Raw genomic sequence first — 42,129 nt, 5'->3', positions numbered from 1 at the left:
AGACCTTAAATAATTATCAATCTAAAGAAGACTTGTTGTTTAATATTCCTAGTGTAAATATCAATGAAGAATTAATAAAAGAAATTAAGTCTAGAATTGATTCTGGCAATATACTTCACAGGCCTTTACCACCTTGGGATAAAGACAAACATATAGAAATAGAAGATATTGATAAAAAAATTGAATGCAAGGAAATTATTCACCCGTTAGATCGTGAAATAATAAATCACAGAATAGAAAATTTAGATTTAAATTTGCAAGAAAAAAATAATCTAGAATTACTTCGTAATGGAATAGAGTGTTCAGGGTGGTTTGTTCATAAGCGTGCTATTAGAGACTATTTAAAAAGATACAATATTTTTTTTGAGTCAGAAAAGCACAGAGCAGTTAATAGAGTAAATGGTAATAGTATATTCGATTCAATAATTATAAACGGTAAAACTCAAAAGGATTGGATACGAACAAGAAACAACAATTAATTTAAGATCAATTGATATTTATGAGTTCTGACGGAGTAAAAAACTTCTTGGTTTATATCGAAAGCTATATTTATAGCGGCATGAGCCTGTAACTAATTTTGTGTAACTGCTTACAACTCTACAGCAAGTCGACTTGTCGGCCGATTCTCTTATATTTTAGATACAGCCTCGTTTTTTATACTCAAGCCACCACTCGTTAAATTCCTTTGTTAGCCTTATTTGTTTTTTAGCTAAAATGGTTGGCGAGACTGTTTTCTTCTTAGGTTTAGATTTTCTAACTTCAACACCAGACAGCTCGCGAGTGAACATCTTGGGTACTACATGGCTGTAATGCTGCTCAATCATTTGCAAACTGGTACCGCATTGCTTAGCCAGTACTTCCATGCTCACCTCCCCGGACATCAACTAATGCCTTATCAAGCGCCTTTCCAAGTTATTTAGTCGTTGAACCATCGGCAAGCCTAAATAACCTATCTGAAGGTTTTCGATTGGGAAATCGCTCACGTAGCTCGGAAATACAAGAGAATATCTCATCACGGCAGACTATCTCCCTTGTGCTCATCGGTTTCCATGTGGATATCACCCCTGGTTAAGCCCTCCATCTCGGTGTCGGGTCTAATTCCAGTGTCAGCGGTAAAGTATGGGCTGCCTCGAGTTCGGGATAATACAATCTTAATGATAATGAATGTTATCGTGAAGTCAGATGTCTCGAGTGACCTTATAGATGTGTCACACGGTCTGTTACACTATGTGTTACACACGTTAGTGGTTACTTACTATGAAGCTCAATAAAATCGAACATCATGAGTTGGCTAAGTTGTCTTATCGGCCAACTCACCTATTAAAAAAGCCCGCTTATCTAAAGATAAGCGGGCTTTTTGTTGTTCAGTGTTTAAAGGTTGGTGCTGACTATTTGAAATTGTCTGAACGATTAGCCTTCAAATACCCAGTTCTGCCAGCTTTGCATGCGAAGTATTACTTTTCGAATGATTGAAAACGCTTGCCACTTAGGTGAGTACACCGCTACATGTGCATCGGTGCCAGCAGGTAATGGCATATCCACTAATAGCTCTGGTTGATCTAATTCAACTTTAACTAAGATGCGTCCGGGCTGAAAGTTTTTCTCAGGTTGAATGAGGCTACCTGAAGGACTGATTGCACCTTGGGCGAAAACATCATTGATCTGTACCACTTTCGCTTTATAGGCGTGTCCAGGAATCGTGGTAAAGGTTACCTCTGCAGGGTAGCCATCTTTAATATATCTGGCAGGCATCTGTTTGAAGGCGGCAAATATCTGTTTATCTTCAGCATTTACAAATGCGAGATTACCTTGAAATGGCACTGTACGGCTTTTCATTCCCGCTCGGAGTGCAACTTGGGTTACATAGCCGTCAGTTGGAGCTCGGACTGTAGTGCTTCTTAAGTTAAATTGTGCAGTTTCTAAGCTTGCTGCCAATGCAATTTTTTGCTGTTTTGCTTCTATGAGCCGAGTTTTCAAGCTATCGATTTTTTCCTCTGATGCATATTGAGATAGTTCGAGGTTTTGATATCGCTGCAATTCAGAATTAAGGAAACTAATCATGGCATCAGACTGTTTCTCTTGCGATGCAAGCTGATCAACTTTTGCTACAAAAGGCGTTTTATCAATTTGATATAGTGGTTGCCCTTTAGTGAGAGGTTGATTTCCTTCAATGTAAACGTTGGTAATTAACCCGCTAACCTGTGACGTGATAGGTGTGGTCACACTGATGACTCGTGCCATACGAGATACAGGCTGATACATCGCCATATAGAGAAATATCCAACTCATAAGAAACAGACCTATGACACCCGCTGTGGTAATCGTCCACTTGTTCTGCGGTAGTTTGAATACTCGAAAAGCAAGAACACATAAGCTGATATAGCTAAGAAGGATAAGTGTTTCCATTAGAGTGCTCCTTCTTTGTTTTGTAGTGCGGTAACACTAGCCTTCAGTGTGTCTAGTTGCAGCTGCAAGTTTTGCTGCTCAACTAAAGTTAAACCTCTAACGGCTTCTCCTTGGGTTTTAGGGTCATAGTACATAGCCCAAACCCATAATAAAGGCCAAAGTGCATGCATGAAGAACAAGCTGATCCAGCCGGTGACATGTATGGCTTCTTGTTGTGGATGATTGCGCTTTTTGGCTATTTCATAAGGAATGTCGTGAATAGCAATTAGGCCATATATCAAAATCAATATGACTAACACGAGGATCCCTAAGGATGCATAATCTAAAATTAGGTTCATAGTTACTCTCTCAAAGTAAGGTTAAGGGGTGGAAATCCTTTTCCAGTTCTTTGAGAGAGTCTTCCGTAATCAATAACTAAAACTGCTTCTAGTAAATAGGAACTCATTGCTAGCTAGATTAATGATCTAGTTCAGCCCTAAAGTGCAGACTCTCTCGTCCATTCGAAAAGCAGTTTGCTTTGCGTTGAAAGAATATTAGCAAGTTGAAACATAAGGGATCGATAGTGGCAAACTTAATAGTCAATTAAGTGTGGCTAAATATACATTGCAACCGTTTATTAATGCTATTTAAAGCAGAGCTTTAGCTCGTGACTTTACTCTTATTTTTTTAACGATATTGGATTGACGGTTTGAATTAACTTAGTGTTCGCGAGCGTTTTGGGGAATGACCTATCTACTTATTAAAAAAGCCTGTCTATCAAATGATAAACGGGCTTTTGGTTATATAGGTGTAATGAGTCGTGACTTCTTTGGCATCGATAACTGCGTTAGAAGTAGTAACCAAAGTTAATATTGAATCGTTTATTAGTATCACCATCACCGACCATAGTACCGCCAATAAATGGCTGGCTTTCGGTAATAACAAAGTCAAAGTGAGTGTATAGGCTGCTCGTTGTAACCGCCATGCCAGTATCGTTAGAGGTTGAGATAGGATTACCATTAGCCGTGCATTTGGTTGGCGATGAACGCCTAAAATTACAGTTATATAGACTTTACTTTGCAAATTCCATGCTGATAACCGGAGATATTAATCATTACAGCTATCAATCTTGGGTTGGTATTACCCTTCCTTATCTATTTGTTTTATCTCGTTTTGTTTAATAAGTTTCGCTGTTATGTAATTGCTTTTAGTTTATTTTATAAGCTTATTTATTTGTCATCTTTACATTATGGCTTTGTAAACTTAATTGCCATCGATAATGGTTCTCATTAACATTTGCGCGTTTTTAGCGAATAGAGATAAACAGATGTATCACAACAAGAGCTCAATGCTGCCCTACCTCATTACAACTTTGTCACTTTCTATTTTAACTGCCTGTGGTGGCAGCAGTAGTGGCAACAGTGCTCCAACTTTTTCAGAGTCATCAATGGCTATCAGTTTAGCTGAAGATAGCACCCAAACTATTTCAATAAATGCGACAGATGCCGATGGTGACCAACTTATCTATTCTGTAGGCAATGCCCCTGCGAGCGGAGCATTGCAGCTTAACCCGCAAACTGGAGAAGCAAGCTATACGCCTAATAGTAACTATTTTGGTAGCGATAGCTTTGAAGTGCTTGTTAGTGATGGCAACAAAGACAGCAGTTTAACTGTGTCACTGACAGTTACAGCTGTGAATGATGCACCTGTGTTTAGCGGCTATACACTGTTAGTCAGTGGTAATGAAATTAAAGCCGGCTCGGTGAGTGCGACTGATGTCGATGAAGATACACTGACTTACGCTTTAGTGAAGACACCTGAAAATGGCCAATTAACACTTGATGCAACCACTGGTGAGGTCAGTTACCAACTCGAACAGCTGATTGAGGTTGATGATGCGGTAACTATTAGCGTATCTGATGGTATTGAAGAAGTGCAAAAGCGTTTTCAAATTACTACGAACCTAGCCACGAATGCCGATAGAGCTTATTACTATTACACCTCTGAGTTATCACACTTAAAGCAAGCTGCCGTGATCAGTGAGAACCTCAATGATGATATCAATCAGTCTATTATTAATCGCAGTTTAGCAACAGGTTACGCCACTGCTGAGCTAACTACACAAGTGGGTGGGCTGCTTAACGCCAGTAAAATAATTTCAGCTCCCGTTTTGGCCGATGCAAAATTACGAGTCGCCAATGAATATCAGCAGCTTGGAAAAGTTGATGAGGCCGAAATGCTAAGGAGTGAAGCTAAGTCTATTTATAATCAATATCTCGCATCTAAAGGTGTTAATAGCTTTAACGGTGACGATGTGAGCTTTTATATCGATCTCTCTAAGTCATATAGAGCGGCAGGTGACGAGATCTCGGCAACGGGCATTTTTGATATCGTTGATCTGCTGTTCTCATCCGTATTAGGTGAAGAGTATAACCGAGCGGCTTTAGTCGCATTTTTTGGTTACAGCAGACAAATTGAAGAGCTCATTAAAATTTGGGAACAGACTAATAGCGATAACGACATAGCGTTTGCTTTGCTTAACCTCGACAAACTCTACGATTATGCTAACCGTATTGGTTATCAAAATGTCTCTAATGACCGTAATGGCAACCTAGGTAAACCATTTCACAGTGTTCGCCAAGTGGCATTAGTCCAAATTATAGAGTTTTACACTCGTCTTAATGCTAGGGATAAAGCCAAAGCCGCGGCAGCCGATTTGTTAGCTCTGCATGGGGTTGTTAATTACGATCCGCTATACCCTCGAGAGGCCAGCTTGTACAGCGCGATCAGTATGGTTGAGTATCCAGCGGGGGTTGCTTTTAACATCCAGCCGATTGTGGTGCTTTATCCTGAAATTGACCCAACAATTTTTATAGAGGGGATCCCAGAAGCCAGCTGGATGCGAGCATATGCAGCATCGGAGGCTGCGGATGCCAAACTGATGGCACTTGCGCAAATAGAGCCTGATGGAAACAAAGCGTTAGCATTGGTGCTCGACAGTCGAGATGAAGCGCAACTAAGAAATCATTTTACTAACTTAGTTAACTATGGCTCAAGTACTCCAGGTTTGGCTATCTATCGTTTGCGTATGAGAGATTATGCTGGTGCGGTATTAGCGCTAAAAGAGGCTGAAACCTTGGTTTTCTCTGCGGAATATGTGCAGCAAAACCTTTCTAAACAAGGGTTTGTTACAGGTAATGTGGGATGCCAAAAGCTAATTGAGGTCTATGATGAGCTAGCGCTGGATGACAGTGACAATGCCGCGCAATATCAACAAGCTTCCGTCCGTGTCGTTAAGATGTGTGTCGCGCTCGCGAAACAATATTATGCCGATGGCGTCGACGGCACTGATGTGAGTATAGAGGATGCGATTCAAGCAAATTCGCAGCTTATTGAGTTCCTTTATCCGCGTGGGTTAGAGGCTGAAATAGAGCAAGTATTAGCAGTAGCCGAAACCAATCTGGCTAAGTATAACCCTGATTCATCGATAAGAATTGATCTACTGAAGCAGATCGCGGGCTCCGCTTTTAAAGGTGGCGACTATGCCCGGGCCAACATTTACTATGATCGTACTATTGATTTAATCATTGCGCTTGAAAAGCGCGCTGCTGACAGCTTTTTAAGTGCAATCACTGAGCGCTTCTTAAATCAAGGATCCAGTACGAATAACTATACGCTATTTATCGAGAAAATTGACCAAGAAGCAGGGCAGCATGCTGACTATGCTGCACTATATAGCCATGCAAGAGCACAGTTGAAAAAATTGATCGATGCGAACTTAGCTTTACTGGAAACCGCTTCGAATCAAACTCAAATAGACTATGTGCTCTTTTTTGCGACTCAGTTGGCTAAAGGCGCGTTCTATCAAGAAGCGCAGGCATTAATGCAAAACCAGCATTTGGGACCCGTTGAAAAAGCGACGATCCAAACTAAGATTGCTACGGCTTTAGCGAATCAAAATCACTTCCCTGACCAATCGGTGGCAACAGTTGATACCGATCATGATGGTTTACCTAACTTCTTTAGTGCATCAGCCACTGAAGCGCAGATCCAAGCATCTGGCCTTGTCTTAGATAATGACAGTGACAATGATGGCTATGATGATTTAGATGACACTAAGCCTCTAGATCCTGCAGTACATTAAGTTAGTGAATAGAAGTAGTAATGACTAAATACTCCCACAAAACAAACGCAATCAGCACTATGCTGATTGTGTTTGCGAGCACATTATCAACAGCTGCTATCGCTGAAAATAACGCGCAAACGTTAGTTAAGCCTAAAGTGCAGCCAGAACTCTCACCAAAGAAGGACAAAGCAGCCGGTAAGCAAAAAAATTCAGCGTCAGAGCAAGCTGCAATGGAAGTGATCGAGGTGGTAGGCAGACGACCAACCCCGATTTCAAGCCAAAGTACTGGTAGCTACACACTCAATCAGCAACTCATTGAGGACTACCAATTTGGCAACGGTAACCTGAATGATATTTTAGGTTTATTACCGGGTGTGCAGTATTCAGAAGAAAGCTACAGTGCGGATCAGGCCAGCAATATTAGGCCAGCGGAAGTATCACTGTCTGGCAGTGATGGTTATCAATCTGGCTATTTCATTAACGGCATGAATAACAACTCTCGTCTCAGTACAGGTAATGCATCTTTAGATAAAAACTTACTGCAAGATGTCTCTGGTCATAGTCAAGCAAGCTTTATCAACTTGCAGTTGTTAGAGGAAATTGAAGTCTATGACTCCAATGTCCCTGCTAAGTATGGTCAGTTCTCTGGCGGAGTAGTTAGCGTTACCACTAAACAAGCAACGGATGCACCAAGTTGGTCACTTAGTTATCGGCAAACCTCCGATAGTTTTGTGACTTACAATCAGTTTTATGCGCCTGATTTTTCAGGAGAGGAGACGATTTATCAGCCGAGTTTTTCTAAACAAGATATGTCGGCCTCGTTTTCTACGCCTATAGGTGAAAACGCCGGTCTTTTGGGCCAGCTGCAAATGCTAAAGTCATCAGAAACCAAGTTACAACTGGGTGTGCTTAAGCCTCAAAAACAGACTAATTATAATGGGCTGATTAAATATCACCATGATATCAGCGCCAACGATGAGCTGGAAGTCACTGCTATTTACGCGCCGTACCAAGGTCAATATTTTGATACCTATGCCCTGAATAGTAACTTTGATATCGATGGCGGCTCGCAGAGTATTTTACTGGATTGGAATAATAGTAATCCATGGGCTGACATTGAAACCAGCCTATCTTGGCATCAAAGTCTCAATAGTAAAACCGCACCGAGTTATTGGTTTAATTGGGTTAATTTGAAAGGTAAAGATTGGGGGAGCTATGACGGCAGCCAAGCTAGCGCTGAAGGTGGTTATGGTAGTATCGATAAAACCCAGCAAAACATAACGTTAAAGCAGGACTATCTGCTTAATGAGCAGTCACTTTCATGGGGTGAAACTCAAACAAGCTTTGGCGGGGAAATTAAGCAGCAAACCACCGAGTTTGACCGTCTTGTCGATGCCGTTTTATACAATGGTGCAGTGGTTAATCCTAATGTTGACTGCGCTGGTTACACCTTAGATTGTGTCGAAACCGTGTTGGCTAAACCTATTTCAGAACTAGAGCGAGATTTAGGCCGTCCGTTAGACTTAACCAATCTAGATGATCTGCTACTCTATCAAAATAACGTATTGCAAACAGGTCAGTACTTTCAGACTCGACAGGTTTCACCTAAGGCCAGCACTAAAGTCGACTTATGGGCTGCTGCGTTATATGCAGAGCAAACGTTCAACTGGAAGTCATTAAATGCCACTTTAGGTCTACGTTATGATTACAACGACTTTATTCAACAACACAATATAGCCCCTCGTTTTAGAGCTGCATACGATCTGTTTGGTAGTGGCAACAGTGTGTTGGTATTGGGTGTTAATCGCTATTATGAAGCTGATCTCTCTCACCATAAATTAAATGAAGCAGTACAACCTAGTTATAAAGAGGTAAGGCGAGCCTATCAAAATCAACCACAGCAGTGGCAACGCGAGGTGTCTTCAAACGGCTATCGTACTGTCTACCAAGACACCAAAACACCTTTTAGCGACGAGTTGACCTTAGCATTTAGGCAGTCTCTTTTCGGAGGAACGGTTGAAGCTAAATGGCTTGCGCGTAGTAGCCAAGATCAAATTAATCGGGTGAAAGGTGTCAACAGTTTCGGGGAGGCGATTTTATTTGCTGAAAATAGTGGTAGCAGTGAATACCAAAGATACTCCTTATCTTGGATGGCAAGCTTTGCCAGTCAGCATGTTGAATTCAATATCTCCCATGTCAAAAATGAAACTGACAAAGCGAGTTTTGATGGTGAAACGGTAGTAAGCGACGCACAACAAAATGAAAAAATTAACTTTAATTATGATGAAAGTGAACTGGTTTACTTGCAACAAATAGTGCCAGATCCCAATAAACCCGGTCAAACAAAGGTCATCAACGATCTCATCACTCAGCATGATTTGGATTTAGCCAAGCAGGATTACAACCGTCCGTTTATAGCGAACTTAAGTTGGGGCGGAGGCTGGGGCAATTGGCGCTTATCAGCTTATGCCCGCTATAGCTCTAAACAAGATGTGGCCTTTGCTACAGGTAAGTACTTGTCATTACGCCAATCGACCAGTATTTGTGAGGGTTGTGTGACTAGCCGTACCGAGTATCCGCTTTATATTAAAGGTGAGCAACCGGCTTTTTGGTTACTCAGTGGCAGTATTAAATATGACCTTGAAATAGCTAGAAACCATCGTCTGACATTCAGTTTTGATGGTGAAAACCTCACTAATAGCCGTACCTATCAAGTTAACCCTTATGCAACTGGCACAGAGCTAGGTCGGCGCTTTTGGCTGGGCGTTGCATACCAACATTAGATTCAAAACTATGGAGTTCTACATGAAAATTTTAAACACTGTTTTTCTATTAAGCCTGCTAGCTAGCGCTGCAGTACAAGCCCATCAAGCGCCTATTGTTAGTGATGGTAGCCAACAGCTGTGCTATATCTCGAGCAATGATATTGGCTCCCATGAGTGGTTAAAAAAGGCGAGCCTATTCCATTCTCTTTTAGCATCTGCCAGCAGTGAAAGAGTCGATACGTGCTGGAGTCTTGATAGTGACGCTAAAGCGAAAGAGGCTCAATTACTGGTGGCGATTGATGCTACGCAAACCACGTTGGTCATTAAGTAGTCGTTATTAAAACACCTTATCGAGAAGCTGTTGCACCGATAGCTTCAATTTTTTACTAGCATGAGTCGTTCTAGTGATAACTATTACCCCTTTTAGTGTTTACCTGTTTACCTATCGTCGTAAACGCAATGCAGTTATGTTCACCATTACATGTATGGTTTTTAGTTGCTTTAACCATGCTGTGGCCGAGGACGAACCTACTAATGTTCGGTGCTTACCGAGTATAGTGATGAACCAAGATATGCTCGATACCAAGGAGCTACGGGCACTGTATCTGCAAGCGCCCAAATGCTGGCCTGAACCCACATTAGATGTCGGCGTTGCAAAAAGAGAGCTAGGTTTGTTGCCCGCGCCCATTTTTCCTGCCGATAATCCATTTAGCCAACTTAAGCTACGTTTAGGTGATAAGTTATTCCATGACCCCCAGCTTTCGCGTTCAGGTCATATTGCTTGCGCTTCTTGCCACGATAGGGATTTAGGTTGGGCTGATGGTAAGCAAGTATCCTTTGGTCATAATCGCTCAAAGGGAAAACGCAATGCTCCTAGTATTGAAAATAGTGCTTTTTACAGCAGTCTTTTTTGGGATGGTAGAGCGGCGAGTTTAGAAGAGCAAGCGCTGATGCCGATTACCGATAGTGTTGAAATGAACTTTACCCTTGATGAGCTAGAGGAAAGGCTCAGTAATGATGAAGAATATGTGCAGCTCTTCAAATTAACTTTTGGTAGTGAAGAGGTGACTCGCGAACGAATTGCACAAGCCATTGCCACTTTTGAGCGAACCATTCTATCGCGCCGAAGTCGATTTGATATTTTCCTGATGGCAAGTGACATTGAGGAAGAAAGCCAAAAGCGAAGGTTGAGTGCCGCTTTTTCCGATGAATCAGTCAGAGGTCTACACCTGTTTAGAACTAAAGCTAGATGTATGAACTGTCATAATGGTCCTGAAATGAGTGATAGCCAATTTCATAATATCGGATTGACCTACTATAAAAGGTTTTATCAAGATCTAGGTTTGTATAATCAAACGCGTAACTATGATGATGTGGGTAAGTTCAGGACTCCTGGACTGAGAGGAGTTATGAATACCAAACCTTGGATGCATAACGGCTTATTTGTCAATATGGAAGGCTTGTTAAATATCTATAACATGGGCGGTGTAGTAAGCCAAAAAACACGTGACGATCCATTAGCGCCACAAACTTCAGTGCATTTAAAGCCGCTTAAATTGACTCGAAGTGAAATCAAAGATTTATTGGCATTTTTAGAATCGATATCGGGTCATCCTGCAAGAGGGCCGCATATGCGTTACATACCAGGACCATAGTTGTATTGATGGTTATTTACATGTTGAGAAAAGCCCGCGCATCTGTCGATAGGCGGGCTTTATAGGGTGAGTGAAACGAGCTGTAGCTCATTCCGTTCCTGAAGCAGCTTTAAAAATAGTAACCAAAGTTAATATTGAAACGTTTGTTGGTGTCGCCGTCGCCGACCATAGTACCGCCAATAAATGGCTGGTTTTCAGCGACTACAAAGTCAAAGTAGGTGTAGAGCCCGCCAGCTGTCACAGCCATGCCGGTGACATTCATAAAGGTGTCTTCCATTGCTGCTGGCTTGTCGGTCACTAATGAATAATCATTGTAGAAGGTAAGGTTTGATATTGGACCGATATTAACTGGCAGGCTATACGCTAAGTTAGCGATATAAGTCGTAGCTTCAGCTGGGATCGAATCATAGAAATGGTAAGCCGCTACCACAATACGGTCTACATCCATGCCGTCGACGTCGTACTTATAGTCCGTCATCTGCAACTTAACATTCCAGCGGTCGTAGTTAACAACGCCGTGAATAGCAGCTGCAACGTTATCACCATCGGTGCCGTTTTCAATTTCTAATTGGCCTGCTTGCAAAGATGCACCTAGCTCTAAATCAACGTTATTAAAAGTAAAGTTATGGGTATAACGTGCGTTAAAGGTATTTAGCTCAGCAGCAGCATAACCATCACTTGGTGCATCGTAGGCATCTTCACCATCCAGACGAATACCCACTACATCATAGGCGTAACGGTCGGTACGGTCTGACACGTAACCGTCCAGTCCACCTTGCTCATCATTTTTATAAAAAGCCAAATCGAAACGGTTTGTATCGCCCTTGTAGGTGTAGTTAAGACCCATATCGTAATCATCTTCTAGGCCTAAATAAAAGTTAGAGCTAAAGAAGTAGTTGTTTGATGCGTAGGTCAAAATACCGAAAGGTACCTGAGTAACACCAATTTTACCTTGTTGTTCTTCAGTAAAGTTATACCCGATCCACGCGTGCTGAATTACGTTCATGTATTCGAACCAGCGATACTGAGCAGAGTAAATTAGATCTTCATAATTACCAGAAACGTCAATGCGGAATAGATCGAAATCAAAATCACCGCCTCGGTCAGCATTGTCATCATCAAAGTCTTCATAGGAGTAGTTGACGCGAACTGCGCCGCCAAACTTAACTGCGTTGTTTTTCTTCTCCACCACCTCTTCGATGACTTCCACTTCTACTTGCTCGATTTGTTGAGGCTTTTCGGCAGCCTTTTGTTGTTGAGCTTCTAGTTGCTCAATACGTGCTTTGAGGGCTTTTAGCTCCTCTTCAACAGGGCTGGCGTTAGCATTAGCTGCTAATGCTAGGGCGATACAAGAAGCTGCAAGTGTGTAACGAGTCATCATTTATCCTATAGGAGGGAGGTAATGGAAGTGTAGTGCATGTTAACAGAAGTGGGGTCTTGCTGGTGCTTTGTTCTAATTGTTAGCTGGCTGGTGGTCGCATACTGTGATCTACATCGCCTTTTAATTGCTAGATAGGGTGCGAGTATATTCGGTGGGGCGTTCATCTGTTTAAAACAGGGTCGAACTATTTGATTTGCTGTTTACTTAATATTGTCTGTTCATTTGAGACAATCAAACTCACGCTGGGCACTTAATGAGCCAATCATTTCCCCCTTAAAATAGTCACATCAAAATTAACCAGGTGTGGTTGTGAGCAATTTTCCAATAAGAGTAACTACTTTACTGGTCGTCGCGACTCTTGTAAGCCCTGCTGTATCTGCCAATGATATTGAGCAAAGCATTATGATTGAAGCTCTTGACTCAACAGCTAAACGAAAAAAAATTGGTTTGGCGCTTAGTGGTGGCGGCGCCAAAGGGGCTGCTCATGTTGGCGTCTTACGCTATTTAGAAGCGAACAATATCGCCATTGATTACATTGCGGGAACCAGTATTGGTGCCTATGTTGGTGGCTTATATGCACTTGGTTACAGTGCCAATGAAATCGAAGTCATCATGCTCGAACTTGATTGGAGCAGTGGTTTTGATGATAGTGTTCCAAGAACAGCGCTGAATTTTCATGACAAACAAGATTTTGACCGTTTCAATCTTCCGTTTGATTTTGGCTCACTCGACGGTGAGCTATTGATGCCAAAAGGGGTTTTACGTGGTCAAACTATGGCTAACCTCTATATCCGTTCTGCAGGTATGGTGCCTAGGCAAGCTTCATTTGACGACTTAGTGATTCCCTTTAAAGCAATCAGTACCGATATTGCCACTGGCCAAGCCGTTGTGCTCGAATCTGGAAATCTATTGGCGGCAATGCAAGCCTCTGCATCAGTGCCTGGTATTTTACAGCCGCTTGATATCGATGGCAGGTATCTTGTTGATGGTGGAATGGTAAGTAATATGCCCGTTGATGTCGTGCGGGCAATGGGCGCCGATATTGTCATTGCTGTCGATATTGGTGCGCAGCTGGCACCTAAAGAAGACCTACAAGACAGCTTCGCTATTTTATCGCAACTCTCAACGATGATGACCCGTGCTAATGCCGTTGAGCAGATTGAAAACATGCAGCCGCAAGATATTCTCATACGTCCGGATATTAGCCAGCTAGACACTACTGACTTTGCCAGTATGCCGCTAGGGTTTGAAAAAGGAGAGCTAGCAGCGTCTCTTAATGCCGAGCATTTAACAGCGCTGACTGCTTCAACTGACGAGTTTGAACGCTATCAAGCACGGCGGCAGCAGTATAAGTACTTACTACAGACTTTCGAGCAGCGTCCTGTCGATAAGGTTGTGGTGGTGAGCAATAGCTATGAACCTATTGAGAAAATTTCAGCAGCTCTAGCCGTTAATTCAGGTGATACCGTTGACCGCGAAGAGATAGTCGATGCGATTGATCGTGTGTATGCTCTGAATAGTTTTGAGCGAGTAGAAGCAGAGGTTACTGAAGATGAAGCACAACAAAAAATATTAACCGTTAACGCCAAAGAAAAGAGTTGGGGGCCAAACTTTTTTGATATTGGCTTTTCGTTAGAAGAAGACTTCAGTGAGATCTCTGATATTAAGCTGGATCTCGCCTATACCCTCAATAATGTAGCCGACACTCGGGGGCGACTCAGGTTTGAGCTATCTTCTGGTCTGGAGAAGATCCTCGGTGCTGAGTTTTTATTGCCGTTAGACTCTTTAGATAAATATTATTGGAAGAGTCGTTATCGTTTTAAGCAAGAGCAACAGCTTTACTTTTGGGATAATGAACGTAGCTTAAAGACCCTGACTAAGTCTCATAAGATCAGTTCATCTATCGGTATAAACCTCAGTAATAACATGATAGTAGAGCTTGGGTTTGCTGCTGAGACAGGCAATATTGAAGGGCCAACCATCATAGATCTAGATATCGATTATCAGAGTTATTCGAGCTTTATTATTGCCAGTTACGATAGTCTAGACAGCTATAGTTTTCCCAGTAAAGGCACCCAAATCTATTTCAAAGGGGCTTATAACGACGATAATCTCGATCAACTGACATTGCCGATAGTGGGAGATGTCTTTGGTGACACAGCACAATTTAACTATGAGTTTTCCTTTAAGCATGCTCGCAGTATTGCACGCCATACATTGATCAATAAAGTTAAGGTGAGTGGCACTAACAGTGATGAAGTGAGCTTAATCCATACCCATAAATTGGGCGGGTTTTTAAACTTGTCGGGATTACATAAAGATGCACTTGTAGGGTCACAATTGAGCTATGGCTCTTTGATTTATCAATATCGCGTTAGCTGGCAGGGCTTTGGTGGAATGAGCATACCGCTTTATTTAGGGGCGTCAGCGGAAGCGGGTAATGTTTGGCAATATAAAGATCAACGCGGGCTCGATGATTTGATCTATGCCGCTAGCATTTTTGTGGGTACCGAGACTGATTTTGGCCCGGCCGTACTCGGTTTTGGCATCAATGATCAGCAACATAAAACAGTGTATTTGACACTAGGTAAGACCTTTTAGCGGGTTACGGTAAAGAATCAAAGCTGTATACCGCATATGAAGCTAAGCTAATTTGTCACCGAGGAAATCGAGCAGCATACGTACCTTGGGTGATAAGTGGCGATTATGCGGGTAGAGTGCCCATATACCTTCATCGGCTTGGCGGTTATTTTCCAACAGTGACACTAGCTCTCCAGAGGCGATAAACGGGTTCACGTAATAGTCAGGCAACTGAATAATGCCTAAGCCTTTGATAGCGGCATCGACCAATGCATGGCCGCTATTACAGCTCAAGTTTCCTTTGATCCGTACATTTCTGGCTTTGCCTTTTTCTTGAAAACGCCAATAGTCCAAGGTGCCGATCAAGCAGTTGTGCTGTTCAAGCTCGGACAAGGTGTGCGGTAGGCCATAAGTGGAAACGTAACTTGGGGAGGCACAAACATATTGGGTGCGTGAGCCGAGGCGTTTAGCCATCATGCTTGAATCTTCCAATTGACCTAAACGGATCGCCAGATCGTAACCTTGGTCGACCAAGTCGACTTTAAGGTTGGTCAAATTCATTTGCACTTCTAGTTCGGGGTACTGAGTGAGGAAATCATTGATCAGCGGTGCGATGGTGCCTTCGCCATAAGTGACAGGAGCGGTGATCTTTAGCAATCCCCTTGGAGTGGTCTGCAAATTGGTGATAGCGCGTTCCGCTTCATCTAAGCCATCTAGCACTTGGCGACAATGTTGGTAGTACACTCTGCCAACTTCGGTAACCGATACCTTGCGAGTAGTGCGATGGAATAGCTTAGCGGCTAGCCGCGTTTCAAGAGCACTCACTTGACGGCTGACCTGGGCTGTTGAGATCCCTAAGCGCACAGCTGCTTTAGTGAAACTTTCCGTTTCGGCCACAGCAACAAACTCGCTCACACCTTCCCAGTTAAACATATACGCTCTCTACTTATCCCAGCTGTCAATGATGCCAATTATTGCTAACTCTAGCCTAAATGCAATGTTATCTGGTCGTTTAAGGCTTAATTATTACCATACGGTAAAAGAAATTTTCAGTATTGTGGGATTATCAGTTTTGGTTAGCTGAGTATAATTAGCACCATCAAAGTGGCGTGGCAATTTGCTTACGCTCTTCTAAACTTTAACTCTGTTAGCAAAACCATGTTGGGTCATAACGGCAAGCTTGGGGCTAGATTGAGGAGTCAATATGGCTGGTGGTTGGGCCCGCGATGGGGCGGTGCAAGATCAGATTGATAATAGTGTTGCCGATGGTGTTGCGCATATCCGCAGTGAATTGTCTTTGGGCACAAGTTTATTTTTCTGTGAGGAGTGCGGAGCCCCGATCCCTGAGGCACGTCGACAGGCAATTCAAGGCGTACGTTTTTGTGTGAGCTGCCAGAGTGAACTCGATGAACAACAGAAAAAAGTCAGCCTGTTTAATCGACGCGGCAGTAAAGACAGCCAGCTTCGCTAACCGGCCTTGTTTGGCCTGATGGTTTAAAGGCGCTGGTGAAAGTATGGGTAATAGCTGTGTGACTATCAGCATTATTACCATATGGTAAAAGTTAATTGCATAATAGTGGGATTATCAATTATTGGTGGCTCGCTATAATGTTGGCATATTCATGACGGCACTGGTTGATTAGATAAGACCGTTTTTTAACTCTATATAAAGTAGGTATTACAGATGACTGCACAGACTATTAAATCAAAAGCCGCAGTGGCTTGGGCCGTTGGACAACCACTGACGATGGAAATCGTAGACGTGATGCCACCGCAAAAAGGTGAAGTCCGCGTCAAGATGATTGCAACAGGTGTTTGTCATACCGATGCCTTTACACTTTCAGGTGACGATCCAGAAGGGATCTTCCCTTGCATTCTAGGCCATGAAGGTGGCGGCATTGTTGAGTCTATCGGTGAAGGCGTTACCAGTGTTCAAGTCGGCGATCATGTTATTCCACTTTATACGCCTGAGTGTGGTGAGTGTAAGTTCTGTAAGTCTGGTAAAACTAACCTTTGTCAGAAGATCCGTGAAACCCAAGGTAAAGGTCTAATGCCTGATGGCACGACTCGTTTCTCTAAAGATGGTGTTGATATTTTCCATTACATGGGTACTTCAACCTTCTCTGAGTACACAGTATTACCTGAGATTTCATTGGCTAAAGTTAACCCAGAAGCACCGCTTGAAGAAGTGTGCTTATTAGGTTGTGGCGTTACAACCGGTATGGGTGCGGTGATGAATACCGCCAAGGTTGAAGAGGGCGCGACTGTTGCCGTATTCGGTATGGGTGGTATTGGTCTTTCAGCTGTGATTGGTGCAGAGATGGCTAAAGCATCACGTATTATTGCTATCGATATTAACGAAAGTAAGTTTGAGCTTGCACGCCAACTGGGTGCAACAGATTGCATCAATCCAAAAGATTATGACAAGCCAATTCAAGACGTGATTGTCGAGCTTACTGATGGTGGCGTAGATTACTCATTCGAATGTATTGGTAACGTTAACGTTATGCGCAGTGCACTTGAGTGCTGTCACAAAGGTTGGGGCGAGTCAGTGGTTATCGGTGTTGCTGGTGCAGGGCAAGAGATCTCAACGCGTCCATTCCAACTGGTGACAGGCCGTGTATGGAAAGGCAGTGCATTCGGTGGCGTTAAAGGTCGCTCAGAGCTGCCTGAATATGTAGAGCGTTACATGGCGGGTGAGTTTAAGTTAAACGACTTTATCACCCACACCATGGGTCTTGATCAAGTAAATGAAGCCTTTGACTTAATGCATGAAGGTAAGAGTATTCGTACTGTTATCCATTTCGATAAGTAATATTTACCACCCGAAATCTAAACCTATTCAGTGGCTGTTTAACCCTTTTACGATGAGTAAAAGGGTTAAACATGACAAGAGATGCAAGCATGACAATTGAAAATATCAGCGTAAATAAGAGCTTTGGTGGTTGGCATAAGCAATATACTCACCAATCAGAGTCGTTAAACTGTGCGATGCGATTTGCTATTTATTTACCACCGCAAGCGTCAAATGGTCAAAAAGTGCCTGTGCTGTATTGGTTGTCAGGCTTAACTTGCACTGATGAAAACTTCATGCAAAAAGCAGGTGTGCAAGCCATAGCGGCGGAATTAGGAATAGCAATTGTAGCGCCTGATACTAGTCCGCGCGGTAAAGGTGTCGCAGACGATGATGGCTACGACTTAGGTCAAGGCGCAGGTTTCTACGTCAATGCCACCCAAGCACCTTGGAGCCGTCATTATCAAATGTATGACTACGTGGTTAATGAGCTGCCGACGCTGATTGAATCTATGTTCCCAGTGAGTGACAAACGATCGATTGCAGGTCACTCAATGGGTGGTCATGGTGCCTTGGTTATCGCTATGCGTAACGCTGCTGCATATCAGTCAGTGTCTGCATTTAGCCCAATAAGTAACCCTGTTAATTGTCCTTGGGGTAAAAAGGCACTCACAGCTTATCTTGGTCGTGACACGAGTACATGGGCTGAATATGATGCCAGTTTATTGATGCGCAAAGCGACTGAATTTGTACCGGCATTAGTTGACCAAGGTGAAGGCGACAACTTCTTGGTTGAGCAGCTAAAACCTGAAATGCTACAAGCAGCGGCTAAAGTGAGTGGTTATCCGTTAACGCTGAATATGCATGATGGTTATGATCATAGTTACTACTTTATCGCCAGCTTCATTGAGCAACATATGCGCTTTCACGCTGCGCACTTAAGTGACTAAACTCACCTAGCTTTCAAAATGCCGCTTTGATAGTGGCATTTTTTATGGGTGTTATTTTTGTTTTAGATCTGAGCCTCGCTAGCTGGTTATAACTATCAGAGGTATCATGAGTTTGGTTGAATTTTTCAGTTGTTGTTGATGCTTTGCCTTTCGGCTATTTAAATTCAAGCTAAGATATATATCAGTGCTAAGACTATGTTAAATTGTGAATAAGCTAATTTCATCAATATCTAAATAACGCTTATGGGGGCTGAATTATGGCAATCCGTTCATCTTTCTCTCGCATTGAGCGGGTATTAAATTTCATTCATAGCCATCTCGATCAACCCTTGTCTTTGGAAGATATCGCAGAGCATAGTCAATGTTCCCGCTGGCAGCTGCAGCGGATCTTTCAGCAGCAAACAGGCTTAAATGTGGCGCAATATGTGCGCGAGATTAAGCTCAGTGTCGCCGCTGACAAAGTATTGTTAGGTCAATCTCGAATGTTAGACATTGCTTATGAGTTAGGCTTTAACTCTGAGGTTAGCTTTAGTCGTTCTTTTAAGCAGTTGTTTGGTGTTAGCCCGAAGCAATATCAACGGCGGGGTACACGTGTCGGACTTAGAAACCCTATTGTGATACGGCCTGAATTTAAAGCCAACAAAAAAATAGATACCACCTTCTTACAAACTCATATTGAGCATCGCGAGGCGTTTACCGTATATGGCCTCTCGTCACCCATAAAAGGGGTATTGTCTGAGACTCCTGACTTTTCATCCATTGTGCCCGACACTTGGTTGCGTCTGTTCGATATTATTGAGCAACAATTACCACTAATGGGCAATATGCTTGGAGTGGTCGATACTCTCTCGCTTACCACTGAGCAGAAAAGCATTCGTTATTGGGCTGCATTGGAGTTAGCTGCTGAGCAGTTGCAATCATTACAACCACTATTGAGCGATGGGCCACTCTGTCGGTTAACTGTCCCTGCACAGGAGTGCGCGGTTGTTTCATATAACGGCGCTGTTAATGAATTCTCTCAGTTAGTGGAGTGGCTTATTTGTGATTGGCTACCGGAATCTGGCTTTGTGAGCATTGATGGTTATGAACTGGAAAGCTACGGTAAGATCACCTCAACCATTACCGACCTTAAGCATATGGAATACTGGTTACCGATAAAAGCTAAGTAACAACATTAGTAAAAGCTAAAAGGTGACAGCATTCGCAAAAACTAAATATCCTGTCTTTTTCTTCCTCTTTTGCACCAAATTGTTAAATATCTCCCTCAAAAAGACTATACCATCGCGTTTGATAATCATTCTCATTAGTATTCGCTTGTTGTAGATAGAGCAAGTATGAATCACATTAGGGTATATAGAGGACAGTATGGTCTCAGTTCAGGGTAATAAGGCTTTTCACTTAACAGTAGTTGCTACCGCTATTAGCGCATCACTATTTTGTTCATCGCAGGTTGTTGCAGCGGAGTCTGAGGACTTAACGGTAGAAATTCCGCCAATGGAGACCATCACTGTATTGGGTCAAGCCTATCGTAATACCGCAACTAAAACCTCGTTAACGCCGATGGAAACACCGCAAGGTGTAACGGTTATCGACAGCGAGTTGCTGAGTGAGCGTGGGGTTAAGTCACTTAACCAAGCACTACGTTACGTTCCTGGTGTGACGACTGAGCAAAAAGGTGGCGCGGTCACCATGTATGACACTTTCAATATACGTGGTTTCGACGTTAACCAAAGCTACTATGACGGCTTAGTACTGCAGTACTTAAACGGCTGGAACCTCCAACCACAGATTGATCCCATTGCGCTTGAACAAGTTGAAGTTTTCAAAGGACCTACCTCAGTACTCTACGGTTCAATGCCACCAGGTGGTATGGTCAATATGATTGCTAAGTCACCGCAAGCGGCTGATAGCACTGAAGTCAATTTTGCCACAGGTTCAAATAACTTAGTGGAAGCATCTATTGATACTACTGGCCAGATTGGCGACAGTGATTTTTCATATCGTATTATTGCGTTGGCGCGCAGTAAAGATGGTCAAGTCGATCATACTGAAGAAGAACGTTTTGTGTTTGCACCGTCGCTTGACTGGAATGTTTCTGACAGCACTTACATCAACTTTAACCTTTACTACCAGAATGATCCTGCAATGGGGATGAACTCTTCGCTACCCTCATCAGGCATGATCAGTGAAAACCCTGCGGGTAGCACTAGCCCATCAACTTTTGCAGGAGACAAAAATTGGTCGACTTTCGAGCGTGAGTTCATACTTGCAGGCTATAAAGTTAACCATGATTTCAATGATAACTGGTCTTTCCTACAGAACTTCCGCTATATGGATGCCAAGTTATATCAGGAAAATACTTATCACTTGGAGTCGGGTTTTGACCCAATGACAGGTTCGCTTGATAGAAATATCTACAGCACCGATGAGACTTCAACTGGTTACACTATCGATAACCAACTGTCTGGCTCATTCAATACCGGAAAAGTTGAGCATAACGTGCTGTTTGGTCTTGATTATCAAAAACTTGATGGTGTATCTGCTTACTCAGAATTCGGCACAACCAGCCAATTTGGCGATTTCAATATTTTCAATCCGAACAACGATATGATTGAGCGTGATGCACTTAGCTCAACCTATGACGCTCGCGATAATGTGCAAGTAGAGCAGTTAGGTCTGTATTTTCAAGATCAAATGCGCATCGACAAGTTGATTGTGATTGCTGGTGGTCGATTTGATGATTACAGCTCTTCAAGTGAATACTCTGACTCCTATGGCGACACCAATAATGCCGCCGATCATGACCATTTCTCTTACCGCGTGGGTGCCATGTATGAGTTTGATAGTGGTTTTTCACCATTTGCAAGCTATGCAACCAGTTTTGAACCCGTCGCGGGAACCAAAAAAGATGGCTCTACCTACCAGCCAGAATTGGCTGAGCAGTTAGAAGTTGGTGTTAAATACAGCTCTGATGATCACAGTAAGACCATGGCCGTGTCGCTGTTTAACATAGTGAAAAGTGATGCATTAATGGCGGATCCAAATGATCCTTGGGGCGACAAGCTTCAGATAGGTGAAATTGAGTCTCGCGGTGCCGAGTTTGAAAGCCAGTGGTACATGACCGACAACTTTGATGTGGCGTTGAACTACACCTACATCGATATGGAGATCACTAAAGATAGCGGTAATGGTCTACAAGGCAAGAGCCCTATCTATGTGCCAAAGCATGCTGCATCACTTTGGTCTAACTACTATATTGAAGATGGTGCGTTAGCGGGAATGCGTATTGGTGGTGGTGTTCGTTACGTCGGTGAAATGCAGATCGATGCTATGAATACCGATACCGTTGATTCATACACGTTAGTTGACCTGTCGCTAGGTTATGACTTAGGTGAGCTAAGCGGCAGTCTACTTGGCGCTAGCGTTAACTTAGTGGCGAACAACCTCTTTAACGAAGAATACTATACCTGTTATGACACGGTTAACTGCTGGTATGGCGCTGAGCGTAATATCGAACTTAACTTCAAATATAACTTCTAGTTGTTAGGGGCTGTTGAACTTTCGAACAAAAACTAAGCTCGAAAGTTCAACAACCCCTAATCACAGGGAGAGGTTTCAGTCGATGAAATCTCTCTGGTATTTGCTAAGGTTAATGCATTAATGAATCAGGCTGTTTTTAATCAAATCTACCAAGAGTGTCAGCAGATCTCTCCTTATCTCAAAGGCGAATTTACCGATGCTGAGTCTGAATCTAATTCTGAGCTAGAGTTAATCTCAGCGAATAGATCTAACATCACCATTATTAAGTCATTGCATACCAGTTTGATGCAGCAATCTCCTGAAGCGGGCAGAAGCTATTGGTTAACACGAAGCTGGGATCTGCTCACTTGGCAACCACTTTATCTAACGCTCACCTCTATCTACCAGTTACGTATTTTGCCGGATCTTAATAATATGCTGCAGCAGCATGATAATGGTTTAGTGGCGGGGTTTCGTTTTAACTGTACTGATTGTGCGACCGGGGATTATGAGTGTTTAATTCGGCAGGCGGGTAAACAGCTGTCACAGCTATTTGAGCATTACCGTAAAGAGCTTGATCAGTGGGCGCGTTGTCGCCCTCGCTTTACTGAACATCTTATTGCCGATGCCTTATTTGCTAAGCTGTTATTGATGCAGAAGTCTCACCCAGAAATGAGCGACAGTTTTATTCGCCGCCATGCTAAGTTATGGCTAGATGCGCTCAATTTTTCAGATTCGCATTTACAGTCGCTATGTCTCTCCAAGCTAGACAACAAGCTCTCGCTCAATCGCACTAGCTGTTGCTGCGTTTATAAAACAACCGCTGGTGTAAAGTGTGCCAATTGTCCGCGGCTTAAACAAAAGAGTAAATCATGTACCAATTGACACACGTCAAAGTCATTAGAGATCAGCGTACCATCCTAGATATAGAATCACTAAATATCGACCCCCATGCTTTGACTGTGGTGTTAGGTCACAACGGTTCAGGTAAATCTACTCTGGTTAACTTGCTTGCCAATCAGTTTAACCCTGAAGAGGGCGAAGTGATGCTTGGTGGGCAACCAATCAAACAATATAGTGCCAAAGAGTTAGCGAGAACCGTAGCTTATTTACCGCAAAAGCTGCCGGAAGTAGCAGGGCTTAATGTGGCAGAGTTGGTACGTTTAGGCCGATTTCCTTGGCGTGGTACTTTGGGGCGCTGGCGCAAAGAAGATGAGCAGATCATCGCACAAGCGATGGAGGAAACAGGAGTTACAGCATTTAAAGATACTTTGGCTGATCAGCTCTCTGGCGGCGAGCGGCAACGGACATGGGTTGCGATGTTACTCGCTCAACAAGCTGAGCTACTAATATTAGATGAGCCAACCTCTGCACTTGATATTCATCATCAATACCAGTTGATGGAATTGCTCAGTAATTTGAATAAAAGCACTGGCAAAGGGGTGATTGTCATTTTGCATGATCTTAATTTGGCGCTGCGTTTTGCTACCCAAATTGTTGCATTAAAAGCGGGTAAAGTTGCTTTTAGTGGTGAGGCCTCATTGTTGCAAGATGAAGAGCGACTTAGTGATTTATATGCCACACCAGTGACTTTGATTGATCACCCTAACCAGAATCATAAGGTAGCGATTGTATGCTAAGGCGTGCCATCTTTGCTCTACTGTTGTTATGGCTACCTAGTACGTTGTTTGCCAAAACGTCGTCAACAACGATTACGGTTGTAGACAGTCGCGGCCAACACCAGTTGCCTGCCACACCTATCCGCGTGGCGGCGCTGAATTGGGACGTTGCTGAGCAAGTCTTGGCGCTCGGGGTGACCCCCATTGCTATGCCTGACATTAATGGTTACAGAGAGTGGGTTATGCAGCCTAAAGTACCAGACTCTGTAATGGATATTGGCAGCCGAGTTGAACCCAATTTTCAACGTTTAGCAACGCTTAAACCCGACGTCATCATCATTGCTTCACCGCAGTTAGATCTATTACCACGACTGGAAAAAATAGCGCCTGTTTTGTTCTACCAAACTTATAGCGAGCACCATGATAACGCTAGGGCGGCCATTGATAACTTCAGATTGATAGCGCAACTACTTGATAGAGAAACACAGGCAGAGCAACGGCTAACGCAAATGCAGCACTCGATAGCGACAATGCGTCAGCAGTTGGCACAAGCTTATCAAGGAAAGCTGCCGACAGTGACGACCTTTAGGTTTGCTAGCATGACCTCAATTTATCAATTTGGTGATAACTCAACTGCGCAATATGCGCTGTTATTATTGGGGATCTCTGCGGCGATAGAACAGGCACCGACTCAGTGGGGAGTTAAGCAAAAGCGCCTTAAAGAACTGCGTCATGTTGGCGACGGTGTCGCGCTTTATTTTGAACCCTTTGCGCAACAGCAGCAGTTATCGACCAGTGTTATGTGGAATGCCTTTCCCTTTGTACGCTACCACAAAATGAATAGTGTTAAACCAGCTTGGAACTACGGTGGTGCGGTATCGATTGAATATATGGCAACAGCATTAACTGAGAGCTTGCTAGCGATAGCGCCAATTCCACCTACATCGTTACCTCAAAACGAGAGTGAGCAGAACCAATAATGCCCAGTAAGATAGTTTCTCGATATAGCGTTACTTTTGTCGCGTTAATGGTTTTTGCCATTATTTCAGCGCAAATCGACACCCAGATTAGTTTGTCACAGCAGTGGCACTTGCTCATTAATTTTGCCGACAGACTGACGTTAGCCACTAGCTTTGATGCGATTATGTTTACTGAGTCGCAGTTGCCACGGATAGTGATGGCCGTGATGGTCGGGGCAATGCTAGGTCTGGTTGGCAGCTTAATGCAGCAGCTAACTCAAAACCCGTTAGTGTCACCAATGACATTGGGTACCGCCTCCGGTGCATGGTTAGCACTGGTGCTACTGAATGTGTTTTTCCCAGGATTTGTTGGCCAATATGCATCTGTTGCGGCAACGGTTGGCGCCATGCTTACACTGGGATTAGTGATTTTAATTGCAGGCGTGCGTAACCTTTCTGGTTTACCCGTTGTGCTTGCCGGTATGGCGGTGAATATTCTATTGGGTGCAATCGCCACAGCGATTATTTTGCTAAATGACCAATACGCTAAGAATCTGTTTATTTGGGGCGCCGGAGATCTGGCTCAAAATGGTTGGCAGCAGGTGCAATGGTTATTGCCTAAGCTGAGTGTGTCAGTGCTTATTTTACTGCTGGCTCCGCGAGTATTGGCTCTTTTAAGAATGGGGCAGGCCGGCGCCGCCGCTCGTGGACTCAATATTATCCCCGCCATTTTGGCATTGTTCACTTTAGGTATTTGGCTAGTCGCCACCTCCATTACCGCTGTTGGGGTTATCAGTTTTATTGGTTTACTCGCGCCCAATATTGCTCGCCAATTAGGTGCGCGTACTCCACGAGATGAACTGTTTTTTAGTATGTTACTCGGCGCGACAGTTCTGGTGATTATCGATGCGCTTGCCATTGCAATGAGCATGCTGACCTTCGACTTAGTCCCCTCTGGTACCGCTGCAGCGCTTATTGGTGCCCCGGCACTTATTTGGTTTACCCGTCGAAAAATGGGCGCACAGGATCAGCTATCTTTCTCATTGCCTAAAAGCCGTTACCAGATGAGTCCGGGTACGCTTATTACGATGCTGGCAAGTTTGTTTGCGGTCATTGTTTTGGTGCTAGTGTTTACAAAATCAACGGTAAATGACGCTACAGTATGGTTATGGGCGATTCCAGATGCCTTTGCCTGGCAGATCCAATGGCCAAGAATTATCACGGGTATTGCAGCGGGTTCTGGCTTGGCTGTCGCGGGAGTATTGCTACAGCGACTTATTTATAACCCGTTAGCGAGTCCCGATATTTTAGGGATCTCTGCAGGCGCAACATGCGCCTTAGTTGCCGGTAGTATTTTTGTTGGTCTGAATATTTTTGATGCGGCGCCGGCTATTGCATTTTTGGGCAGTATGACCGTTCTTGGATTGTTACTCTTGTTAGGTAAACGCCACCGTTATGCTCCATCTATGTTGATACTGACCGGTATCGCTTTGACCGCACTTATTGAGGCTATGGTGCAGTTTGCATTGGCCCGGGGCGATGAAACTTCTTACACCATTTTGAGTTGGTTAGCTGGCTCAACCTACCGAGTATCACCCAGTGCAGCAGTGATACTCATCGTTAGTGTGTTAGGACTGATTGCGTTTGCACTCGTCACCTCGCGCTGGTTAACGTTAATTTCGACCGGACGTGAGTTTGCCAAGGCTCGAGGGCTAAATGTACCTAGAGCATTCATGCTACTGCTTTGTTGTGTTGCCCTGTTATGTGGGGTTGTCACCGCAACCATGGGGCCTGTTGCATTTGTCGGTTTGTTAGCACCACACATGGCAGTCATTTTAGGCGCTAAAAAAGTGCAGTTGCAGTTACCAGCCGCCGCCATCATCGGCGCAGGCTTAATGGTGCTGTCGGATTGGATAGGACAAAACGTGGTTTATCCGTCGCAAGTTGCCGCGGGGACTGTGGTATCTGTTGTCGGTGGTTTGTATTTTATCTTGCTATTGATACAGGGTCGGCGAGCTGTTAATTAGCGTTGTTGTTAGTCATATTTGCAGGGTTTGTTTTTACTGCTAGATTTAAGGTATTAACAATAAGGAGATAATAATGAAGATATGGAATATCGTGATACTTGGTTTTTCACTCATTTTAGCCGGCTGTACAGCAACGGAAACGGCAACGGAGCGCGTTGCACTGTATACTTTTCCTGAATTAGAGCAGGTTTATTCTATCGATAACTTTAGAATGGATGGTTGGGAAGAGGTCGATAAATATACAGTGATAGTTAACTCTAGACCGCGAGAAAGTTACTTGTTTGTGCTCAGCGGTGGCTTGAACGATTTGCGGTTTGCACAAGGTTTGCTGATCACATCAACCTTAGGCAAAGTTGAAGTCGGCTTCGATACCGTATCGACCCCGCAAGACCCATTGATGAAGGCGCAGATAAAGCGAATCTATCGCTTAAAGGATAAGGCTGAGAAAGAGGCAATAAAACAACAGATTATCGCGTTCGCTGACATTGAAGATAAAAAGGCTGCTAGCAAGTCTACCCAATAGCACGCTTTGACTCATAACAACGTAAGCCCGCAACGTACTCAATCGTAGCGGGCTTTTTTGTGCTTAAAAAATGTGTGATTAGCCTTTAATTAGATAAGCACCTTTGGTTGCAAGTGTCACAGTGATTGGCTCGCTGGTTTTGTTTTTCCAGTACCAACCGTGTGCACCGGCAAACGGTGTGGTTAAAGTCCCTTTCATTTGATCCGACGTGGTAATTGCAAAGCTTTCATAAAACCCAGTTTTATCGCCTTGAGGCTCACCGTGAAAATCAAAGTAAAGCTCGCTGCCATCGGTGCGCCAATCATACTCTAAATGCTCACCTGCATTGAGCAGTAGTTTGTACTCCAGCCCTTTACCCGCAGGTATTATAATATCGACACTGTCTTGACGCAGCCCTACGACCTTAGCTCTAATTTCTTTGATTTCGGCAACGGTAGGCGCTGTATTGATGATAATGCTGTCTACAGTTGCCATCACGCTTGGTAGTGACTTATTGCTGGATAAACTGGCTTCTGCAGCAGTGGCTATTTTGGTTAAGCCGAGAGACTTTCCGATACCCGTTGGGTCGATATTGTACTCAGCCGGTAATATCGCGGTCACTAGTACTACCGCCGCAATAACGGTTGCAACAATGCTGGCTTTTAATAGTGTGGCATTAGAGTGAACTGGTATATCAATAGTGTTACTCATTGAGTGTTGTACTTGGTTTTGTGTTTTATTTGTCATTGTATTTCCTAAAATTATTTATCTATGCATCGCTTCTAGCTAAGTTGTGGCAATGAGTTACGTCTGAATTAACTGATGAAATAGCCGCTAAGCTGATAGCCGACGAGCATTAACCCGCCACTCATAAGTAAGGTATTTGCTGCGGTTGAAAACTGCAGAAAGCTTTTATGTCTCCGCCAGAAACTCATCAAGATAAGCACCATACCTAGCGCTAAGAATTGGCCGATTTCGACGCCGACATTAAAGGCGATGATGTTCGCCATCAGCCCCTCTTGTGGTAGCTGAAACTCTTGGATCTTGGTGGCCAAACCAAAGCCGTGGAACAAGCCGAAGATTGCCACTGCGACTTTGCTATTGGGCTGGTAGCCGAAAATACGCTGAAAGCCGCCCAAGTTATCAAACCCTTTGTAGACAATTGAAAAGCCGATAATGGCATCAATAATATAAGGGTTAACTTGGATGTCATTGACGACGCCATATAGCAAGGTAATACTATGGCCTAGGGTGAATAGGCTGACATATAACAACACATCTTTGGTGCGATAAAGGAAGAAAATTACCCCGACTAAAAACAGTAGATGGTCGTAGCCGGTGACCATATGTTTAGCACCGATATAGATAAAGGGCAGAATTGATACCCCTTGGTTTGCGGCTAGAAATTGCTTAGTACTCTCATCCACGCCGTGGGCAAACAGAGAGAAAGAGGCAAATAGCCCTAAAAAAATCACCAATAGCCGAAGAGTCTTCGCCATTGGATTAGCCAGAGATTGGCTCATTATAAATACTCCAATTATTTTTTGATTATGCACAGCTATTTCAGCCTGAATCGCTCAGAGCCTACTGTGCATTAATAGTTTTGCGCTGATTAGCGCAGTAAAAAATAATTAGCTGTGTGGAGGTGGGTTGGGTGGCGCGTATCTATCATTTCTATACAACACGTCAGCATCATTAATGGTGCCAGCTTGGTAAAACTCGCTGTCAAAGCGTGGCTCTACTGGTGGATGCGATGGTGTGTGTGAATGATTGTTGTGGTCATGTTCACCTGTGTCGGTCATTAAAGCTGTTGAGCTCTCGACAAGATCGATAATAGACTCAGTAGCATTAAAAGACGTTGGCTGTGGAGCATCATGAGAGTGGACTGCTTTGAGGACCGAGTCATGACTGTGGTGATGACTGACACTGCTTCCCATTGGGTGTTTACCATTAGGATATTGCACCGAATAGGCTGAGCTCATTACAAAAAACTGGCACAGCAATAGCATTAGCATAATGGCTAATGTCTTTGTTGATTGCTGCTGGGGCGCACTGAGTCGCCTTGCCTGTATTTTTGTTTTATTGATGGCTGTCATCTTCAATTGTCGGTAGCGGCAATGATTAAATCAGATTGATAGCAAAACTACCAGAGCTTCTGTTTCTGAAACCCCATTTTGTCATTAAATATTGTTCAACTTAGTGACTATGTTAGCTGCTAAGTGGTGAAACATTTCGCGATAAAAAGCTTCCGTGCTAAGGCACATTATTGCTGTTTTTAGCTTCACCTAATGATGTTTACTGATGTTCTTTGTCTCATTGCGCGATACAAATTGGCTGGCTACAGGCCCTTTTTCATTGAATAACCAAGGGGTAATCTAGCTTCAACGTCGATAACGACATTAAGCAGATTAGTCATGAGTGAGGTTTGTTATGAAAATTAAAACAATGCTGAGCGGTGTTTTATGTTCAGGTTTACTCGTCAGCAGCGTCAATGCAGCCGAAGTTGAGTTTTTTGTTGGTGCAGCGGCAGGTTATCAAACTGATAGCGTCGATGGCAAAATTAGCCATGATACCGAAGATGTTTCATGGCAGGGACGTGCCGGTGTATTGATTGAAAAACAACATCGGATTACCGGTACTTTCGGTTACATGGAGGATGAATTCTCACAAGCTGGTATCGATTACAAGCAAGAGCAATATAGCTGGTTACTGTCGTATGACTACCTGATGCCAGTACACAAAGATGTTAACCTCTTTGCTGGTGTTTCAGTGGGTGCCAATGACAATAAGATTGCTGGACGTGCCGATACCGATGTGGCTTGGGGGGGGCAAGTGGGTGTGCAATATAAATGGAGTGAGCACCTCTCTTCAGACTTGGGTTACCGCTACCTAGAGCAAGATTATGAACGCCATGGGATCACTATCGACAATAGTCAGCAGGTTTATCTAACGCTGGATTACAAGTTCTAAGGAGCTTGTTTTCTATATTTTGCCGACTGCAATACAGTCGGCAAAATATAAAGCTAAAAGGTTCGTCGTTAGCCGCTCGCAACTAGAACCTGTTTTTTACTAGGAAACGCCACTCCCAATTATTCACTTCTACGCCAGTGGTAAATGGCATACTAAAATCGATATGAGCAACGTTGCCATAACTTGATTTAGAGGAGTAAATCCGCGCGCCAATCCCAACACTGCCTATCACCCCAGATATTTCATTATTGGCATCATTACCGCCTGTAGCTTGACCAACATCAGAAAACACAGCCCATCCTAATTCTGCTAACTGGTACAGATTAATATTGGGGTAGTTACGCACCTCAGCTGTAAACGCCCATTGATTATCACCATATTGATAGTCGTTAGGGTAACCGCGGATCCCGGTATCATCACCAAGGGCAAAAGGTCGGTCGATGTAGTTATTTTGTGAGGCGCTCAACCTTAATTTAGAGTAGGCAGTCCACTTGGGTGTAATGTGATAAAAATACTCGGCGGCGACATTAACTTTAAAGTAGTCTTTTTGGCTGGTGGCAAATACGCCTTCGCCATCCATCTCGAGTAGCAGTAAATGATCTTGGGCTTGAAAGCCTCGGCTCGATTGCCAATTAATATGGTAACCAACGGGGGAGTCATCACCCAGATCTCGGGTTTCGATACCAAGTTTTACGTAGTGTTGCCAGCCGAGATTAAAGTCCTCATTGTAGTTAATCAGGTGGACATTATTGAGCACTTTAAAATCATCTTGCAGGTATTGATAGGCAACCCATGGGTACAGAAAGTCACGATCTTGTGGCAGTTCTGACGTTGGGTACTCTTCGATATTATCGAAATCATGTTTATCTTGGGTCAGCCCGGTAATGATCCGCGAAAGCTCATCACTGTTGTGGTCGAGTAACCAGCCGAAGCGAGCACTGTTATAGGTGATTGCATGCTCAAATTCGTTAAATTCTAAGCCGTTTTGTTTTAAGGTATCGACACGCAGATCATCTAAATATTCCGCGGAATACATCTTGCTACCATCGAGTGTGTAGAAAGGCCTTTCAAAATATAGGTGAGTCGCTTGGCCATCGCTATTGTCGTAAAAATCTGCCGCGATAGTGGCATGTTCAATAAAATTAAGCGGAGCTTTTATGGCGAACTTATAGCCCGTTCTATCGGCATTTGATTGGTATTTAAAGCGTGTGCGGATCCCCAAACCAAGCAAATTATCCTCTTTAATGCCAATGGAGAATTTGCTTTCACCACCACTGCGACCAGCGCTAAAGGTGGGCAGTAAAGACCAGTTATCCCAAGTCTCTACTAGAATATTTTCAGCATCATCTTCGGCGATATCGGCATCTGGTGCAGGTTCGGCAAAATCAATTTCAGCATCTCGAATATAGGGCTCAGCGCGCAAAATACGTTGCGCCTCATCGAGTTCTTTTTGGCTAACATTATCGTTTTCTTTAAAACTAAGCTTATCGCGTATGACATGGTCGCGGGTATTGATATGCAGGTAGTTAGCCCAGCGGTGAATAAAGAAGGTTTCAGGATCTGATAGATCAAAAATATCATTACTCTTAACCACAATGCTTTTGATCTTCTTTTTTTGTTCGTAATCTACGGGCTTAGTATCTTGCTCATTGGTTTTAGTCGCTTCAGCATGAACCGCACTGGAGAGTGCTAAAGTGAGTGCGGTTAACGTGCTACTACTAAATCGAGTCATAGATAGAAAAACACCCAGCTGAACCAAAGGAAGAACAAGTGATTTACAAGTCTATAACACATGGAACTAGAGCGTTAGTCAAGCTTAAGCTGATGATTTTACTTAAGGGGAAGTGAATGTAATCGGCAGAGTGCGAGCGCACTGCAGCGCCCGCATGTATGAATTTGTTACTTCGATATCGCTATTGGACATTCATTACAAAGTACGTCGAGGCGGAACAGCAACATTGGCGAAGATTAGCCCTGCCACAATCGACATAAAGATAAGAAATATCTGTGTGCCAAGATGTGACTGATTAAACATGGTCTCACCTAGAATTAAGGTGTTAAGGCCGATGTAAGTTTTACTACCGGGTACTAAGATCACAATGCCTTGTAGTAGCGCGATAGTGGCAGGGGCTTTCATCCAGCGAGCAAACAGATTTGAGTAAATTCCCACGGCTAACGCGCCGAAGAAAATACCAATCGAGTCACCAAAGTAGATCCCGCCAAGCATGGCTGAGAAAAACGCCACAATCCCCGCTAGCACCCCCCAAGGTGAGTCTTTCATACGGGCTTTAAAGATAATCACTAGCGCCATCGACAGGATCGGTACCGCAGACCAGATAGCCCATTCGGGCAACGAATCAGGTGGAACATAAGTGGTTTCGCCAAACAAAGCTTTACCAATGGTTAAGCCGAGGATTACCCCAAAGTAGAGCTTAAACAACAACATGAAGGCATCCATCACCCTCGCAGTACCGGAGATTAAATCTCTGGCGGCGAGTTCTGCCAAGCCGAGTGTTAAGGCAAGCCCAGGGATAAAGATGATAATGCCTGAGAGGATCACCACCGGAATATTCATACTGGGATCAAACCGTGCGATGCCACTGGCGGCAATGGCGCACAAGATAGCGGCGAGAGGTTCAAGCATCTCTGCCATACGCTTAGAACGTTCGGCGCGATAAACTAAGCCATAAACCATCAGGCCTAAAATCGCGGACCAAAATACATCGTTCCAGCTGGTACCCATCAACATGGCAAACGCACCAGCTGAGCTGCCAAACGCCAATAGAGTAAGGCCTGTACCATAAGGATTCGGCTTGTTGGAGATCTCTTCTAATCTTTCAAGTGCTTCAGCAAGGGTTCGCTTACCGGACATCAGCTCTTCAACGAGTTCATCGGTACGGGCGAGTGAGCCTAAATCGAGTTCACCAGGTTTAACTCTTGCGACGTGGTTATGTTCTTGATCTTCATCATGCTGTAGCACAAAGGTCAGCGCGGTTGGCGAGATCAAAAAATAACCCTCAATACCAAGCAGTTCAGACACAGCTTGCAGATGGGCTTCAAGTCGGTAGGCGGGCGTACCAAATTTATGTAGAGCTTTGCCGAGTCTAATTATAAAACGGCGTTTCTCTAGGAACTCTTGATTATCCAATATCTTATTCGCTAAAAAGTCATATTAGGGTTATTTATCTATATTAAACAGAAGTTTAGTTGATAGCTTTGTATTCAACTAATATGACCGTTTAAGCATCATTATTTTACGAGCGCATCTTAACCTATTTGAGTTTAAAAGGTTGCCATTTATTTACATAATGTTCCTAAATTGTAATGCTATAACATTGAGAGAATTTTCTATAAGGACATGCAATGCCACTCGCTATCTCTGGGCTGTATATCAGCCTGACTGCAATACTCGCTGTAGCACTCACCTACAGAGTGATAAAACTAAGACGTATCCATAAAATTGGTATTGGTAGTGCTGGAAATGAAGCACTGACATTAGCGCAACGCGTACACGGGAATTTACTCGAAAATGCGCCGATAGTGCTGCTGTTACTTATCGTCGCCGAGATGAATGGCACCAGTGCTGCACTGCTGCATATATTCGGCACCGCATGGATAGTCGCACGCTTGATGCATGCCATCGGCTTAACTCAAGGACAGGGCGGTTATCATTTTGGTCGTTTCTGGGGAGTATTAACCACTTGGGCGGTAACCTTGGGGCTAGTTGTAACCAATCTAATCGCATATGTGGCTAACCTATAGCGGTGTTTGCTCGGTAATATCTGAGAGCGAAAATCTCGATAAGATAATCACAATCCCAAGCACAGCAATACCCACAGCCAGTTTATGGTCTTATAGACTATACTAAAAAAAGCATCAATTTGATGCTTTTTTAGTCACACCTATGGTGCGGAGCCTGTTATACTCCGCGTCCCCGTTGTGAGCATCAGTCGGGGCGCTTAATCCGCGTATTTTTTGTTATCTCAGTTAGGCTATTTAATCCATGCAAGTAGAATCCACACTTTTCACTCATCCCAAGTTTCGCTCTGAGCTTACTCGCCCAGCGCCATTTTTGCCTATGTCTCGTAAAGAGATGGACAAGCTAGGCTGGGACAGCTGCGACATTATTATTGTTACTGGCGATGCATATGTGGATCATCCAAGCTTTGGTATGGCGGTAATTGGTCGCATGCTGGAAGCGCAAGGCTTTAGAGTCGGCATTATCTCGCAACCTGATTGGTCTAATAAAAATGACTTTATGAAGTTAGGCAAGCCTAACCTCTATTTCGGTGTGACTGCTGGTAACATGGATTCAATGATCAACCGTTACACTGCTGAACGCCGTATGCGACATGATGATGCCTATACCGCGGGTAACCTAGGTGGCAAGCGCCCAGATCGTGCTGTCACGGTTTACACTCAGCGCTGTAAAGAAGCATTCAAGCAAGTGCCTGTGGTGATTGGTGGTATTGAAGCCAGTCTGCGCCGCATTGCTCATTACGACTACTGGTCAGATAAAGTCCGTCGTAGCGTTATCTTAGATGCTAAAGCTGACATCTTGGTTTACGGTAATGCCGAGCGACCATTGGTGGAAGTGTCTCACCGTCTTGCCAATGGCGAACCGATGAGCCAGTTGCATGATATTCGCGGTACTGCGGTTATCCGTAAAGAGCCGTTGCCTGAGTGGAAGGGGATGGATTCGCGTAAGCTGGATCAGTTGCATAAAATTGATCCTATCCCTAATCCTTATGGCGCCGATGATGTTGGTTGTAAAAACCTATCTGGCCCAACGGATGAGAAGATTTTTGACAATGATGCGCCAAAGGCGATCAGTGTTCAGCCAGCAAGACCTAAGCCGTGGGAGAAAACCTATGTGCTGCTGCCGAGTTTCGAGAAGGTCTCTGAAGATAAATTCTTATATGCCCACGCATCACGTATCTTGCACCAAGAGCAAAATCCAGGCTGTGCACGAGCACTGTTCCAGAAGCATGCTGAACGCGCGATTTGGGTTAACCCGCCAGCTTGGCCGCTAAATACCGACGAGATGGATGGCGTTTTCGACTTAGCCTATAAGCGTGTGCCTCATCCTTCATACGGCAAAGAAAAAATTCCTGCCTACGACATGATTAAGACCTCGATCAATATCATGCGTGGCTGCTTTGGTGGTTGTTCGTTCTGTTCGATTACCGAACATGAAGGACGCATTATTCAAAGCCGTTCACAAGATTCGATCGTGAAAGAGATTAAAGATATCCAAGATAAAGTACCGGGCTTTACAGGGGTGATTTCAGACTTGGGTGGGCCAACAGCAAATATGTACCGCTTAGGCTGCTCTAGTGTAAAAGCAGAAAGTACCTGTCGCCGTTTATCTTGTGTATTCCCAGCGATTTGTGGCCATTTAGATACCGATCATCAAGCCACTATCGATTTATACCGCGCTGCCCGTGATGTACCCGGTATTAAGAAAGTACTTATCGCTTCTGGGGTGCGTTATGACCTCGCCACTGAAGATCCACGTTACGTCAAAGAGTTAGCAACCCATCATGTGGGCGGTTATTTGAAGATTGCTCCAGAGCATACTGAAGAGGGCCCGCTGAATAAGATGATGAAACCGGGCATGGGTAGTTACGATAGGTTTAAAGAACTTTTCGATAAGTACTCAAAAGAGGCGGGTAAGAAACAATATTTGATCCCTTACTTTATCTCGGCGCATCCGGGCACCACCAATGAAGATATGGTGAACCTTGCCCTGTGGTTAAAAGGGGAGAAGTTTAAGCTCGATCAGGTACAAAACTTTTATCCATCACCGATGGCAAATGCGACAACTATTTACCATACCGAGCTGAACTCACTGAAGAATGTGAAGCATAGCAGCGAAGAGGTTTCGGTACCGAAGAAAGGTCGCCAACGTAAGTTGCATAAAGCCTTATTGCGTTACCATGACCCTGCAGGTTGGCCTCTTATTCGTGAAGCATTAATCGAAATGGGTAAAGAAAAGCTGATTGGTAATAGCCCAAGCTGCTTAGTGCCAGCTGAGTCTCGTCAAGAGCGTGAAGCTAACCGCAATAAGAAGAAGCTAAACGTCAAAGATGATGGTAAAGGTAAGAAGGCATTCACTCGCTTCTCAGCTGATCAGTTTGCTGATCGCAAGTCTGAGCAAGGGAAATCAGGCCAAGATAAACCTGGGCAGAAAACGTCGGCTCAAGGTAAAGCTAATCAAAGCAAAGCCAATGGCAATAAGCAGGGACAAGCAGCTAAAGCTGGTACTGGCGGTAAACGGCCAGTTAAAAAGAATGTTTGGGGCACCACACCAAAGCATCAAAGGTAGTGATTCTTGAAGGGCGTAAGCGCTAGCTAAATCATCAAAAATAAGGGAATATCATAGGGTATTCCCTTTTTTATTGGAGTGGATAATGGCTGATAATTCAGATATTCCAAATAACTCAGAGTACAGCGACGATAGCTTTTGGTTGAAGGTAAAACAGTTTGCCAAAAAAGCTGGCCGAGAAGTCATCGATAATGCGCTGTGTTTGTATTACGCGGCGCAGCGACCTGATACACCTAAGTGGGCTAAAACGGTGATATTTGGCGCCTTGGCATATTTCATCGCCCCTATTGATGCAATCCCCGACTTAACCCCAGTTGTGGGTTTTTCTGACGACTTAGGCGCGTTGGCTGCAGCATTGGCGATGGTATCAATGTACGTTGACGATAAAGTAAAAAACCAAGCCGCTGAAAAGTCAGCAGCTTGGTTTGATTAAAACGCTAAAAGCGTTGGTTAGTTTTAGGCTGGCGCAGCTGGAGTGGCTGCAGCAAGACTGTCTCTAACTTGGCGGGACTTCTCACCTTTAAATATGGTTAGCAGTTCGGCGGCGTCGGTTTGCTGCGCTAAGATATCCACTAAGGCGGCGCGATTGCTTATATGCAGATACGATAATAATGGCTTAAGCTCACCGCTGCGCGCAAGCTGGGCGAGGTACTCTCCCATACCGTTGTGGTAGTGCTTAATCGCAAATAACACCAACAATTCACGCTTAACCTCATGAGCAAACAACCAGTCCATTAGTTCTTTATAGGCGATCTCTCGATAGTCATCACTATCTAGACCTAAGCGAGTGGCGAGATCAATTTTTCCTTGGCTCACTTGCCGATCCATATGCGCGTTCACCATTTGCTCGACAATAATCTTGTAGGCTCGGTAGCTATGGTTGGCGAGCAGTAATAACAGTCGCTCACGGCGCGGCTTATCGATGCGCCATAAGAACTGGCCTACGCTATAACAACGATATTCATCGATACTGACAACTGTTTCAGTGGTTAAATAAGCATTAAATATCGGCGCAAAGTCCTCATAACAGGTTTCTCCCTGTAAGTAAGCCCATAGGCTAGTTGCAAGAGTTTGTTTGCGTTCAGCCTGCTCTGGTAGTTGTTGCACAGCGTCAATAACGGTAGCAGCATCGATATCATTATCAACGATAAGCAGTTGCCCGCCGAGATAGAGTTGATCGTAGTTGGCTGCGTCTTTATCGAGTACTAAAATCAATAATTCATCGTCAACTCGCTGGGCGATGGTGGCATTGATCCAACTCATACCCGAGCAATGACGCGACTGACTAATATCGGCATCTGGGTGCAAACGAAATGGCAAACGCAACTTTTTCGGTAGGTCACTGATGTCGGTGGCATGATCGAAATACAGTGTCGATGCGCTAAATTGATGCGCAATAACACTTTCCCATGAGCGGCTATTAAGAGCGATAAAGTCGGCTAAACACTGGCGCAAGTCATGGTCTAACTGAAAAGGAAGCTCAGGGAAGCGCAGCGCTACATCTTGATGAAATTCTAATTTATGACTCTGATAGGTATAATCTAAGCCTCGCAGCAAGGCGTGTGCTTGCGCTCGTTGTCTGGCGGCTATCATGCCACCTTGGGCTGCATTAGCGGGGATGGTTTCTTCCATCAAATCGACAAGTGCAAGGTACTCACTTTCACGGCTTGAGCTATGGATAGATTGCTCTACCTGAAACGCTAACGTGTAGTCTTCGGCAATCCCATGGCGGTTAAGCAGTTCATAGAAGTTAATTTCATCGAGCTGATTGTCGAATCTTAAACGGTATTCATGGTTGCTATAAAGGCGACTAAGATGGCGGATCATCTTAGTTGGCGCCATAGTGATCAACAGTAGCCACAAGCGCTCAGCAATTTGACCTGCAGCAGTGGGCAACTGTTTTAGCCAAAAGCACATAATGGCAACGCGCTGGTAGTCATCATCGTAGTCTTTGAAAAAATGGTAACTAATCTGCTTGTCACTGATTTTAGGAAAATACAGATCAGATTGGCGACATACGTCATCTCGGTGCAGATGCTGATCAAACAGTGCAATTATCTCAGTTTGGCTAAGTTCTGCTTTATCCTGAGTGAAATAGTGCCTGACTTGCTCAAGTTCTGTGGGGGTAAAGCCCTTGTCTTCGAAGTGGCCTTCGCCTTGAATTTCGGCGTGCTCCAGCAATAAGGCAACAGCCCGCTCAAATGCTATACCTAACCCCGTTTGTAGCCCTGCGGTATAGGCATCATCAATGTGGTTAATCGTATCTTGTAGCAATAGGTAGGCTTTGAGCGCATCTGTGCCAAGATTATCTTCAGGCCAGTGGCTAACATCATAGCAAGTACGTTGCTTGAATAGTTTGTCGGCTTGCTGCAGCATGGTCAGTGTGACGGGGTCATCCATATCACTAAAGCCGTCGGTAAGCTGTTCTAACTTACGTTTGTCATGTTTGCTGAGCTCACCTTCTGCTGCCGCGGGCGCAGGATCAAAGCGAGCATAGTAGGCCTCAGTGGTCATTATCGGTTGATAGTCACCTTCACCAGTGAGCATTTCACATAGCTCTGCCGATAAGGTTTTTTGACCCAATATGCGATAGAAGATGTCGACAAAGCGCAGCATGATATGCGCTGATTTCACATGGCTAATACTGTTGTCATCTGGGCTTAGATAAGCTTTACAAATAACCCCTTGTTCAAACTCAACATCAAAATAGCACTCTTCATCTTCGAGTAGATCGTTGGCTGGATAGCTAAGTACTTCGTGTATATTCTCACGCAGATTGTCTAAATTGTCTCTATTCCAGCAAGCCTCGTCCATTGCATCATATAGCGAAGGGGCATGAATCTTACAATGCGCCCAAATATCAAAAGGCTCAATGGTGTCTAAAATCGCAGGGTTTTCATTGAGCACCACATACTTCAGCAGCGCATCGCTATTGTCTAACGTAGCGATGAAATCTGTAAGCATATGGGTGCCACCCAATTCGGCTTGTCGCTCCTCTTTGAGCTTGTCATATTGGCGGTATTTTTCTTGGCGCTGGAAGACACTTTGAGCATAGGCCGATAGCGGGCTATCGAGTTCATTTTCTAGTTGTTGCTGTAGATCCATCGCCTCATTTTCAAGCGTGTCATTAATAAAATGACGCCCAAGTTGGCGGCTTACCTCTTCATCTTCCCAGCTGCAAAACTCGGGAAATAAACTTTGAAAAATTGCCAGTATTGGCTTTTGGCTAGCTAAATCTTCGCTTTCGTTCTCAACCAGCATCGGCTGCGCTGCAAAACGTTGCTTAAGCAATTCAATAAAGCGCGGATATTGCTGCGGGTTCTGCTGCAAAAACTCGCCCAGCGGCAAATATTCTGCGGTGGTGCTTTCCCAGTGGCTGCCATAAAAGGCGAAACGAAAGGCGCTATTATCACACCAAACAAATGCTTTCATCATGGCGTCGCACCAACCGTGATGGCGCAGCAGAGTGAGCAGCATGTGCTCATAACCAGTGGCATGCTCATCATCCCAGTAGGGGATAAAAAACTGCGCCAGATAAATCGCATCTTCAGCATCTTGCATCGCCATCATAAACAGGGCTTCAGCGCCAAAAACCCGCATATCATCGACCCACATTTCGCTGGTGTCATTTTCATAGCGAGCATAATTAACCATCGCTTGCGCCGTGCGACGAAGCTGTGGTTTTAGGGCGTCATGTTCAAGGGCAGTCGCAAATAACAGCGCCTCTGAAATATACAGGCTGCTCTTTTCCGTCACTATGTTTTGTAGGTTGTAGCCGCCATCTGGGGTGAGGTTCAATGCTTGCAGTGCGAGCTCTGCTTGTGCGGTATCTGCAAGCTGAAGGTGCTGACGTTGGCCGCTACTGATATCCATAAATGCGATATCAAATTGACTATTTTTGAATGCCTGACGCGCAGCGAGCTTTGTTTGATAAGTCACTAAGGCCTGCTCGATACTCGCGACATCAGTGCGATTGAATTCGATTATTTGAGATTTTGGGAATGAGTCCATTTTAACGTCCTGTTAAATGAAAAGTCTGAATTATGAAAGAGCGCTGAACGAATATTTATGGCTGCGATGCTACTAGAATAATTCATAAATAACAAATAGTTAGTTGTTAATGGTTTGTTGCTTTTATCTGTGGTGAGTGCTTGCTGAAAGGCTAGGTAGTTCGGTGGTCAGGCAAAGTTTTTTAGCGCCCAAGGCGCTTTAAACGGCACTGAAGTGTGCGACACATTTATCGGGGCTTAGCAATGAGCATTACTTTGCCCCAAATTTTATAGTGTGTGCCAAGGAGGGGGCGAATTAGTCACACCAGCCACATTTATATTGGCCGGCAACGATGTGATTAGTTAACTTTTTGCACTTTGCGCAAGGACCTTCTGGAACTTGTTGCTCGATTTCTTGTTGTTCTAGCTCTTCTTGACCGAGTGAATAGCCGTTCCACTGGTGATTTGGGTCAGGCAGAAATGTGGCTCCACTGCCAACGCCGTCACCATGAGGCTCACGGGTTGCGACTAACCAACCTCCAGGCACCTTGGTTCTAAATGTATATGCTGGTCCGCCATTATTATCGAGTCGTTCCCAAGCCAGTGTTGGCCTTGTTTCTTTTTTTCTTTTAAAAAACATCGCTCAATTCCAATTTTTTGTTCGAATTTACAGGAGGTAAGCTCTTATCACATTAGCTCAAAATATAGCTCCTAATGAGCTTACTTTTTTACCGCCATCGATGCGATTACTAGCTGCATGGATTGTTCTTTACTAAATCCTTCGGCTATGAAAGCGTTGTATAAATTCCTTGCGTATTTTGCAGAAGATTTTATTAATTTAGGATCGTTTATGACTTTCATTGATGTTTGAAGTTGCATAGACAAGTTCTTCGCCATATTGTCATATTGATTTTGGTCATTCGCATTAGCAGTACTTGAAAATAAGGTTATGGTTAATAAAATTACGGAAGACTTTTTATACACCTGACTCTCCTTGTAAAGTTTAAATGGGTATATATGCATTGCTACTTTATCAGGTTAGATCTTGTATTGCTGATTAGTTTGTTGAATTTACTATCTTTTCTGTCTTCACTCAATAGTTAAATATGTGCGGTTTATATACAGTTTTTAGGGGGCTGTAATCCAGTGCTGATACGGCTGTGATCGTCCATGACAGGGACGCCATGGTCGAGTTTACAAGGATGTATTTATAGTGTGTCACGGCTGTGTCTGCGCATGAGATGGCTCTATCACTTCCATGTGACTAGGATATCCAAAGCTAATCAGTCTTAGTGGCTACTTAAGCTTAAATTGACTCACTATCAGCTCTAGCTGATGGTTAGCTGTCGCGAGATTGACAGTTTCATTGCTGGTGGTCTCGCCATTGATGGCCAGTTCGCTGGCCATTTCGCTAATGGCTGACATGTTGCGGGTAATTTCGCTTGATACCGAGCTTTGCTCCTCTGCGGCGGTGGCGATTTGGGTATTCAGATCATTGATTTGATTAACCGAGTCACCAATAGCATCAAGATCTGAGGCGACAACCTCAGTGGTTTCAGCCGTTTTGACACAGGTGTTTT

The 42,129-nt window shown here is 44.0% G+C and carries 34 protein-coding genes and 1 pseudogene; 20 read left to right on the top strand and 15 right to left on the bottom strand.

All coding sequences use genetic code 11. The features are described 5' to 3' along the window. The coding region (locus K5R16_RS18500; RefSeq protein WP_220739369.1) for a hypothetical protein at positions 1 to 479 on the top strand (479 nt) is incomplete at its 5' end. Positions 480 to 635: 156 nt separating this feature from the next. On the opposite strand, the gene K5R16_RS18495 is transcribed toward K5R16_RS18500, so the two are convergent. From K5R16_RS18495 to K5R16_RS18480, 4 genes are all read right to left on the bottom strand, one after another. Then, positions 636 to 863 (bottom strand): hypothetical protein, encoded by a 228-nt coding sequence (locus K5R16_RS18495; RefSeq protein WP_220739367.1) that lies wholly within the window; start codon positions 861 to 863, stop codon positions 636 to 638. 547 nt (positions 864 to 1,410) lie between these two features. Then, positions 1,411 to 2,406: an HlyD family secretion protein gene (locus K5R16_RS18490; protein WP_220739365.1), complete on the bottom strand. Its 996-nt coding sequence runs from the start codon at positions 2,404 to 2,406 to the stop codon at positions 1,411 to 1,413. Next, a complete protein-coding gene (locus K5R16_RS18485; protein WP_220739363.1) occupies positions 2,406 to 2,744 on the bottom strand; it encodes a DUF3302 domain-containing protein in 339 nt (112 codons plus the stop codon). The genes K5R16_RS18490 and K5R16_RS18485 overlap by 1 nt, the downstream gene beginning before the upstream one ends. 488 nt (positions 2,745 to 3,232) lie before the next feature. Further along, positions 3,233 to 3,370 carry a hypothetical protein gene (locus K5R16_RS18480; protein WP_374758410.1) on the bottom strand — a complete coding sequence of 46 codons (138 nt, stop codon included), beginning with the start codon at positions 3,368 to 3,370 and terminating at the stop codon, positions 3,233 to 3,235. Between the two features lie 342 nt (positions 3,371 to 3,712). Here K5R16_RS18480 and K5R16_RS18475 point away from each other — a divergent pair, with 342 nt between their 5' ends. From K5R16_RS18475 to K5R16_RS18460, 4 genes are all read left to right on the top strand, one after another. Next, positions 3,713 to 6,529 (top strand): Ig-like domain-containing protein, encoded by a 2,817-nt coding sequence (locus K5R16_RS18475; protein WP_220739361.1) that lies wholly within the window; start codon positions 3,713 to 3,715, stop codon positions 6,527 to 6,529. A gap of 20 nt (positions 6,530 to 6,549) precedes the next feature. Then, a complete protein-coding gene (locus tag K5R16_RS18470) occupies positions 6,550 to 9,294 on the top strand; it encodes a TonB-dependent siderophore receptor (protein ID WP_220739359.1) in 2,745 nt (914 codons plus the stop codon). Positions 9,295 to 9,316: 22 nt separating this feature from the next. Next, the gene (locus K5R16_RS18465) at positions 9,317 to 9,607 is read left to right on the top strand and encodes a hypothetical protein (protein ID WP_220739357.1); all 291 of its coding nucleotides are present in this window, start codon (positions 9,317 to 9,319) and stop codon (positions 9,605 to 9,607) included. 73 nt (positions 9,608 to 9,680) lie between these two features. Further along, a complete protein-coding gene (locus K5R16_RS18460; protein WP_259649926.1) occupies positions 9,681 to 10,931 on the top strand; it encodes a cytochrome-c peroxidase in 1,251 nt (416 codons plus the stop codon). A 109-nt stretch (positions 10,932 to 11,040) separates the two neighbouring features. Here K5R16_RS18460 and K5R16_RS18455 read toward each other — a convergent pair whose 3' ends face one another. After that, complete coding sequence (locus K5R16_RS18455) at positions 11,041 to 12,309, bottom strand: carbohydrate porin (RefSeq protein ID WP_220739355.1); 1,269 nt, start codon at positions 12,307 to 12,309, stop codon at positions 11,041 to 11,043. A 312-nt stretch (positions 12,310 to 12,621) separates the two neighbouring features. Between K5R16_RS18455 and K5R16_RS18450 the strand changes: the two genes are divergently transcribed. Beyond that, entirely contained in the window at positions 12,622 to 14,913 is a 2,292-nt protein-coding gene (locus K5R16_RS18450; RefSeq protein ID WP_220739353.1) for a patatin-like phospholipase family protein, read from the top strand. A gap of 42 nt (positions 14,914 to 14,955) precedes the next feature. Here K5R16_RS18450 and K5R16_RS18445 read toward each other — a convergent pair whose 3' ends face one another. Further along, the gene (locus K5R16_RS18445) at positions 14,956 to 15,825 is read right to left on the bottom strand and encodes a LysR substrate-binding domain-containing protein (protein ID WP_220739351.1); all 870 of its coding nucleotides are present in this window, start codon (positions 15,823 to 15,825) and stop codon (positions 14,956 to 14,958) included. Positions 15,826 to 16,096: 271 nt separating this feature from the next. Here K5R16_RS18445 and K5R16_RS18440 point away from each other — a divergent pair, with 271 nt between their 5' ends. From K5R16_RS18440 to K5R16_RS18395, 10 genes are all read left to right on the top strand, one after another. After that, positions 16,097 to 16,363 (top strand): DksA/TraR family C4-type zinc finger protein, encoded by a 267-nt coding sequence (locus tag K5R16_RS18440; protein WP_220739349.1) that lies wholly within the window; start codon positions 16,097 to 16,099, stop codon positions 16,361 to 16,363. A 213-nt stretch (positions 16,364 to 16,576) separates the two neighbouring features. Beyond that, complete coding sequence (locus K5R16_RS18435; protein ID WP_259649925.1) at positions 16,577 to 17,707, top strand: S-(hydroxymethyl)glutathione dehydrogenase/class III alcohol dehydrogenase; 1,131 nt, start codon at positions 16,577 to 16,579, stop codon at positions 17,705 to 17,707. 89 nt (positions 17,708 to 17,796) lie between these two features. Next, positions 17,797 to 18,636, top strand: a complete 840-nt coding sequence (gene fghA, locus K5R16_RS18430; protein WP_220739375.1) for an S-formylglutathione hydrolase — start codon at positions 17,797 to 17,799, stop codon at positions 18,634 to 18,636. Between the two features lie 257 nt (positions 18,637 to 18,893). After that, positions 18,894 to 19,805: an AraC family transcriptional regulator gene (locus K5R16_RS18425; RefSeq protein WP_220739347.1), complete on the top strand. Its 912-nt coding sequence runs from the start codon at positions 18,894 to 18,896 to the stop codon at positions 19,803 to 19,805. A 196-nt stretch (positions 19,806 to 20,001) separates the two neighbouring features. Continuing rightward, complete coding sequence (locus tag K5R16_RS18420) at positions 20,002 to 22,176, top strand: TonB-dependent siderophore receptor (protein ID WP_220739345.1); 2,175 nt, start codon at positions 20,002 to 20,004, stop codon at positions 22,174 to 22,176. A 120-nt stretch (positions 22,177 to 22,296) separates the two neighbouring features. Then, positions 22,297 to 23,040: a siderophore ferric iron reductase gene (locus K5R16_RS18415; RefSeq protein ID WP_220739343.1), complete on the top strand. Its 744-nt coding sequence runs from the start codon at positions 22,297 to 22,299 to the stop codon at positions 23,038 to 23,040. Next, positions 23,028 to 23,795 carry an ABC transporter ATP-binding protein gene (locus tag K5R16_RS18410; RefSeq protein ID WP_220739341.1) on the top strand — a complete coding sequence of 256 codons (768 nt, stop codon included), beginning with the start codon at positions 23,028 to 23,030 and terminating at the stop codon, positions 23,793 to 23,795. Before K5R16_RS18415 ends, K5R16_RS18410 begins: the two co-directional genes overlap by 13 nt. Then, positions 23,789 to 24,754, top strand: a complete 966-nt coding sequence (locus tag K5R16_RS18405) for an iron-siderophore ABC transporter substrate-binding protein (protein WP_220739339.1) — start codon at positions 23,789 to 23,791, stop codon at positions 24,752 to 24,754. Before K5R16_RS18410 ends, K5R16_RS18405 begins: the two co-directional genes overlap by 7 nt. Continuing rightward, positions 24,754 to 26,760 carry a Fe(3+)-hydroxamate ABC transporter permease FhuB gene (gene fhuB / locus K5R16_RS18400; protein ID WP_220739337.1) on the top strand — a complete coding sequence of 669 codons (2,007 nt, stop codon included), beginning with the start codon at positions 24,754 to 24,756 and terminating at the stop codon, positions 26,758 to 26,760. The genes K5R16_RS18405 and fhuB overlap by 1 nt, the downstream gene beginning before the upstream one ends. Before the next feature lie 73 nt (positions 26,761 to 26,833). Then, positions 26,834 to 27,283 carry a DUF6491 family protein gene (locus tag K5R16_RS18395; RefSeq protein ID WP_220739335.1) on the top strand — a complete coding sequence of 150 codons (450 nt, stop codon included), beginning with the start codon at positions 26,834 to 26,836 and terminating at the stop codon, positions 27,281 to 27,283. Between the two features lie 78 nt (positions 27,284 to 27,361). Here the strand turns inward: K5R16_RS18395 and K5R16_RS18390 are convergent, their stop codons facing one another. The 3 genes from K5R16_RS18390 to K5R16_RS18380 form a co-directional block, all read right to left on the bottom strand. Continuing rightward, complete coding sequence (locus tag K5R16_RS18390) at positions 27,362 to 28,009, bottom strand: hypothetical protein (protein ID WP_259649924.1); 648 nt, start codon at positions 28,007 to 28,009, stop codon at positions 27,362 to 27,364. Between the two features lie 68 nt (positions 28,010 to 28,077). Further along, positions 28,078 to 28,785, bottom strand: a complete 708-nt coding sequence (locus tag K5R16_RS18385) for a HupE/UreJ family protein (protein WP_220739333.1) — start codon at positions 28,783 to 28,785, stop codon at positions 28,078 to 28,080. A gap of 108 nt (positions 28,786 to 28,893) precedes the next feature. Then, on the bottom strand, positions 28,894 to 29,358 hold the full coding sequence (locus K5R16_RS18380) for a hypothetical protein (RefSeq protein WP_259649923.1): 465 nt from the start codon (positions 29,356 to 29,358) through the stop codon (positions 28,894 to 28,896). Positions 29,359 to 29,692: 334 nt separating this feature from the next. Here K5R16_RS18380 and K5R16_RS18375 point away from each other — a divergent pair, with 334 nt between their 5' ends. Continuing rightward, on the top strand, positions 29,693 to 30,232 hold the full coding sequence (locus K5R16_RS18375; RefSeq protein ID WP_220739331.1) for an outer membrane beta-barrel protein: 540 nt from the start codon (positions 29,693 to 29,695) through the stop codon (positions 30,230 to 30,232). Positions 30,233 to 30,314: 82 nt separating this feature from the next. Here the strand turns inward: K5R16_RS18375 and K5R16_RS18370 are convergent, their stop codons facing one another. Together K5R16_RS18370 and K5R16_RS18365 are read right to left on the bottom strand one after the other, a co-directional pair. Continuing rightward, positions 30,315 to 31,964: a hypothetical protein gene (locus tag K5R16_RS18370; RefSeq protein ID WP_220739329.1), complete on the bottom strand. Its 1,650-nt coding sequence runs from the start codon at positions 31,962 to 31,964 to the stop codon at positions 30,315 to 30,317. A 195-nt stretch (positions 31,965 to 32,159) separates the two neighbouring features. Continuing rightward, complete coding sequence (locus K5R16_RS18365) at positions 32,160 to 33,380, bottom strand: threonine/serine exporter ThrE family protein (RefSeq protein ID WP_220739327.1); 1,221 nt, start codon at positions 33,378 to 33,380, stop codon at positions 32,160 to 32,162. Between the two features lie 215 nt (positions 33,381 to 33,595). Here K5R16_RS18365 and K5R16_RS18360 point away from each other — a divergent pair, with 215 nt between their 5' ends. The 3 genes from K5R16_RS18360 to K5R16_RS18350 all read left to right on the top strand — a co-directional run bounded on the left by K5R16_RS18360 (position 33,596) and on the right by K5R16_RS18350 (position 36,993). Next, on the top strand, positions 33,596 to 33,994 hold the full coding sequence (locus tag K5R16_RS18360) for an MAPEG family protein (RefSeq protein ID WP_220739325.1): 399 nt from the start codon (positions 33,596 to 33,598) through the stop codon (positions 33,992 to 33,994). A 241-nt stretch (positions 33,995 to 34,235) separates the two neighbouring features. Next, positions 34,236 to 36,560, top strand: coding sequence for a YgiQ family radical SAM protein (locus K5R16_RS18355; protein WP_220739323.1), 2,325 nt, complete (start codon positions 34,236 to 34,238; stop codon positions 36,558 to 36,560). A gap of 85 nt (positions 36,561 to 36,645) precedes the next feature. Further along, on the top strand, positions 36,646 to 36,993 hold the full coding sequence (locus tag K5R16_RS18350; protein ID WP_220739321.1) for a YkvA family protein: 348 nt from the start codon (positions 36,646 to 36,648) through the stop codon (positions 36,991 to 36,993). Positions 36,994 to 37,016: 23 nt separating this feature from the next. Here K5R16_RS18350 and K5R16_RS18345 read toward each other — a convergent pair whose 3' ends face one another. From K5R16_RS18345 to K5R16_RS18330, 4 genes and pseudogenes are all read right to left on the bottom strand, one after another. Continuing rightward, positions 37,017 to 40,571, bottom strand: a complete 3,555-nt coding sequence (locus K5R16_RS18345; protein ID WP_220739320.1) for a hypothetical protein — start codon at positions 40,569 to 40,571, stop codon at positions 37,017 to 37,019. Positions 40,572 to 40,865: 294 nt separating this feature from the next. Then, positions 40,866 to 41,189, bottom strand: coding sequence for a hypothetical protein (locus K5R16_RS18340; RefSeq protein ID WP_220739318.1), 324 nt, complete (start codon positions 41,187 to 41,189; stop codon positions 40,866 to 40,868). Between the two features lie 80 nt (positions 41,190 to 41,269). Beyond that, positions 41,270 to 41,533, bottom strand: coding sequence for a hypothetical protein (locus tag K5R16_RS18335; RefSeq protein ID WP_220739316.1), 264 nt, complete (start codon positions 41,531 to 41,533; stop codon positions 41,270 to 41,272). Positions 41,534 to 41,845: 312 nt separating this feature from the next. Next, a pseudogene (locus K5R16_RS18330) lies at positions 41,846 to 42,129 on the bottom strand (methyl-accepting chemotaxis protein); the annotation flags it as partial.

Origin of the sequence: Shewanella sp. c952 (assembly GCF_019654975.1) — a bacterium.
Lineage (GTDB): Bacteria > Pseudomonadota > Gammaproteobacteria > Enterobacterales > Shewanellaceae > Shewanella.
Note: the sequence above shows the minus strand (reverse complement) of the source record. Positions and strands in the feature narration are given on the sequence as shown.

Bases quoted from the DNA above. Each gene is read 5' to 3' on its own strand.
- K5R16_RS18495 (WP_220739367.1), bottom strand. From the start codon at position 863: ATGGAAGTACTGGCTAAGCAATGCGGTACCAGTTTGCAAATGATTGAG.
- K5R16_RS18490 (WP_220739365.1), bottom strand. From the start codon at position 2,406: ATGGAAACACTTATCCTTCTTAGCTATATCAGCTTATGTGTTCTTGCT.
- K5R16_RS18485 (WP_220739363.1), bottom strand. From the start codon at position 2,744: ATGAACCTAATTTTAGATTATGCATCCTTAGGGATCCTCGTGTTAGTC.
- K5R16_RS18480 (WP_374758410.1), bottom strand. From the start codon at position 3,370: ATGGCGGTTACAACGAGCAGCCTATACACTCACTTTGACTTTGTTATT.
- K5R16_RS18475 (WP_220739361.1), top strand. From the start codon at position 3,713: ATGTATCACAACAAGAGCTCAATGCTGCCCTACCTCATTACAACTTTG.
- K5R16_RS18470 (WP_220739359.1), top strand. From the start codon at position 6,550: ATGACTAAATACTCCCACAAAACAAACGCAATCAGCACTATGCTGATT.
- K5R16_RS18465 (WP_220739357.1), top strand. From the start codon at position 9,317: ATGAAAATTTTAAACACTGTTTTTCTATTAAGCCTGCTAGCTAGCGCT.
- K5R16_RS18455 (WP_220739355.1), bottom strand. From the start codon at position 12,309: ATGACTCGTTACACACTTGCAGCTTCTTGTATCGCCCTAGCATTAGCA.
- K5R16_RS18445 (WP_220739351.1), bottom strand. From the start codon at position 15,825: ATGTTTAACTGGGAAGGTGTGAGCGAGTTTGTTGCTGTGGCCGAAACG.
- K5R16_RS18440 (WP_220739349.1), top strand. From the start codon at position 16,097: ATGGCTGGTGGTTGGGCCCGCGATGGGGCGGTGCAAGATCAGATTGAT.
- K5R16_RS18435 (WP_259649925.1), top strand. From the start codon at position 16,577: ATGACTGCACAGACTATTAAATCAAAAGCCGCAGTGGCTTGGGCCGTT.
- fghA (WP_220739375.1), top strand. From the start codon at position 17,797: ATGACAATTGAAAATATCAGCGTAAATAAGAGCTTTGGTGGTTGGCAT.
- K5R16_RS18425 (WP_220739347.1), top strand. From the start codon at position 18,894: ATGGCAATCCGTTCATCTTTCTCTCGCATTGAGCGGGTATTAAATTTC.
- K5R16_RS18420 (WP_220739345.1), top strand. From the start codon at position 20,002: ATGGTCTCAGTTCAGGGTAATAAGGCTTTTCACTTAACAGTAGTTGCT.
- K5R16_RS18415 (WP_220739343.1), top strand. From the start codon at position 22,297: ATGAATCAGGCTGTTTTTAATCAAATCTACCAAGAGTGTCAGCAGATC.
- K5R16_RS18410 (WP_220739341.1), top strand. From the start codon at position 23,028: ATGTACCAATTGACACACGTCAAAGTCATTAGAGATCAGCGTACCATC.
- K5R16_RS18405 (WP_220739339.1), top strand. From the start codon at position 23,789: ATGCTAAGGCGTGCCATCTTTGCTCTACTGTTGTTATGGCTACCTAGT.
- fhuB (WP_220739337.1), top strand. From the start codon at position 24,754: ATGCCCAGTAAGATAGTTTCTCGATATAGCGTTACTTTTGTCGCGTTA.
- K5R16_RS18395 (WP_220739335.1), top strand. From the start codon at position 26,834: ATGAAGATATGGAATATCGTGATACTTGGTTTTTCACTCATTTTAGCC.
- K5R16_RS18390 (WP_259649924.1), bottom strand. From the start codon at position 28,009: ATGACAAATAAAACACAAAACCAAGTACAACACTCAATGAGTAACACT.
- K5R16_RS18385 (WP_220739333.1), bottom strand. From the start codon at position 28,785: ATGAGCCAATCTCTGGCTAATCCAATGGCGAAGACTCTTCGGCTATTG.
- K5R16_RS18380 (WP_259649923.1), bottom strand. From the start codon at position 29,358: ATGACAGCCATCAATAAAACAAAAATACAGGCAAGGCGACTCAGTGCG.
- K5R16_RS18375 (WP_220739331.1), top strand. From the start codon at position 29,693: ATGAAAATTAAAACAATGCTGAGCGGTGTTTTATGTTCAGGTTTACTC.
- K5R16_RS18370 (WP_220739329.1), bottom strand. From the start codon at position 31,964: ATGACTCGATTTAGTAGTAGCACGTTAACCGCACTCACTTTAGCACTC.
- K5R16_RS18360 (WP_220739325.1), top strand. From the start codon at position 33,596: ATGCCACTCGCTATCTCTGGGCTGTATATCAGCCTGACTGCAATACTC.
- K5R16_RS18355 (WP_220739323.1), top strand. From the start codon at position 34,236: ATGCAAGTAGAATCCACACTTTTCACTCATCCCAAGTTTCGCTCTGAG.
- K5R16_RS18350 (WP_220739321.1), top strand. From the start codon at position 36,646: ATGGCTGATAATTCAGATATTCCAAATAACTCAGAGTACAGCGACGAT.
- K5R16_RS18345 (WP_220739320.1), bottom strand. From the start codon at position 40,571: ATGGACTCATTCCCAAAATCTCAAATAATCGAATTCAATCGCACTGAT.
- K5R16_RS18340 (WP_220739318.1), bottom strand. From the start codon at position 41,189: ATGTTTTTTAAAAGAAAAAAAGAAACAAGGCCAACACTGGCTTGGGAA.